The sequence below is a fragment of the Nonomuraea sp. NPDC049695 genome (assembly GCF_040674955.1).
GTDB lineage: Bacteria > Actinomycetota > Actinomycetes > Streptosporangiales > Streptosporangiaceae > Nonomuraea > Nonomuraea helvata.
Genome location: NZ_JBFANV010000071.1, coordinates 1 through 54,412 on the forward strand (window position 1 = coordinate 1; position 54,412 = coordinate 54,412).

Sequence of the window (54,412 nt, forward strand, 5' to 3'; positions counted from 1 at the left end):
GTCACGGTCCTGGTCGTCTGCCCGGACCGCGCGGTCGCGGCCTACTATGCGCAGCCGATCGAGTCCGGGCTGCCTGGTTACCGTCTGCAGGCCCGCGTTCTGGGTCCGGACGGCATCCCGGTCATCACCGACCCTCAGCACGCCGCCGCCCGCCCAGCGCTCGCGGCCATGTCCGTCATGGCCCATGGCCGCAACCGCAAGGTGATCGAAGCATTCGCCACAGCGCTGTCCGACACTCGTAATCGTCACGCTACGAAGTACACTGAATACGCCTACAGCATGGCCGCGCCCGATATCCGGCGCCTCATGGAGGAGATCATGACGTCCACCGACTGGCCGGTCTACACGCCTTGGGCCCGCGAACACTACGGCCGTGGCCTTGAAGAAGGCCAAACCAAGGGGAAAGCGGAGGAGGCGGCCAAGATGCTCCTACTGGTGCTGGCCGCCCGTGATTTTGATGTCCCAGACGACATGCGCGCCCGGATCACCGCCTGCGCCGATGTCGCGCAACTCGAACACTGGACCAGCCGCGCCGTGACCGCCCAGGCACTCCAGGACCTCTTCAGCGAGCCTGACGCCCAGCGTCATTAGGCGCTGTCCAGTGGGTCACGTGTCGGTCGGCGTCAGGAAGATGTGCCTGGACGCCCGAGGCGTACGTTTCGAAGACGGACATTCTTAGCTGATCAGCATTCGTGCTCGATGCGGCACCCGAGCAAATCAGCTGCGATCTGCTCTTCACCCTGATTTTCGGTCCTCGGTCAAGAGCCGGGGAGCGCGAGGGGCCGGCAGGCCCCTCGCCCGGGGCGGGCTCCAGTTCGCGGAGGACCATGCTGTCCCCGGAAGCCCCAAGGGCAACCTAGAACGCGGTGGTGGGGAAGGTGATGCCCTCCACCGTGAGCTTCCCGCCCGAGCACGACACCTTGGGCGAGTCCGTTCCCGGCACGATCACCGTCAACAGGGACTTCGCCGCCGGCGACACCACCACATTGGTCGGGTTCTTCGACAGGTACGTGGGCGAGACCCACCCGAGCTTCCCGCCGCGCTCCACCTTCTGCCCTCCGACCCGGTCGCACGACGCCCCGAACTGCAGCAGCGTGACCTTGAACTTGCCGTCCCCGAGCACCACCTTGCCCCCGCCGTTGGAGAGCAGCTTGAGCGACTGGTCGAAGCGCCACAGGTTCTGGATCTTCTTGCCGCCCGACGCCGTGTCCCGCACCGCCATCAGGTCCTCGCCGTGGTTCACCAGCACCGACCTGGTGCGGCTCACCCCGTACGCCTTGTCCGTCAGCTTGAACGACTGCCGGTCCTTGCCGTACTTCGTGCCGACGAGCTTGGAGGAGGTGCGCGGCCGGAAGCGGGCGCCGACCACCGTCGGCACGTTGTGCGCCTCGGGCGAGAGCGTCCAGTAGCGGTAGGAGCTCTTCTCGTACGAGTGGAAGCCGCCGTCCACCAGGATGTCGCGGCCCTGCGCGTAGTACGTGACGCCCAGGTGGTCCTCGTGGCCGTGGAACTTCAGCCCCGGCCCGAACCTGATCGAGTAGTACGCCGACTCGGGCTTGCCCCAGGCCGTGCGGCCGAAGACGTAACCGGCGCGGTACGCCTTGACCTCCTGCTTCGGCGTCCCCGTGTCGATCTTGGGCTCGGTCTCGGCGGTGCCGTCGCCGAGGGGCACCATGTAGCCGTTCGGCATGGTCGAGTGGGCGACGAAGTCCTTCAGCGCCTCGGCCCGCTTGGCGATCTCGCCGGGCACCTTCCTGCCGCACGCCTTCATGTTGGTCATCGCGACCTGCAGCCGGTCGTACACGTACACCGCATAGCGGGGCGCCTGCTCCATGAGCGCACCCTGCGAGTCGACGTCGAGCCTCACCGTGCCGGTCAGGCGGCGGGAGGCCAGGTCCGCCCAGTCCTTGCGGCCGTAGCGGCAGCCGATGCCCATGAGCGCGATGTCCTGGTCCATGCCGTGGTTGTGGCCCTTCTTGTAGAGCCGCGAGTCCGACAGGAGCTTGGCGTGGTCGGCCAGGCTGTCCTTGAGCCAGCTCTCCTTGACGTGCATGCTCAGGCAGAGCAGCGGCTGCGTGCGCAGCGAGACAGGGTGGTCCTTCCACGCGTACGGCTTCGTGCCGGGCGCGCCGCGCCTGTTGTTCGCGACCCAGTCCTTGGCGATCTCGGTGGCACGATCCAGGTAGCGCTGCTCACCGCTGTTCTCGTACGCGACGACCAGCGTGCCCATCCAGCGCAGCGACTGGAACACGAACTCCCACGAACGGTTCCCGTACGGGCTCGCACCCCAGTTGATCTTCTTGCCCAGCTTGAACGGGGGCAGTCCGACCAGCGAGATCTCGCCCTTCATGACGTCGTCGGCCGTCGGCGTGCCGGGCAGCCAGTCGCCCTGGCACTCCGTGGTGCGGGTCACCTTGTCGGCATGCGCGGGGCTGACTGACCCGCCGATTGCCAGCATGAGAGCAAGAGGTATCGCGAGCCGGCGCACGCCAGTTCCTTCCGGGACATAAAAGTAAAGGCGGATCATGCTGTCCGAATTGCGATCAACCGGTCAAGTTGCGTGTCGGATTCGTTAGATGCTCGATGCCCGAGTGAGGTGACGACATGCGGGCGCGTCCAGGATGGCGGAGACCGTACACGTCAGGACATGCTTGTTCCGTGAGATTCGACGACCTCGTGATCCCGGACACGCCCGCCTGCCGCGGCGCGCTCGAAGTGGCCACCCGCTACCACACGCCCTCGCTGCTCAACCACTCGATCCGCGCCTACCTGTGGGCGGCCGCGTACGCGCGCGGCCACGCGATCGCGTTCGACGCCGAGCTGCTGTACGTGTCGGCCATGCTGCACGACATCGGGGTGGTCGCCGAGTTCGACAGCCATACCCTGCCCTACGAGGAGGCCGGCGGGGAGGTCGCGTGGGTGTTCTGCGCAGGGGCCGGCTGGTCGCCCGAGCGGAGGGTACGCGCCCGCGAGGTGATCATCCGGCACATGTGGGACGAGGTCCCGGTGGAGGAGGACCCGGAGGGTCACCTGCTGGAGCTCTCGACCGGCATGGACATCTCGGGCCGCCGTACGGACGAGATCCCCGAGGAGGTGCGGCGGGAGGTCCTCGAGCGCCACCCCCGGCTGGAGATCGCCAAGGAGTTCAGCGCGTGCATCTCCGAGCAGGGCGCGCGCAAGCCGTCGAGCCTCGCCGGTCAGTTCCTGCGCGCCGGCATCGTGGACCGCATCGCGCGCAACCCGCTGGACGCCTAACCTTCGGCAGCCTTGGGGCCGGTGCTCTCGGCGACCTCGAACGTCCACAGCTCCGAACCGGTCGCCGCGGGTCCCTGCCCGTGGCCGTGCCCGTGCCCGTGGCCCTGTGCCTGCGCGGCCTGCGCGGCCTGCGCGTGCCCGCGCTGGAACGCCTCACCCTGCTGCCACTTCTGGAAGTCCTCCTCGCTGCGCCAGCGCGTGTAGACGAGGTACCGCTCCGTGCCCTCCACCGGCCGCAGCAGCTCGAACCACTCGAACCCGTCGGCCGACTCCACCATCCCCGCGCGGTTGGAGAAGCGGCGTTCGAGCTCCTCGCGCATGTCGGCGGGCACGTTCAGCACGTTGATCTTCACGACGGACAACGGGATACCCCTCTCGTCAGCGCACCGCCCGGTGCCGGGCCGGTGAGGGCTCCAGGCTAACGCGGGCCACCGCCGGCACATGATCCCGGTCCAGCGCGTCGCGCATGTGCGGCAGCGCCACCGTGGACAGGTGCCGGCCGAGCTCGCCGATGGGGGCGCACTCGTCGGTTACCACGCGTAGCCGCACTTCAGGACGGTTCGGTGAGCCCACCAGGTCCGCGTGGGCGCTCAGCACGACCGGGCTCGACTCGACGTCGGCGGCGACCGCGTGCGCCATCCCGGGTGCCGACACCTCGGTGATGCCGGTCGGCGACGTCTCCAGCCGTACCGCGCCGTGCGTGGTCTCCCTGCGTCCCTGTACGAGCAGCCATCGCAGCGACAGCAGCGCCACCGCGATCGACACGAGCGCCACGAGCCACCAGATGCCGGGGCCGTTCCGCGTGAAGAACCCCCGTACGCCGCCGTCCACGATCGGTGCCCGCGCGGTTCCCCAGGCGCCCAGCCCGCGGGCCAGCGCGAGCCCGCCCAGGACGGTCAGCGCCAGCCCCACCAGCGCCAGTCCCCACCGGTTGCCCCGGCTGGTCTTCCTGCTCACTTGCGCTCCTTGACGTTCACGGCCACCCGGTACGGCTCCACGAGGTTCATCGCCGCCAGCCTGGTGAGCACGGCGGCGCGTACCTCCTCGGCGAACCTCTCCTTGTCCCACCCGGACGTGACCGGCGTGACGGCGACCGTGTGGCCGCGGACCGAGGCACGGGCCGAGTGCACGCCCGGCACCTCCTCGGCCGCGTGCGCCAGGGCCCTGCCGACGCTCTTGGGGCGCAGACCGATGATCACGTCGGGGTCCCCGCTGCGTACGGGCGCCATGCTCGGCCGCCCCGGGACCAGGGCGGTGGCCAGCAGCGCCAGCCCGAGCAGCGCCACGACGGCCGAGGCCAGCAGGAACAGCGGGTTCGACCAGAGCGTCGAGTCGGCCCAGCCGAGCATCCGGTCGTACGGCACCCAGCGCAGCGGGCGGCCCACCAGCGCCGAGATGGTCTCGGCGGCGACGAGGACGCTGAGGAGCGTCAGCAGGACGGCCACGACGATGGCCGGGATCCTCCGGTTCGGGCGGAACGCCCGCACGGCCGCCCGGTCGGCGGCCCTGTCGCGCGTCACCGGGAGCGCCTGGGAAGATCCACCCTCGGTCTCTGGATGCTCGTTCATGGCGGTTCTCCACCGAGATCGGTCACGGTCACGTCCAGGCGCGTGACGGTCAGGCCGGTCTGCGCGGCGACGCGGCCGATCACGTGCTTTCTGAGCCGCGCCGCCACGGCACGCAGCGGCGACGGATAGGCGAGGCTCACGGTCAGCCGGACCGCGGCCTGATCGCCACGGACCTCCGCGTTCGACGAACGCGTCCACGGCAGGTTCCCGAGATGCACCTCACGCACCTCGGGAACCTCCGCGGCGGCGCAGCACGCGATCTTGGAGACCACCCGGTCGGCGATCTGGGTGCGCCCGCGCAGCTCCGGCGGCGGCTGGGGTGCGGGACGCTGCGCGGGCACAGTCGCGGTGCCGGTGGCAGTGCCGGTGCCGGTGGTCATCTCCGCCTCTCGGACGTCAGGTTCAGCTGGCCCGTCTCCGCGATCCGGCCGACCAGGAAGCCGACCGCGCCGAGCACGAGCACCAGCAGGAACGCGATGAGCCCACCGAACGCTGCGACGAGCCCGAGAACGATGCCGACGGCCATGCCGATCACCGGCATCCACTGGTTGTTCATGATCCCTCCACGACGTCGTCGATGCGCACGTTCACCCGGCGGTCTCCGGCCGGCTCCGACACGGCCCGCCGCACTTCGTCGGCGGTCTCCGGGAACGGGCGGTCCATCGTGGCGACGATGGCGATCTCCACCGCGCGGTCGTTCACGGAGACGCCCATGAGCCGCTTGCCCGGCAGGTACGTGGCCACCGTCCCGAACGGGCCGCCGGACAGCCCGGCCACGCCCTGGCACGAACGCGCCCGCTCGGCGATCACGCTCGCCTCGTCCGCGCCACCGCCCGCGGCTCCCGTCCCGGCGCCCATCGTGACGTCGGCCGCCGGGGCCGGGCCGGTTTCCGTCATTGGACCCGTGGCTCCTGCCCGGTGTCCGTCCTCTGCTGGCCGCCGCGGGTCATGCCGCTCTCCCCTTCGCGGGTCATGCCGCTCTCCCGTTCGCGGTCCTGCTCGGGCAGATGGACGTCGTCGATCCTGATGTTGACCTCGGTCACCTCGAGTCCGCACATCCGCTCGATGGCGTTGATGACGTTCTTCCGCACCGCGCCTGACAGCTCGGGGATCGCCGTCCCGTACTCGGCCACGAGGTCGAGGTCGATGGCGGCCTGCCGCTCGCCCACCTCGACCGACACGCCCTGCGAGACGCTCTCCTCGACGCCGACCATGCCGCGCATGCTGCCCAGCGCGCGTGCCGTGCCTCCGCCCATGGCGTACACACCGGACACCTCGCGAGCCGCGAGTCCGGCGATCTTGGCCACGACACCATCGGCGATGGTGGTAGTGCCCTTGTCGGTCACCAGCGCGCTCGCCGGGCCGCCCTCGTACGTCCTGGCCTTCGGTACGGTCGCGGCCTGACTGGCTTCCGTGGACCGGTTGGACATTGTGTCCGACACGACCGTCACCCCCCCTGTTTGTCGTCCCTAGTAAGGACTGATAACCGCCATGGGCAGGGCTGATACCCAACGAAAAGGACTTTGGGGGCATTTATCGACAATTCCTGACTTGCGGGAGATTGGGCGTGGCGCGAGGCGGCGCGGGTTGGGCGGAGCCCCCGGCTGCGGCGATAGCCTTGTCGGGTGCGTATAGCGAGGTTCTCCACAGGCGATGGCGTGTCGTTCGGCGTGGTCGAGGGCGGCCCCGGCGAGGAGGTCGTCTCCACGGTCGCCGGTCATCCGTTCAACCAGGTGCAGTTCACCGGCGAGCGGTTCCCGCTGTCCCAGGTGAAGCTGCTGGCCCCGATGCTGCCGAGCAAGGTGGTCGCCATCGGCAGAAACTACGCCGAGCACGCGGCCGAGCTGGGCAACGAGGTGCCCGAGGAGCCGCTCATCTTCATGAAGCCGTCCACGTCGGTGATCGGCCACGGCGAGAACATCGCGTACCCCACGACGCTGTCCGACCGCGTCGACTACGAGGGCGAGCTGGCCGTGGTGATCGGCAGGCTGTGCCGCGAGGTGCCGGTCGAGCGGGTCAAGGACGTCATCTTCGGCTACACCTGCGCCAATGACGTCACCGCGCGCGACCTGCAGAAGAAGGACGTGCAGTTCACCCGGGCCAAGGGGTTCGACACGTTCTGCCCGCTCGGGCCGTGGATCCAGACCGACCTCGACGCGAGCGACCTGGCCCTGACGACCACGGTCAACGGCGAGATCCGGCAGAGCGGTCGTACGAGCCAGCTCATCAACGACATCCCCGCGCTGGTGGCCTACGTCAGCGCGGTCATGACCCTGATCCCCGGCGACGTCATCCTGACCGGCACCCCGGCGGGCGTCGGCCCCCTCCAGGTCGGCGACGAGGTCAGCGTCGGCATCGAAGGCATCGGCACACTCACGAACAAGGTGGTCTCCCGTGACTGACGTACGGGTGCGGTTCGCCCCGTCTCCTACCGGCATGTTCCACGTGGGCAGCGCCCGCGCGGCGCTGTTCAACTGGGCCGTGGCCCTGCAGTCCGGAGGGCGGTTCATCCTCCGCATCGAAGACACCGATGCCACGCGCAACCGGCCCGAGTGGACCGAGGGCATCATCTCGGCCCTCGACTGGATCGGCGTCAACGGCGGCAACCCGGCGTTCGAGGGCCCCTACTTCCAGTCGGCCTACGAGCCACAGCACCGCGAGGCCGTGGCCAAGCTGCTGGCCGACGGCAAGGCCTACTACTGCGACTGCACCCGCGAGCAGGTCCAGGAGCGCACCGGCTCCCAGGACAAGGGCTACGACGGTCACTGCCGTGACCGCGGCCTCAGCGCGGGCGCGGTCCGCTTCCGCACTCCCGACGAGGGCGTCACGGTGGTGGAGGACCTGGTCCGGGGCCGGGTGGAGTTCCCCAACAACGCGCAGGAAGACTTCGTCATCGCGCGCAGCGACGGCTCGCCCCTCTACGTGCTGGCCAACGCCGTCGACGACATCACGCAGGGCATCACGCACGTGGCCCGCGGCGAGGAGCACCTGCCCAACGCGGCCAGGCAGGAGCTGCTGTGGCCCGCGCTGGGTGCCAAGCCGCCGGTCTGGGCGCATCTGCCGGTGATCGTCAACGAGCAGCGCAAGAAGCTGTCCAAGCGCCGCGACAAGGTCGCGCTCGAGGACTACCGCGCGGAGGGTTACCTGCCCGAAGCCATGGTCAACTACCTGATGCTGCTCGGCTGGGGGCCCGGCGAGGATCGCGAGATCATGCCGTGGTCCGAGATGGTGCCCCTGTTCCGGCTGGAGAACGTCAACCCGTCCAACGCGTTCTTCGACGAGAAGAAGCTGCGCGCGTTCAACGGCGAGTACATCCGGGCGCTGCCGCTGGAGATCTTCGAGGAGCGCTGCGCGCCCTACCTCGACCCCTCCTGGGACCGTGAGCTGTTCAGCAAGGTCGCGTCGCTGGCGCAGACCCGCATCTCCGTGCTCTCGGAGATCCGGCAGAACGTCGACTTCCTCTTCCTCGAGGAGCCGGTCTTCGACCAGGCGTCCTGGGACAAGGCGATGAAGAACTCCCCGGTGGAGATCATCACCGACTACCTGGCCCGGCTGGTGTCGGTGAGCTGGGACCCCGAGTCGCTCAAGGAGGCGCTGGAGGAGGTCGGCACGGCCCACGGGCTCAAGCTCGGCAAGGCCCAGGCCCCCGTACGCGTGGCGATCACCGGCCGGACGGTGGGCCTGCCGCTGTTCGAGTCGATCGAGGTGCTCGGCCGCGAGCGGGCCGAGGAGCGCCTGCGCACCGCCCTGGCCCGCCTGCAGGGCTGACAGCGACGCCCGGCGGCCCTGAAGGCAGGGCCGGCAGCGACGCCCTGGGGCGCCTCCGCGACTGACGGCCCGACGCTGGGGGGCGACCCCCATGCCCGAGCCGGGTCCTGCGGGCGTGCCTTCCTTCCGGCATCGGCGCGCCTCCCGTGCCCCTTGATCCTTCTTCCGAAGGACCCCCACCGAAGTGCGGCGGACGGAGGGGCACGGGCAGGATGCGGTGAGGCGCGGGCTCAGTCGAGGCCGCGGCGGGCGAGCAGCGGCTGGATGCTGGGCTCGCGCCCGCGGAAGTTGCGGAAGGCGGTCAGCGGGTCGATGCTGCCGCCCCGGGAGAGCAGCTCGCGGCGGAAGTGGTCGCCGTTGGCTCTGGTGAGCCCGCCGTTCTCCTTGAACCACTCCACGCTCTCCGCGTCGAGCACCTCGCTCCAGATGTAGGAGTAGTAGCCGGCGCTGTAGCCGCCGGAGAAGATGTGCGCGAAGTAGTTGGTCCGGTAGCGCGGCCTGACCTGCGGTACGGCGATCTGGGCGGCCTCCAGGGCCGCCGCCTCGAACGCCTCGGGGTCGTCCACGGTCTCGCCGGGCGCCAGTCTGTGCCAGGCCCAGTCGAGCAGCGTGGCGGCCAGGTATTCGACGGTCTTGAAGCCCTGGTTGAACTTCTCCGCCGCCTGCAGCTTCTCCACCAGCTCGGCCGGCATGGGTTCGCCGGTCTCGTGGTGCTTGGCGTAGTTGGCCAGCACCTCGGGCCAGGTCGTCCACATCTCGTTGACCTGTGACGGGTACTCGACGAAGTCGCGGGGCACGCTGGTGCCCGACACGCGCGGGAACCGTACCTGCGAGAAGAGCCCGTGCAGCGCGTGGCCGAACTCGTGGAAGGCGGTGTTCACCTCGTCGTACGTCAGCAGCGTCGGCCCGGAGGCGGGCTTGGTGACGTTGAGGTTGTTGATCACCACGGGCAGCAGCCCGAACAGGAACGACTGGTCGACCAGGTTGTTCATCCACGCCCCGCCGCGCTTGGTCGCCCTCGCGTACGGGTCGAGCACGAACAGCCCCAGCCGGCTCCCGTCCTCGTTGAACACCTCGAACACCGTCACGTCGGGGTGGTATCCGCCGAGGTCGGGCCGCTCGGTGAAGGTGACGCCGTACAGCTTCTCGGCCGCGAAGAAGATGCCGTCACGGTAGACGCGGTTGAGCTCGAAGTAGGGCCGCATGGCGCCCGCGTCGAAGTCGTAGCGGGCCTGACGCACCTTCTCGGAGTAGTACGACCAGTCCCACGGCTCGACCTCGAATCCGGCCTGCGCGGTCAGCTCCTCGGCCTCCTTCCGCGCGTTGCGCACGGCGGGGCCGACGAGCTGGCCCAGCATCGCCTCGACCGCCTCGACGGTCTTGGCCGTCTGGTCGGCCACCACGTACGCGGCGTGGTTGGGGAACCCGAGCAGCGCCGCCCGCTCGGCCCGCAGCGCCGCCATCGTGGCCGCCAGCGCGAAGTTGCCCGGCGCCCGGCCCACGCTCAGCTCGTACAGCCTGCGGCGCACGTCGCGGTCGGTGAGCTGGGCCAGGCCCGGCTGGTCGGTGAAGTTGAGCAGCGGCAGGACGTACTTGCCGTCCTTGAGCAGCGACTCGATCTTGGCCTGGTCGAAGCCGTCGAGCTCCTTGGGGTCCTCCACGACCAGCGCCGACTCCGTCGAAGCCTTCAGCAGGCTCTGCGCGAACTCCGTCGAGAGCTTCGACAGCTCCTCGTTGAGCTCCCGCAGCCGGTCCTGCTCCGGCTCGGACAGGTCGGCCCCGGCCCTGATGAAGTCGTCCCGGTACTTCTCCAGCAGCCAGGACTCCTCGGGGTCCTCCGACGACACCTGCTTGATCCGCGCCCACAGCGCCCGGTTGAGCCGGATGGCGTCCATGTGGCGGGTCAGCTGCGGAGAGATCTCTTTCTCGATCTCCATGATGCCGTCAGAGGTGTTGGAGCTGGCGACGGTGAAGAAGACCGTGGCCGTGCGGTCGAGGATCCGCCCCGACCGCTCGAGCGCGGCGATCGTGTTGTCGAAGGTCGGCGGCTCGGAGTTGCCTGCGATCGCGTCGACCTCCGCCAGTTGCTCCGCCATGCCGCGCTCGAACGCGGGCAGGTAGTGCTCCTCGCGGATGTCGGCGAAGGGCGGCAGCTCGTACGGCAGGGAACTAGGGGCGAAGAACGGGTTTCCGGCCAACGGTGGGGCTCCTCCACGTGGTGTTTTGTCCCCTTCAGCTTGGCACGAGCGGGCCCCTGCTGTGAGCCGCCGAGTAATCGTTTTGGTCTTAGCCCCGGAGCTGGGCTATTCTTTCGGACGTCGCCAAGAGCGCGCCTCGCAAGGGGCCGCCAGCGGTGGGGTATGGTGTAATTGGCAGCACGACTGATTCTGGTTCAGTTAGTCTAGGTTCGAGTCCTGGTACCCCAGCACTTCTTATTTCGCCAGTCTGTGCAGGATTTCGGTTATCTCCCGATACGTTCTGGCTGTCGGCGCATGAGACGCCTCCACTGAGAAGACCTTGAAGGTGTTGTCCGGCGTAGCCGCGTCCGCTTCCTTGATCATCCGGTCCTGCAGCGCGAGTGGAATCACCTTGTCCCGCGTGTGCCTGATGTAGACGCGCGGCACTCTTCCCCACGCCTCCTTGCGCCCCCTGGCGTCGGCGCCGCCCACCTGGAGACTCTCATCCGGCAGCAACGTGTTGAGCATGGCCAGCAGCTCGCCCTCGCTCGCCTCGGCCATGAACGCCGCCTTCACCGCGTCCAGAAACCTCCTGTCGTTCGTCCGCCAGTTCATGCGGATCGCGCCGATCACTCTCGGATCGGCGACGATGCCGGCCGCCACGCTCGACGCGAGGCTCTCCTTGCCCTCCGGCGTCGCCAGATAGTCGTTGGGCGAGCGCAACTCCGTGCAGCAGAACGCGGTGTCGTAGACGAGCAGGTCGATCAGCTCGGGCACCGCGTCGGCCGCCTTGGTGATGGTCGCGCCGCCCAGGCTGCCGCCCACCAGGATCACCGGGCCGTGCTTCGAGGCCCGGCGCACGGTGTCCACCGTGGCCTCCACATAGTCGTCCAGCGTGACCCCCGCCATGGGCGACGGCAGCGTGGCCAGCTGCGCCAGGTCCTGCGGTGCCTGGTACGCGCGGTGAAACTGCTCCTCGGGGCCGTGGCCCGGCAGGTTCACGCCCAGGGTCCGGTGGCCGCGCAGCGTCAGCTCGGGGTCGGTGCCGGCCACGCCGTTGGCGCCGGTCACGAAGACGTACGTGGTCACGTCCTTGCGTGGGCGGGACGCCGAGGCGCCCGCGGCGCCGGCCCCCGCGACGGCGGCGAAGTGGAACATGTCTCTACGGGTCGGAAAGCTCATGACTCGATGGTCGTCGTGGCCGGCCCGGCCGCACATCGCCTGTCCGGTTCGTCGATCGGTGGACGCCCGTCATCCACCGATCGGTCGATGACGTGCCAGTCTTGACCTCATGAGCTGGCTCGACGGCCGCGAGCGCTGGGCCTTCCTGGGGCTCGCGTACGCACTGCTCGCGATCTCCGCGATCGCGACCGCCCTCGTGGACGCGCCCACCACCGCGTCCTGGCCGCTTATTCGCTGGCCGGCGGGGCCGACCTGGCTCTCGGAGACGGCCGGCCCGGGCACCGGCGCCCTGGCCGCGGGCTCCGTGGCGGGGTGGCCGGTGCCGGCGTCGGTCGCGGCGGTGTGGGTGGCGCCGATCGCGTGGCTGCACCCTCGCCGCGACCGGCACCGCTTGCTCGTCGTGGGGCACTATCTCGTCCTGATCGCCCTCGCGGGTGTGCTGGCCGTCGCGAGCCCCGCTTTCCTGCTGTTCTCCGCGATCGGCTATCCGCTGGCCATCGCCATGCTCCCGGCCCGCCTGGTCATGGCGGGCGTGACGCTCACCGCCCTCGCCAACGTGACCGTCCAGGCGGGTCCGGGCGCCGGAGACACCCTGCTCACCGTCATCGCGGGAGTGGCGCTGCCGCTGGTCATCGCCGGCTGGTACGTCGCGGGCGAGCACGACAAGCGCCGCCGCCTGGTCGAGCGGCTACGTGCCGCCATGGCCGAGAACGCCGACCTGAACGCCAGGCTGCTCGACCAGGCCAGGCAGGCAGGCGTGCTCGACGAGCGGCACCGCGTGGCGGGCGAGATCCACGACACGGTGGCGCAGGACCTCGTCGCCCTGATCGGCCAGCTCGACGCCGCCGACCGTGCCCCCTTGGCCCCCGCGCGCCGCCGCCACCTCGACCAGGCCGCCGAGCTGGCCCGCCGGAGCCTGTCCGAGGCCCGCAGATCCGTACGCGCCCTGCATCCAGAGCCGCTGGAGGACGCGAGACTCCCCGAGGCGATCACCACCATGGCCGAGTCGTGGTCACGGTCGGCCGGTGTGGATCTCGTGCTCGAGATCACCGGCACGCCGGTCGCGCTGGCCGCCGATGTGGAGGCCACGCTGTTCCGCGTCGCCCAGGAGGCGCTGGCCAATGTCGCCAAGCACGCCCGGGCCACCAGGACGGGCCTCACGCTGTCGTACGCGGACGAAACGGTCCTCCTTGACGTTCGCGACGACGGGCTCGGATTCGACCCGCAGAAGGCCGCTGACGGCTTCGGCCTCGACGGGATGCGGCAACGCGTCCGCGGCGTCGGCGGCACCCTGGCCATCGAATCCGAACCGGGCCAGGGCACGGCCGTGGCCGCCGCCGTCCCCGCCATCCCGGCCGAAGACCCTCGCGACACCGCCGGCGCCGTCCCCGCTGACGGCCCTTGCGAGACCGCCGGCGCCGTCCACGGAGGAGCCGGGCGAGGCGCGGTGGAAGGGCAGCCGGGTCTTCCGGGCGGCCGATCGGCCTCTGGAGAGGGCGATGGATGAGAGGCTGACCAGGGACGATCACCATGGGGGAGTGGGACGGATGCCGGTGAGGTTGCTGATCGCGGACGATCACCCCATCGTGCGCGACGGCCTGCGCGCGGCACTCGGCGGGGAGCCCGACCTCGAGATCGTCGGGGAGGCGGCCGACGGCGAGCAGGCCGTCCGCCTGGCCGCCGAGCTCCAGCCCGACATCGTCCTCATGGACCTGCGCATGCCCGGCATGGACGGCGTCACCGCCATCCGCCGCCTGCGCGGCACGGGCCCACGGGTGCTGGTGCTCACCACGTTCGACACCGACGTCCTGCCCGCCCTCGAGGCGGGCGCCACCGGCTACCTGCTGAAGGACGCCCCTCCGGAGGAGCTGGTGCGTGCCGTCAGAGCCACCCACAGGGGCGAGACCGTCCTCGCTCCCGCCGCGGCCGGCCGTCTCGCCGACCACCTCCGCAAGCCGTCCAGGGGCAGGCTCAGCAAGCGCGAGCTGGAGGTGCTCCGCCTCGTGGCCGGGGGAGCGACGAACAAGCAGGCGGCAGCCGGCCTGTTCATCAGCGAAGCCAGCGTCAAGACGCACCTGCTGCACATCTACGCCAAGCTCGACGTCCGCGACCGCGCCTCCGCCGTTGCCGAGGCCTACCGCCGCGGCCTCCTCACCCACTGACCCCCTCTTTCGAGCTCCGAAATGGCGCCGGAGTGCCGATCTGATGGGCTGATAAGCGGTTTGGAGTGGTCTCCGGGGTGCGGTAGAGTTACCTGCGTTGCCGGGGAGACCCGGCACCAGCAGCTTGTGGACAGGGTCCCGTCGTCTAGTGGCCCAGGACGCCGCCCTCTCAAGGCGGTAGCGCCGGTTCGAATCCGGTCGGGACTACCACTTGTCACAAGCCCGCGAAGGTCCCGTCGTCTAGTGGCCCAGGACGCCGCCCTCTCAAGGCGGTAGCGCCGGTTCGAATCCGGTCGGGACTACGTCTACTCCACCCGCTCCGGTGCGTACAGCACCGGAGCGTTTCGCTTTTCCGGTCGAAGCGCCTAGCTCCGGGTCGGAGGCACCACCCGTATCCCGAAACCGTACGTGCCGATGGCGCCGGCGATGCCCAGGAAGAGCAGGCTGTAATGCTCCTGGCCCCGAGCCGTGGTGATGCCTCCCAGATCGAGCAGCGACTCCGCGGGCCAGCCCAGCTCAGCCAGGAGCCCGCCGACCGTGCGTTTGGCCTCGGCGTCATCCCCCGAGAGGAAGAGCGTGCTCGGGCCCTCCAGCGAGTCAGGCGCGCCCATGAGCCGTGCGTCGACGGTACAGAGCGCCGTCCTCCGTGAAACCGACCGATACGTCGAGCAGCACCTTCTCCGCCAGGGCCCGCAATTCCCTGTCGTCCGGCCGCCGCGATCCCAGGACGACGTCATGGCCCGCAGTGGCCCAGCCGGCGGCCAGTGCCCGTCCTACGTTGCCCGTTCCAAGAATTCCGATCTTCATGGCGGTTCCGCCCGCCGCCGCCTCCGGCCACAGCCGGGTCCGTTGTGTGGCATTGGTCGTAGGACCTCGCCCCCATGCGCGGCCGCGTCATGCGACGAGAAAGGCCCTCGCCTGAAAGAACGGCGAGGGCCTTGATCAGCCGCGGCGGTTCACGCCGAGCGGGCCTTGAAGAGGGCGCGGCGGGCCGCCTTGGCGACCTGCTTGTCCGGGTGGACCTGGGAGATCAGGTCCAGGAGCTCCTCCACGTGCGCGTGCGGGATCCGCCAGACCACCTCGAGCAGGCTGTTGACCATCTCGGGCCCGATGTCCCGCAGGCTGCTCACGAACTCCGACCGCCCCAGACCGGCAGAGATGGTCCACATGTCCAGGATCAGCCAGTGCGTGTCGTCCTGGGTGGGCTCGGGCGCCCCCTCGATCCCCAGCTGGCTCAGGTGGGTGGCGGCGTAGGGCCGCAGCGAGGGCTGCTTGAGCGCCGCCTGCCAGGCCGGGACGGCAGCCTCGCCCAGCGTGCCGACCACGCTGGCCGCCTGCACCCTGATCAGCGCGTCGCTCTCGTCCTCGGCCGCCGCGTCCAGCAGCTCCTCGGCCGCCTTCTCCGGCTCCCGCAGGCGCATCCACGCCGCGAACTCCGCGTCGGCCTCGTCCTCCGGCAGCTCCGCGCTGAGCGCCAGCAGCTCGTGGGCGCTCATGGACTCGATCGCGGGCCGCGCGTCCACCTCGATGTCGGCGTCGTCCACCAGGTGGACGACGCCCTCGGTGCCGAGCGGCGTGAGCCGGACGGTGTCGCCGTCGAGCTCGACCATGCCGTAGCCGATCAGCCAGTCGATCGCGGGCGTCAGCGGGTCGCCCGCCGCCTCCCACGCGTCCGCCCCCAGCTCGTCGAGGTCGGCTGCGGCCTCGGCCAGGTCCTGTCCCAGCTCGGCGCGGTCACGCGCGCCGCCCGCCAGCAGCAGGCGTACCAGCAGGCCCCGCGTCAGGCCCGTCAGCGCCATCGTGAGGTCTTCGTCGTCCAGCTCCGGGTCGCCGTAGTCGACCGAGTGGAGACCCAGCATCCAGGCGTCGAGCACGTCCTCGTCGTCGTCGAACGGCCACTCCGACGTGTCGTCCTGCACCGCCACCGTGTTGCCTTCGCCGGGCTGGAGGAACTCCAGGTCCACGGCCAGGTTCCAGATGTTCCAGAGCTGCGGGACCGCCTCGGCGATCGGGCCGTCGGTCTCGGGCCTGGGCAGCTCGACGGCCGCCAGCGCCTCCTCCACCTCGGCGTCGGTCAGCAGGGTGTCCTCGCCCACCCGGCGGCCGGACCCCACCCACAGGGCGAGGTCGCGGGCCTTGGCGACCAGCGGCGCCTGCCGGGCCGCCTCGGCCAGCTCAGAGTCGGGCCGCAACCGGATCGTGTCGAGATCGGCGAGCTCGTCCGCGAACGACTCGAAATCGCCAAGGTCGCCGACCTCTTCCTCCTCGTCGTCGCCCTCGGCGTCGTCCAGGAGCTCTTCCATGAGGTCGACGAACTCGTCCTCGACGTCGTCCAGCTCCGCCTGCAGATCGGCGAGGGAGTCCGAGCCCTTGGCCAGCCTGCCGGTCTGGGAGAGGAACGTGAGGTACGCGTCCACGGCCGGGAGCATCCCGTCGGCGGCGGCGTCGGGATCCTCCACGACCTTGGGCATGCGATCGAGCAGCAGATTACGCAGGTCAGCGCGCTTCCAGGTGCCGAGGTCCTGCGAGAAGGCGAGACGGTGCCAGAGTGCGGCAGGCCCCACGAGCTCGGGATCGCTTCCGGGCGCGTTCGCATGCGCCCACATGATGAACTCTTCGAGCAGGGGTCGCAGCTCAGTGGCGGCTACCTCGATGCGATCTGTCACCCACTCAGGCTAGTGCGCCCACGAGGCACTCGGCTCCCCAAATACCTGCTTTCTCCGATCATGACGTGCGACGCATTGCCTCCGTTATACGTTCGGCGGCCGCCATGACGGGCACCGCGTGGAGCCGTCCGGGGGCCCTCGTGAGCCGTTCGATGGGGCCGGAGACCGACACGGAGGCGATCACCTTGCCGCCGCTGCCCCTGATGGGGGCCGACACGCTGGCCACACCTTGCTCACGCTCGCCGACGCTGTGGGCCCAGCCGCGGCGCCGTACGGAGGCGAGGGTGGCGGCGCTGAACTTGGCGCCGCGCAGCCCCCGGTGCAGCCGGTCCGGCTCCTCCCAGGCCAGCAGGATCTGCGCCGCCGAGCCCGCCGTCATGGGCAGCGCGGAGCCCACCGGCACGGTGTCGCGCAGGCCGCTGGCGCGTTCGGCGGCCGCCACGCAGACGCGCTCGTCGCCCTGGCGGCGGTAAAGTTGCGCGCTTTCCCCGGTGAGGTCCCTGAGCTGCATCAGCACTGGCGCGGCCACCGCGAGCAGCCGGTCCTCGCCGGCCGCGGTGGACAACTCGGAAAGTCTCGGACCCAGGACGAATCTGCCCTGTGTGTCACGACTCACAATGCGGTGATGCTCAAGTGCGACGGCCAGTCGATGGGCCGTGGGACGGGCCAGACCGGTGGCCTGGACGAGCTGCGCCAGTGAAGCGGGGCCCGCTTCGAGGGCATTGAGTACAAGAACGGCCTTGTCGAGTACTCCGACTCCGCTAGAGTTGTCCATACACCGATACTGCCGTCTCGACATATGAGAAAGCAAGTCGGAGGCAAACTCCGCGCAAGGGGAGATTGGGACCCCGAGGCAGCGGCGCGATGGTGCATCGCTGACAAACAGGAGGAAGAATCATGGGCCGCACACTGGCCGAGAAGGTCTGGGAGCAACACGTAGTCCGGCGCGCCGAGGGCGAACCGGACCTGCTCTACATCGACCTGCACCTCATTCACGAGGTGACCAGCCCGCAGGCGTTCGACGGGCTCCGTCTCGCCGGTCGGAAGGTGCGGCGGCCCGATCTCACGATCGCCACCGAGGACCACAACGTGCCGACCGTGCTCGGCCCGATCTCCGACCCGGTGTCCAAGACGCAGGTCGAGACGCTGCGCAAGAACGCCGCCGAGTTCGGCATCAGGCTCCATCCGATGGGTGACGCCGGTCAGGGCGTGGTGCACATCATCGGCCCGCAGTTCGGGCTGACGCAGCCGGGCATGACGATCGTGTGTGGTGACTCCCACACGTCGACGCACGGCGCGTTCGGCGGCATCGCGTTCGGCATCGGCACCTCCGAGGTCGAGCACGTGCTGGCCACGCAGACGCTGCCCGCGTACCGGCCCAAGACGATGGCCATCGAGGTCTCCGGCGAGCTGCCCACGGGCGTCACGGCCAAGGACCTGATCCTGGCCATCATCGCCAAGATCGGCACCGGCGGCGGCCAGGGCTACATCGTCGAATACCGCGGCGAGGCCGTACGCAAGCTCTCCATGGAGGGCCGGATGACGGTCTGCAACATGTCGATCGAGGCGGGCGCCCGCGCCGGCATGATCGCGCCGGACGAGACCACGTTCGCGTACCTCAAAGGCCGCCCGCACGCCCCCGAGGGTGAGGCATGGGACCAGGCCGTCGAATACTGGAAGTCGCTGCGCACCGACGACGACGCCGTGTTCGACAAGGTCGTGGAGATCGACGCCTCGACGCTGACTCCGTACGTCACGTGGGGCACCAACCCCGGGCAGGGCCTGCCGCTGGGCGAGTCCGTCCCGTCCCCGGAGAGCTTCTCCGACCCCGTCGAGCGCTCGGCCGCCGAGCGGGCCCTGCAGTACATGGGTCTGACCGCCGGCACGCCGCTGCGCGAGATCGAGGTCGACACGGTGTTCGTCGGCTCGTGCACCAACGGCCGCATCGAGGACCTGCGCTCGGCCGCCGAGATCCTGCGCGGCCGCCAGGTGAAGACCCGCACGCTGATCGTGCCCGGCTCCATGCTGGTCAAGCTGCAGGCCGAGCAGGAGGGCCTGCACGAGGTGTTCAAGGCCGCTGGCGCCGAGTGGCGCGAGGCGGGCTGCTCGATGTGCCTGGGCATGAACCCCGACACGCTCCAGCCCGGTGAGCGCAGCGCCTCCACCTCCAACCGCAACTTCGAGGGCCGCCAGGGCAAGGGTGGCCGCACCCACCTGGTGTCGCCGCAGGTCGCCGCCGCGACCGCCGTGACCGGCCGCCTCACCGCGCCCGCCGACCTCTAAAGGAGCCACTTCCCATGGACGCTTTCACCACCCACACCGGTACGGCGGTGCCGCTGCGCCGCAGCAACGTGGACACCGACCAGATCATCCCGGCCGTCTGGCTCAAGCAGGTCAGCCGCACCGGCTTCGAGAAGGGCCTGTTCGCGGCCTGGCGCGAGGACCCCACGTTCGTGCTGAACGACCCGTCCTACGAGGGCGGCTCGATCCTCGTCTCCGGTCCCGACTTCGGCACCGGCTCCTCGCGCGAGCACGCGGTCTGGGCGCTGCAGCAGTACGGGTTCCGCGTCGTGATCGCCGCCCGCTTCGGCGACATCTTCAGGAACAACTCCACGAAGATGGGCCTGCTGCCGGTCGTCCTGCCGGGCGACAAGGTCGAGGCCCTGCAGGCGGCCGTCGAGGCGGACCCGAAGCTGGAGATCACCGTCGACCTGGCCGAACGCCAGGTCCGCTGGGCCGGCGAGGTCGTGCCGTTCGAGATCGACGACTACACCCGCTGGCGGCTCATGGAAGGCCTTGACGACATCGGGCTGACCCTGCGTCACGCCGACGAAGTGGCGGCGTACGAGAATGGTCGGCAGCCATGGCTGCCGACGACCGTCTAGAAGACGACGAACTGGCGCGGCGGTTGCGCGAGGCGCACCGCCGCGTCCGCATGCTTCCCGCGGCCGAGAAGGCCAGGCTGGCCCGTCGTTACCTCGCGATCTGCGACCTGGCGAAGCGGGATCCGGAAAGAGCCGCCGCCCGCCTTGACGCCTTTCTGGCCTCGCTCGACACGCCACGCAGTGAGGAAAACACGTTCGGTGATTGAGTTCCTCCGTGATCCAGCCTACTTTCGACCGCGTAAGGGGTTTCTACGTCGAACTCGTGAGCTGGAACCCCGAGCCGTAACTGGGGGAGCAGGACTTTCATGAACAAGCGAGAACTCGTCGAGGCCATCGCGGATCGGGTGGGCGACAGGAAGACGGCCACCGAGGCCGTAAACGCGGTCATCGACGCCATCCAGAAGGCCGTGGCCAGCGGCGACAAGGTCTCGATCACGGGCTTCGGCGCGTTCGAGATGGTGAACAAGCCCGCCCGCACGGCCAGGAACCCGTCCACCGGCGCGGAAATCAACGTTCCCGAGAGCTGGGGGCCGAAGTTCCGCCCGGGATCCGACTTCAAGGAGCTGGTCAACCAGGGCGGCAAGAAAGTCGGAAAGAAGAAGTAGTCCCAGCGCAGCTGCACGCCCGGGCCTCGGCCCGGGCGTTCGCTTTTGGCGGCGCAATCCGCCGGCCGCTCGGCCCTCGATTTACCCGGCGTCGTTCGCGGGGCGCGGCTGAGCGAATGCGGCCGGGACCGGGAAGGTCGAGAGCGTGATGTAGGTGATCTCCCCGCCGGCCACCGCGAGGTTGACCCGCTGGCCCGTGCGCAGCAGCCGCAGCGGCCCCGCGTCGAAGGCGGGCGTGCCGAACTCCAGCACGGTCCCGTCGTCCAGGAACACCGTGCCCGAGCGCGTGGCCTCGTCGAAGCTGCGTACCGTCCCCTGCACGCAGATCAGCGTAATTGGTTTGCCCCTGCCCTGCGAGGCAAGAAAGATCTCTTGTCATGGTGCGTGCGGGCGACTTCTGGCGATTCGTGTGGGCGAACGGTGTCACGCAGATGGGCACCCAGGTCACGGTCGTGGCCCTGCCGCTGACGGCGCTTCTCGTCCTGGACGCCGGAGCCTTCGAGCTCGGCCTGCTGTCGGCGGCCGAGATGCTCGCCTTCCTGCTGATCGGCCTGCCCGCGGGCGTGTGGGTGGACCGGGCGCGCCGCCGCCCGATCCTCATCTGGTCCGACCTCGCGCGCGGCGTGGCGCTGCTGTCGATCCCGGTGGCGGCCTGGCTCGGCGTGCTGACGCTGCCCCAGCTCTACGCCGTCGCCCTGGTGCTGGGAGTGGGTACGGTCTTCTTCGACGTCGCCCACATGAGCTTCCTGCCCGCCATCGTGACCAAGGAGCGCCTCGAACGCGGCAACGGCGTCCTGGAGGTCACCAGGACCGCCTCGACGCTCGCGGGGCCGGGCGTCGGAGGCTGGATGGTGGCGGCGTTCACCGCGCCGTTCGCGCTGCTCGCCGACGCCGTCAGCTATCTCGTCTCGGCGCTCCTGCTGTCGGGCGTGCGGGCTCAGGAGAGCCCGCGGCGCGGCGAGCGCAGGTTACTGCGGCACGAGGTGGCCGAGGGCATCACGTTCGTCGCCAAGGAGCGGGTCCTGCGCAGGATCGCGGTCGTCGGCGCCGTGACCATGATGGCCAACAGCATCTGCACGGTCGGCCTGCCGCTCTACCTGTTCAAGCAGCTCGGCCTCGGCTCGGGCCTGTACGGGCTGCTGCTGTCGGCCGCCGCCGTCGGCTCCATCGTGGGCGCCGCGCTGGTGGCCCGCGTCACGGCCCGCTTCGGCACCGGCCGCACCCTGTACGGCTCCGCCGTCCTGGCGACCCTGCTCTACCTGCCCGCCCTGGCGACCGGCCCCGGCTGGCGGCTGCTGATCTATCCGGTGGCCGCGTCGCTGTTCGGGGTGGCCAGCTCGATCTTCGGGATCGCTCAGCTCAGCTACCGTCAGCGCATCACCCCCGAGCACCTGCTCGGTCGGGTCAACGCCAGCATGCGCTTCCTGATGTGGGGAGCCTTCCCGCTGGGCGGTCTGGTCGGCGGCGCTCTGGGGGAGTGGTTCGGCGGCTACGCGGTCTTCGCCGCGGGCGTGGCCCTGATGGGCCTGTCACATCTGGCGGTGGTGACCTCGCCCGCCATCATGAAGGCGTCCGTGCCCCTCTCATGAGGGCCACAGCTCGGCGACCACCGCGGCCGTGTGCCGGCCGAGGCCAAGCGCGATGGCCGCGCGCAGGTCGTCAGGGGTGTCCACGTCACGCCGTACGGACTCGATCCCCGGCAGGCACAGCTCCTTGGCCCCGCCCGCCAGATGCTTGGCCCGCGACTCCCCGCCGAACCTCGGCGTGAACGGCATCCCGGGCCGTACCCCGTAGAAGGTCGTCCCGACGTCGAGCGCGTCCGGCACGAACGCCTGGTCCAGCTCGGCCGCCGCCGACAGCGCCACCCCCAGCTCCGACGAGCGCAGGGCGGGAAGATCCGCCTGGAGCGCCCCGACCGCGTCGCCGGGCGCGACGCGTACGGCATGGGCGGCCCCTGTCCGCAAGGCGGTGTTCAGCCCGCGGTCCGGGTCGGGCACCACCTCGGCCCCCAGCGCGCCCAGCGGCCCCGCGGCGGCGGGATCGGCCGTCACCACGATCACCCGGGCGACGTGCGCGCACGCGAGCGCCGCCGCCACGGTGTCGCTGGCCACCGCCACTGCCAGCCGGATGCGATGCGGACCCGTCGCCGCGGCCAGCCTCGTCTTCGCCGCGACCAGCGTCTTCACCGGGATCACCAGGGACCAGCGGATGCTCATAGTCTTAAGGATCCCGCCTCGACATCCCGCGCGGCCACCCGGGAGACTTGGGGCGCACCCCGTAAGTGTTGGAGGAGTCCATGAGCCGCCCCACGCGCCCGTCGCGTTTCTGGGAAACTTTGGCAGTAGTTATCGTGAAACCACTGTCCCGGCTCCTGGTCAAGAGGGACTGGCGCCGAGGGGAGCGCATCCCGCGCACCGGCGGCGTGATCATCGCGACCAACCATCTCTCCTGGGCCGATCCCGTCCTGCTCTCCCACTTCCTCTACAACAACGGCCGCTGGCCGGTGATCCTGGCCAAGGCCGCGCTGTTCAAGGTGCCGTTCCTGGGCAGGGCCGTGACGGGGCTGCTCGCCATCCCCGTCTACCGCGGCAGCGCCGAGGCGGCCAATTCGCTGAACGTCTCCGCTCAGCGGCTCAAGGACGGCTGCGCGATCCTGTTCTACCCCGAGGGCACCTGCACCCGCGATCCCGGCCTGTGGCCCATGGTGGGCAAGACGGGCGCGGCCCGGCTGGCGCTGGAGAGCGGCGCGCCGGTCATCCCGGTGGCCCACTGGGGCGCGCATGAGCTGCTGCCCTATGGGGAGAAGAAGCCCAGACTGTTCCCGCGCAAGACTTTCCACGTGACGGTGGGGCCACCGGTGGACCTGTCGAAGTACGAGGGCAGGTCGACGCACGCGGAGGTGCTGCGCGAGGCGACGGCCGACATCATGGCGGCCATCACCGAGCAGCTCGCCGAGCTGCGCGGCGAGAAGGGTCCCGAGACTCCCTACGATCCGTCCAGGCGGTGATGGCATGACGAAGGTGGCCGTGTTCGGCACGGGTTCGTGGGGCACCACATTCGCGATGATCCTCGCGGAGGCAGGCAACGAGGTCACGCTGTGGGGGCGCAGGCGGGAGCTGGTCGAGGCGATCGACCGCGACCACATGAACCCCGACTACCTGCCGGGCATCTCGCTCCCCGAGAAGCTGCGCGCCACGACCGACCCGGCGCGGGCGCTCGACGGGGCCGAGTTCGTGGTGCTGGTCGTGCCGTCGCAGCAGCTGCGGCCCAACCTGGCCGCCTGGCGCGAGCACATCCCGCCGAACGCGGTCCTGGTGAGCCTGATGAAGGGCATCGAGCTGGGCACGACCAAGCGGATGAGCGAGGTCATCCGCGAGGTCGCCGAGGTGCCCGAGGAGCGCGTCGCGGTCGTCTCGGGTCCCAACCTGGCCAAGGAGATCGCCGGGCGCCAGCCCGCCGCCACGGTCGTCGCCTGCACCGACGAGTCGGTCGCCGCCCGTCTCCAGGCGATCTGCCACCTGCCGCCGTGGTTCCGCCCGTACACCAATCCCGACGTGGTCGGCGTCGAGCTCGGCGGCGCCGTGAAGAACGTGATCGCGCTGGCCGTGGGCGTCTCCGCGGGCATGGGCATGGGCGACAACGTCAGCGCCATGCTCATCACCAGGGGGCTGGCCGAGATCTCCCGCCTGGGCGCGGCGCTCGGGGCCGACCAGCACACGTTCGCGGGGCTCGCCGGGATGGGAGACCTCGTGGCGACCTGCACCTCGCCGCTGTCGCGCAACCGCACCTTCGGCGAGAACCTGGGCAGGGGCATGACCCTCGAGGAGGTCGTGGCCGCCACCAAGCAGACCGCGGAGGGCGTGAAGTCGTGTGAGTCCGTCCTGGAGCTGGCCAGGAAGCACGACGTCGAGATGCCGATCACCGAGGTCGTCGTCGGGGTGGTGCACGACGGCATGTCTCCCGCCGAGGCGGGCATGCTGCTCATGTCCCGCTCACCGAAACCCGAGCGTTACGGCATCTAACACACCGGGAGAAAGACCTGATTACGGCGTGCTCGGCTCGCTGTGACCGGGACACCCCGGTAGATTCGGACACCATGAGCAAGCCACGCGTCGCCGTCGTTTTCGGAGGCCGCAATTCTGAGCACGCCGTGTCCCTGATGGGCGCGGGCAGCGTGCTGGATGCGATCGACAGGAGCAAGTACGAGGTGATCCCCATCGGGATCGCCCAGGACGGCAGGTGGGTGCTGGCCGCTTCCGACCAGCGGTTCGCCATCGAGTCGGGCGAGCTGCCCGTCGTCGACACCTCGGGCGCGGCGCTGGCGCTGCCGTCCGGGGGGAGTTCGCTGGTGGCGTACGACTCCGGCAGCATCCCCGTGGAGCTCGGCTCCGTGGACGTGGTCTTCCCCGTCATGCACGGGCCGTTCGCCGAGGACGGCACGATCCAGGGGCTGCTGGAGATGGCCGGGGTGCGCTATGTCGGCTCCGGCGTGCTGGCCAGCGCCGTGGGCATGGACAAGGCGTACATGAAGACCGTGATGGCCGCCGCGGGCCTGCCGACCGGCCCCTACGTCGTCGTACGCGACCGCGACTGGCGGCTCGACCGCGGCCGCGTGCTCAAGGAGGCGGAGTCGCTGGGCTGGCCGGTGTTCGTCAAACCCGCCAGGGCCGGCTCGTCGCAGGGCATCTCCAAGGCCTCCGACCTGGCGGAGCTGGAGGCGGCCGTGGAGTTCGCCAGGCAGCACGACCCCAAGGTGCTCATCGAGGCGGCGATCGCGGGCCGCGAGATCGAGTGCGCGGTGCTGGAGTCGCTCGGCGACGAGCCCGCGGTGGCGTCGGCGCCCGGCGAGGTGCGGGTCGAGGGCGGTCAGGAGTTCTTCGACTTCGAGGCGAAGTACTACCCCGACCAGATGTCGCTCACCGTGCCCGCCGACATTCCCGAGGAGACGGCCGCGGAGCTGCGGGCGATGGCCGTGCGCGCGTTCGAGGCGCTCGACTGCGAGGGGCTCGCGCGGGTCGACTTCTTCTACACGCCCGACGGCGAGCTGGTACTCAACGAGATCAACACCATGCCCGGCTTCACGTCGCTGTCGGTGGCGCCGCAGCTCTGGGCCGCCTCGGGCCTGGACTACCCGGCGCTGGTCGACCGGCTCATCCAGCTCGCGCTGTCACGGCCGACGGGACTGCGTTGACGTCTCGTTCAACGTGCTCTGCCGAGGGCGGCAGGGCTGCGCCGGCGGATCAGCGGGGCGGCGTCGAGACCTGGGAGATCGGCTTCGACAGGTCCGCGAGCACTTCGGCGGCCACGTGGTCGCCGCCGACCGTGACCTCCACGTAGGCCGTGTCCGTCACCGCGGTGAACAGGGCGGGCTTTTCCGGGTCGGCGAACCAGCCCACCCCGCCGACCTCCTGGAGCTGGTCGGTGGGCGCCATCCTGGCCGGCCTCGGCACGCCGCAGCGCAGCGCGATGGCGGCATCGCCCCAGACGGCCACGTACGGCGACTCCGGTGTGGACGTGCCACGCGCGGCGCCGTCGAGCGTCTGGGGCAGCAGTGTCGCCAGCTTGTCGCAGGCCGCCACCGCGTCGCCCTGGGGCTTGGGCGGATCGACCTGCACGGTGCCGCCGCAACCGGCGAGTGCCAGGAGAACGAGCAGGACGGCGGCGGCACGCATGCGACGACTACCTTCAGATGTGAACGATCGGACAGGTAAGAGTACGCGTGATGCCCTCCACTGCCTGAATCTGGGCCACCACGAGCTTGCCCAGCTCGTCGACGTTGTTGGCCTCCGCGCGCACGATGACGTCGTAGGGACCCGTCACGTCTTCAGCCTGGGTGACGCCGGGAATCCCGGAAATCTCCTGAGCCACCGCGGCAGCCTTGCCGACCTCGGTCTGAATAAGGATGTAGGCCTGCACCATCACGTCCTCCCAGGCGATTGGATCACGCCGAACCGCCACCGTACCCTGTGTGCATCAGGAGGTGCGTCATCACAGTCGGAGATCTCGGCGAATTCGGAGTGATAAATCGTATTACCGGACGTCTGCCCCAGGGCGCGGCAGTGATGCTAGGCCCGGGTGACGACGCCGCTGTCATCGGCGCGTCCGACGGCCGTGTGGTGGTCTCAACGGATCTGCTGATCGAGGGTAGGCACTTTCGGCGCGATTGGTCCAGCGGCTATGACGTGGGCCGCAAGGCCGCGGCCCAGAACCTGGCCGACGTGGCGGCCATGGGCGCCGAGCCGACGTCCATCGTGGTCGGGCTGGGCATGCCCGCCGACCTCCCTTTGACGTGGCTGGACGACCTCACGGACGGGTTCCGCGACGAGTGCGCCGTGGTCGGGGCGAGCGTGGCCGGGGGCGACATCACGAGGTGCGACCTGGTGGTCATCGGTGTGACCGCGCTGGGCGACCTGGGCGGGCGGGCGCCTGTGACGCGCTCCGGAGCCAGGCCCGGGCAGGTGGTGGCGGTGACCGGCCGGCTGGGGTACGCCGCCGCCGGGTGGGCGCTGCTGGAGGCGGGCGTGCCGCTGAACGCCGTTCTCGAGGAGGCCGTGGTGGCGCATCGGCGGCCCTGTCCTCCGTACGCGATGGGGCCGCAGGCGGCGGCGCTGGGCGCGAGCGCGATGCTGGACGTCAGCGACGGGCTGCTGCAGGACCTCGGCCACGTCGCCGAGGCAAGCGGCGTGCGTATCGAGCTGGATCCGGGGGCGTTCGCGGTGGGAGAGCCCGTGGCCGTCGCGGCCAAGGAACTGGGGTCCGACCCACTGGAGTGGGTGCTCACGGGCGGTGAGGACCACGCGCTCGCCGCGGTTTTCCCCTCAGAGGTACGCCTGCCGCCATCGTGGCAGGTCGTGGGCCGGGTGATCGAGGGCGAGGGCGTTCTGGTGCGCGGGCGCGAGATCGGTCGGCGCGGGTGGGATCACTTTCGGTAACACCTTGTCCCGATTTACGTGACATTTTCCTGATTTGAGGTGGGACTACGGGGATTGTTGTGACAACGGTGTAGTGAAGGTGTTATGAAGATTGGCGGCCACTGTAACCGCGAGAAAGGGCAGCCATGGGCCGCCACGGCACAGGTGGATCCGACGACGGGGAAGAACGGGGGAGCGACAGCGCATTCTGGGGTCCTGACGAGCAGGCCGAGCCGCCGGGCTGGCCCTCGTTGCCGGACGCACCAGAGGTGACAGGCCAGTGGGCTCCCATGCCGCGGCGCACGGACGGGCCGCCGCAGCGTGGGCCGCAGCCCGAGCCGTTCGAGACCACCGGGGCCTTCGCGCTGCCCAACGACCTCGCCGGCGGCGTTTCCCCGGCCAACGACCCCGCGCGTGCCTTCCCGCCGCCGAGCTCAGGGGAGGAGGCCGGGCCGTTCGAGACGACGGGCGCCTTCGTCCGTCCGTCGGAGTGGGGCCCTCCCGCTGACCACCCGGCCCCTCGCGCCGAACGAGGCCCTTTCGACCCGCCGGGTCCCTTCGACGGGCCCATGGAGCGCACGAGCTTCTTCGACGGCCCGGACGCGCAGGATCCTTCCGAGCGCACGGCTTTCTTCGACGGCCCGCATGCGCCCGGCCCTTCGGAGCGCACGGCTTTCTTCGACGGCCCGCATGCGCCCGGCCCTTCGGAGCGCACGGCCTTTTTCGACGGCCCGAATGCACCTGGTCCTGAGGAGCGCACGGCTTTCTTCGGCGGTCCGGACGCGCCCGGCCCTGACGAGCGCACGGCCTTCCTCAACGGCCCCGATGTGCAGGGTGACGCTTTCGCCGGGCCTCATGGCGACCGTACCGGACGGTTCGACGTCCCCATGTCGGCCGGCCCGCCCGAGCCGGGAGACGTCAAGGTGGCCGGGGAGCCGACGGCCGTGCAGGCGCCTGCCTGGGCGAACGCCGAGACCGGCTTCCTCGGTCCCGACTGGTCGCAGGACGGCGGCCTCGACGAGCCGGACGAGCCCAAGGGCCGCCGCGGACGCCGTGGCGGCGGACGCGGTGGTGGCGGCGACGACGTGCTCGCCGCGCCCTCCTCGGGCGGAGGCAAGGGCCGGGTCGCGCTGCTTTCTGTCGCCGCAGTGGCGGTCGTGCTGGGCGGCACCGTGGCGGGCGTCAAGTTCATGAGCTCGTCGAGCGATCCGGGCAAGTGCGCGGGTACGACCTGTGCCGCCGTACAGGCGACCAGTAACCAGCCGGGCCCCGAGGTCGCCCAGCCGAGCGAGGAGCAGACCGAGCCCTCTGAGGAGCCGACGGAGGAGCCGTCCGAGAAGGACACCAAGCCCTCCGCGACCCCGTCGCCGACGGCCTCCTACAGCGCCCGCACGCCGCGGCGCACCTCGTCCGCCACGCCGACGCCGACCAAGACCAAGGTGAAGACGTCCAAGGAGCCGACGGAGGACCCGACGCCGCCGCCCGCCGAGGAGAGCGTGTCCGAGTCTCCGACCGAGGAGCCGTCGACGCTGGACGACTCCGACACCGGTGGCGCGCCCACCAGCGGCGCCACGCCCCTCCCCACCAATACGGGCACCTTCGGTTCCGGCGCCGGCTCGATGAACGTCCGGCAGGTCATCAAGCAGGGCCCGCTCGGCTACAAGGCCGACATGACGCTCTCGAACACGTCCCGCCAGACGATCGAGAACCCCACCGTGTCCGTCCCCGTCGAGGGCAAGGTCATGAGCGTGTCCGGAGCCCAGTGGACCCAGGACGGCGATCTGCTGATCCTCGACCTGTCGGCGTCGCTGGCGACGGGCGACTCGGTCGCCGTCTCGTTCACCGCCACGGGCAAGGGTGCGAAGGCCGCGAACTGCGGGCTGGTCAGCGGGGCCTGCGCCGTCAGCTGAGTGGTTGGATGGGGATATGACTCCTCCCCGCGTGCTGACCGTCGCCGGCTCCGACTCAGGGGGCGGCGCGGGCATCCAGGCCGACCTGAAGACCATGATGGCCATGGGCGTCCACGGCATGAGCGTCATCGCCGCGGTGACGGCACAGAACTCGCTGGGCGTCCAGGGCTACTGGGAGCTGCCGCCCGAGGCCGTGCGGGCGCAGCTCGACTCGGTGCTCGGCGACATCGGCGCGCAGGCGGTGAAGACCGGCATGCTGGCCTCTCCCGTCCTGGTCGAAACGGTGGCCGGTGTGCTCGGCTCGTACGCCGCCCCGGTGGTCGTGGACCCCGTCGGGGTGTCGAAGCACGGCGACGCGCTGCTCGCGCCCGAGGCCGTCGAGACGGTCCGGACGCGGCTGCTGCCCGTGGCCACCGTGGTGACGCCGAACCTGTGGGAGGTGGAGCAGCTCACCTCCGTCAAGGTGGAGGACGAGGACGGGCTGAGGCGGGCCGCGGACGCCGTGCTGGAGCTGGGGCCCACCTGGGCGCTGATCAAGGGCGGTCACCTGCCCGGGGCGCCGGTCGACCTGCTCACGGACGGCACCAGCGAATACCGCTTCACCGCCGAACGCCTCGACAACCGCCACACCCACGGCACGGGCTGCACGCTGGCCTCCGCCATCGCCTCCCGGCTCGCGCTGGGTGACGACGTGCCGGAGGCGGTGGGCAAGGCGAAGGAGTACGTGACGGGCGCCATCGCGCATGGCTTCCCCTTGGGCGGCGGCATCGGACCGGTGGACCACGCCTGGCGCTGGCGCTGACCGCCGATCCCTGAGCCCCTCTGCGGCCCTCCTGTCCCGCCACAGCGCCCGGCGCCGCCGGTGCCGGGCTCGTGGCGCCTGTGGAGGGGCGCTGCCCGTGTCGGGGCGCAGGAGAGCATGCCGGGCCGCGTCCCGTCGGACGGGCGGGGTACTCCCCGCGGTGAGAGGCGCAGGCGGCGGGCATGGTTGCGGCGCTCGGAGTTGCGGTGGCCAGGGGGCAGCCGTCCGTAGCCCCGGTGAGCCGCTGCGGTTGCCCCATTGAGGGGTCGGCCGATGACGCCTGTGGCCGCGCTGGGAGACGAAAACGCGCAAGCCCGCGGCTCCACAAGGAGCGACGGGCTTGCGCGAGAAAGTGTGGACTTAGCGGGTGACCTTGCCCGCCTTGATGCACGAGGTGCACACGTTCAGCTTCTTCGGCGTCCCGCCGACGACCGCGCGAACCGTCTGAATGTTGGGGTTCCAACGACGACGGGTACGGCGGTGGGAGTGGGACACGTTGTTGCCGAAGGTCGGGCCCTTGCGGCAGACATCGCAGACGGAAGCCACGGTTCGCTCCTTAAAACAGTCGATGTAGCCCTGTCCGCGGATGCTTTCCGGGCGGAGGGCATGCCGGGACAACCGGCCAGCCAGACGAGAATATCCGATCCACACCGATGGGCGCGAACTGGAACGCTGGACCGCAGGCCCGGCGGCGATATTCTCCATCGACAACGGTAGCGCATAGGGGGCCGGGAGGGCGCAGATGAAGATCCTCGACCCGCCCGCGGTGCGCCGCTGGGCCCGCCTGGCCGCCGAGGCGCTGGGCCGGGCCAGAGCGGAGATCGACGCGCTCAACGTGTTCCCGGTGGCCGACGGCGACACCGGCACCAACCTCCACCTGACCATGCTGTCCGCGGCCGAGGCCGTCGAGTCGCTGCCCGACGACGTGGACCCGGCCGTGATGTGGCAGACGCTCTCGTACGGCGCCCTGGTCGGGGCCCGTGGCAACTCCGGGGTGATCGTCAGCCAGGCGTTACGCGGTCTCGCCGAGGTGCTGAAGGACGGCCCCGACCTGCGGGCCGGGCTGCACCGGGCCGCCGTGCTGGCCAGGGAGGCGGTGGCCAGGCCGGTGGAGGGCACGGTGCTGAGCGTGCTGGAGTCCGCCGCGCGAGCCGTACAGGACATGGACGGGGACGATCTGGCCGAGGTGGCGCGGGAGGCGGCGGGTGAGGCCCGCGCCGCGCTGCGCCGCACGCCCGGCCAGCTGGAGGTGCTGGCCCGCAGCGGCGTGGTCGACGCGGGCGGCGCGGGGGCGGCGATCGTGCTGGAGACGCTGGCCGCCGTGATCACCGACTCCTACACCGACCACTACGACGTGCCGGCGCCGACCGCCAAGGTCTCGCCGATGACCGAGGTGGGCGCGGGGTACGAGGTGATGTACCTGCTGGAGGCCGACGACGCGGCGGTGGCCGCGCTGCGCGAGGAGCTCGACGCCATGGGCGACTCGCTCGTCGTGGTCGGCGGCGGAGGCCTGTGGAACGTGCACGTCCACGTGGCCGAGGCGGGCCCCGCCGTGGAGGCGGGCGTGCGGGCCGGGCGGCCGCACCGGATCCGGATCACGTACCTGGCCGAGCGGACCCACCGCGGCAGCGCGGGCAGGGGCGTGGTGGCGGTGGCCGCGGGGGACGGGATCGCGGCGCTCTTCGAGGAGTGCGGCGCCGTCGTCGTACGGCGCGCGCCCGGCACGCGGCCCACGCTCTCCGCCATGCTGGCCGCGATCACGCAGGCCGGCAGCGAGGTCGCGGTCCTGCCGAACGACGAGGGCGTCAGGTCGATCGCCGCCGCGGCCGCGGAGATCGCCCGCGAGGACGGGGTCACGGTCAGCGTGCTGCCCACGGAGGCGACCGTGCAGGGGCTCGCGGCCCTGGCCGTGCACGATCCGCTGCGCCGCTTCGACGACGACGTGGTGGCGATGACCGACGCCGCGGGCCACACGCGGTACGGGCACGTGACGGTGGCGGACCGTGAGGCGGTCACGAGCGCGGGGGTGTGCCGCCCCGGGGACGTGCTCGGCATGATCGACGGGGATGTCGCGGTGATCGGCGGCTCGCTCGACCGGGTGGCGACCATGGTCGTGGACCGGATGGTGGCGGGCGGCGGCGAGCTGGTGACCGTGGTCACGGGCTCGGAGGCGCCGCACGGGCTGGCCGAGCGTCTGGAGGAGCACCTGGGACGTACGCGGCCGGACGTCGACCTGGTCGTGTACGACGGCGAGCAGGGCGGCTACCCGCTCCTGATCGGCGTGGAGTGACGTGACGCCGGCCTGATCGGCGTGGAGTGAGGTGACATCGGCCTGATCGGCCTCGAGTGACGTGACGCCGGGCCGATGAACGGGATTCCTGTCGGGCCGAGGCGGTAGAACTTAATGCCGTGAGCCGTTTCGACGAGCCTCTGACGAAGGCGCTCGACCCGAAGACCGCCAAGCTCCTGCACAGCGTGCTCGAGTTGGAGACGGTCGGCGACCTGCTGCGCCACTACCCGCGTCGCTACGCCGAGCGCGGCGAGCTGACCTCGCTCGACGCGCTGGAGGTCGACGAGCACGTCACCGTGGTGGGCGAGGTGACCAGGCTCATGCGCAAGCCCATGCGCAACCGCGGCGGCACCTGGCTGGAGGTCGAGGTCGTCGACGGAAACGGCAACAAGCTCTACCTGTCGTTCTTCGGCAAGGGCTCGCATGTGGCGGAGTCGCGGCTCAAGCCGGGGCGGCGGGGCATGTTCGCGGGCAAGGTGGGGCTGTTCGGGTCGCGTACGAGCCCGCGCTGGCAGCTCACGCACCCGGAGTTCGAGCTGTTCGAGGAGAGCGAGGCGAGCGCGGAGGAGTTCGCGTCGGCGCCGGTGCCGATCTATCCGGCGGGCAAGGACCTCACGCCGTGGGCGATCAGGCGCGCGGTCGGCGTCGTGCTCGACACGCTGGGCCCGCTCGAGGACCCGCTGCCCGCCGCGCTCCGGGCCCGCCACGGCCTGCAGGACCTGGGCGAGGCGCTGGTGGCCATTCACCGGCCGAAGGACTTCGCCGAGGTGGGGCGGGCGCGCAAGAGGCTGAAGTTCGACGAGGCGTTCGTGCTGCAGTCCGTGCTGCTGCAGCGGCGCCAGGCCGCCGGTGCGCTGCCCGCCAAGGCGAGGCCCGGGCGTTCCGATGGCATGCTGGCCGACTTCGACGCGCGGCTGCCGTTCTCGCTGACGGAGGGGCAGGCACAGGTCGGTGCGGAGATCGCCGCCGACCTCGCGGGCGAGCACCCGATGCACCGGCTGCTGCAGGGTGAGGTCGGCGCGGGCAAGACGGTGGTGGCGCTGCGGGCGATGCTCCAGGTGGTCGACTCAGGCGGCCAGGCGGTGCTGCTGGCGCCCACGGAGGTGCTGGCCCAGCAGCACCACCGCTCGATCACCAACATGCTGGGCGATCTGGCGCAGGGGGGCATGTTCGGGGGCACGGCGGTCACGCTGCTGACCGGCTCGATGGGCGCCGCCGCGCGCCGCGCGGCCCTGCTCGACGCCGCCTCGGGCACGGCGGGGATCGTCGTGGGCACGCACGCGCTGCTCCAGGAGCACGTGCAGTTCGCCGACCTGGGGCTGGTCGTGGTGGACGAGCAGCACCGGTTCGGGGTCGAGCAGCGTGACGCGCTGCGCGAGAAGGCGGGCGGCGGGCGGCCGCACGTCCTGGTCATGACCGCCACCCCGATCCCGCGCACGGTCGCCATGACGGTCTTCGGCGACCTGGAGGTCTCGACGCTGTCCCAGCTCCCGGCCGGTCGCGCCCCCATCTCCACCCACGTGGTCCCGGCGGCCGAGAAGCCGCACTATCTCGAACGCACGTGGGAGCGGGTCCGGGAGGAGGTGGCCCTGGGGCGCCAGGCGTACATCGTGTGCCCGCGCATCGGCGACCTGGAGGGCGACGAGGGCGACCTGGCGGCGGCCGGCGGCGACGACGAGCGCCGCCCGCCGCTCGCGGTCCTCGACGTGGCCGAGCTCCTCAAGAGCGGCCCCTTCCACGACCTGCGCGTCGGCACGCTCCACGGCAAGCTCCCGCCGGAGGAGAAGGACGCGATCATGCGTTCGTTCACGCGGAGCGAGCTGGACGTCCTGGTGGCCACCACGGTCATCGAGGTGGGTGTGGACGTGCCCAACTCCTCCGTCATGATCATCATGGACGCCGACCGCTTCGGCGTCTCGCAGCTCCACCAGCTCCGCGGCCGCGTCGGCCGCGGTGGCCTCCCGGGCCTGTGCCTCCTGGTCTCCGACTTCCCCGAGGGCACCCCGGCCCGCGCCCGCCTGGACGCGGTGGCCGCCACCTTGGACGGCTTCGAGCTGTCGCGCGTGGACCTGGAGCAGCGGCGGGAGGGCGACGTGCTGGGTGCGGCGCAGTCGGGCAAGCGATCGTCGCTGAAACTGCTGCAGCTGCTGCGGGACGAGGACGTGATCGCCACCGCCCGCGACGAGGCGGCCGCCCTGCTCGCCGAGGACCCGGACCTGACCACCCACGAGGGGCTGAGGGCCGAGATCGGCCGCTTGCTGGCCGACGAGCGGGCCGAATACCTGGAGAAGACCTGACGCGTCATGTAAAAGGCCCAGCCGCGGGGACGGCCTCCCCCCGAATGCCGTCCCCGGCTGGGCCCACCCTCGGGTCAGGTGCCGAGGGAACCGGCGTGCGGAAGGGCTCACGATCACGCCGGTCGGCCTCCATGTGGGTCACCTTGAAGGCCGCAGAACTCATCATGCGGAACGACCGGGGCGATGTGAATCACCCTTGCGCACTCCAGGGAGACACTTGTCCACTCTTGACCTGCATGAACATGCGGAACAATAGGTCACATGACGCGGATCATCGCAGGCAGCGCGGGTGGCAGGAGGCTCGTGGTCCCGCCGGGGCGTGGCACGAGGCCCACCAGCGACAGGGCGAGAGAAGGGATCTTCTTGACTCTCGACTCGCTGTACGGGCTCGACGGCGTCCGCCTGATCGACCTGTACGCCGGATCCGGGGCGATCGGCCTGGAGGCCCTGTCGAGGGGAGCGAAGGAGGCCGTGCTGGTCGAGTCCGACCCCAGGGCCGTGCGGACCATCAAGGCGAACGTCCAGACGCTCGGCCTCGAAGGCGCCAAGGTGATCGCGGACAAGGTCGAGCGGCTGCTCGGGAAGGCTCCTGACGAGCCGTACGACATCGTCTTCGCCGATCCGCCCTATGCCACGTCCGACGCCGAAGTGCAGCGCGTTCTGGAGCTGCTGCGGGACAACGGGTGGCTCTCGGATGAGGCATTGGTGGCATTCGAGAGGGAAAGCAGGGGAAAGGCACTGATGTGGCCAGAAGGCTACGTTGAGGAGAGGGTCCGTCGTTATGGCGAAGCGTCCGTTTGGTACGGTCGCGCCGCCGGGAACCCGTAGACCTGGGAGGCGTCTTGCGCCGCGTAGTCTGCCCGGGGTCGTTCGACCCCATCACCAATGGCCACCTCGACATCATCGGCCGCTCCGCCCACCTGTATGACGAGGTGACCGTGGCAGTCCTCATCAACGTCGAGAAAAGCAGCCTGTTCACGGTGGATGAGCGAATCGACATCCTGCAGGCCGTGACCAAGGACTATCCGAACGTCAAGGTGCGGAAATTCCACGGACTGCTGGTCGATTTCTGCAAGCAGAACGACATCCCCGCCATCGTCAAGGGCATCAGGGTGGTCAGCGACTTCGACTACGAGCTGCAGATGGCGCAGCTCAACTATCGCCTGTCAGGGGTCGAGACGCTTTTCATGCCCACCAATCCCGAATACTCGTTCCTGTCCTCCAGCAGGGTGAAGGAGATCGCCAGATATGGTGGGGATGTGTCGGGCCTCGTACCCGATCTTGTGCACAAGCTGCTCATCGAGCGGCTCAGGGGCTGAGCGCGACCTGCTATCCTTTCATTTCGGCCTTGTACGACGGCGATCGTCTCGCCATGCCTAGCGAGAGCAGGATGACTCAGCACCTCGACCCCCGCTCCCCGTGGGTGATCTCCACTCATGACCTCGGAAAGCGGCCGGGCACGATGAGGCAGATGACTCTGACCCTCCCGGCACCGGCGGATCTCGGCGTCGACATGATCGGTGTCCCCAAGGACGCCGAAGTCGAGCTGGACCTCCGGCTCGAAGCAGTGATGGAAGGCGTGCTCGTGTCAGGCACGGCGCAGACCCCGCTCGCCGGGGAGTGCGCGCGCTGCCTCGACCCGGTCTCCTCGGAGATCGAGGTGGACCTGCAGGAGCTGTTCTTCTACTCCGACGAGGACGCCTCGGAGGAGGACTCACTGCTCGACGGTGAGCTGCTCGACCTCGAGCCGACGTTCCGTGACGCGGTGGTGCTGGCGCTGCCGCTGAGCCCTGTGTGCCGTGAGGACTGCGAGGGGCTCTGCACGGAGTGTGGGATCAAGCTGGCCGAGGCCGGCGAGGATCACCGGCACGAGAAGGTCGATGCCCGTTGGGCGTCGTTGCAAGGTCTGGTTACCGACAAAGATAACGATCAGGAGAAGTGACGTGGCCGTCCCGAAGCGAAAGATGTCGCGGAGTAACACCCGCCACCGTCGCTCCCAGTGGAAGACGACTGCTGTCGCCCTGGTGAGCTGCCCGCAGTGCCGTTCGCCCAAGCAGCCGCACATCGCGTGCCCCACCTGCGGCACCTACAACCGCCGTCAGGTCATCGAGCCGTCCGCCTGATCCCTGTCTGACAAGAGATCTGCCCGTCGGACTTCCGTACCACTGTTGTGCTCGGCTGAGGCCGTGGCGGCAGTCCACATCGCAGGTTTCTCATCAGCGCTTGACGTGATGCCGACCGGGTGCCATTGTGCCTCGGTCGGCGTTACCGTCTCAGGTGCGTACGGCGGCGGTTCGCCCGCGGCCGTGGTGGACGCCGGGGCTACGCGTTACCCCGACGCCCACCACGTTTTCGGGCATCTTCCGCAGCCGGCGCGCGCCATGCGAAAGATGTCCGAGGAGGAAAGACGTGGGCGCAGGTCCTAAGCCGGTGGCCGTGGAGGTCGCCAGAGACGAGCTTGAGCGGGTCCTGTCGGTCGGGCTCGACCCCGACATCCTGGAGCGGGCGCTGACCCACCGCTCCTACGCGTACGAGAACGGTGGCCTGCCCACCAACGAGCGCCTGGAGTTCCTGGGCGACTCGGTGCTGGGCCTGGTGGTCACCGACACCCTCTACCGCAACCACCCCGACCTGCCCGAGGGCCAGCTGGCGAAGCTGCGTGCCGCGGTGGTCAACATGCGGGCGCTGGCCGACGTGGCCAGAAACCTGGGCCTGGGCCGGTTCCTGCGGCTCGGCAGGGGCGAGGAGGGCACCGGCGGCCGCGACAAGTCGTCGATCCTGGCCGACACCCTCGAGGCGCTGATCGGCGCGATCTACGTCGACAAGGGGCTCGACGAGGCGTTCCGGGTGGTGCACGTGCTGTTCGACCCGCTGATCGTCCGCTCGGCCTCGCTCGGGGCCGGGCTCGACTGGAAGACCTCGCTGCAGGAGCTGACCGCCTCCGAGGCGCTCGGCGTGCCTGAATACCACGTCGAGGAGAGCGGCCCCGACCACGCCAAGTCGTTCACGGCCATGGTGCGGGTCGGCGGCGAGTCGTACGGGTCGGGCACCGGGCGCAGCAAGAAGGAGGCCGAGCAGCAGGCGGCCGAGGCGGCCTGGACCCGCATCAGGGCCAGGCGCGAGCAGCGCGAGAGCCAGCCCGCCGGCTGAACGGGCCCTCCGGATGTGTCCGGAGGGCGATAATGAGGTTGCCGCCCGAAGCGCCCGGGGCACCGCCCGGGGCGCCCGAAGGTGCCCGAGTCACAGGGGTCTGAGGTGCCTGAGCTGCCAGAGGTCGAGGTCGTCAGGCGCGGCCTCGCGCAATGGGTCACCGGGCGTGAGATCGCCTCGGCGGAGGTCCTGCACCCCCGCGCGATCAGGCGGCACGTGCCCGGGGCCGACGAGTTCACGGCCCGGCTGAAGGGCCGGGAGGTGCTGTCCGCCGAGCGCCGTGGCAAATACCTGTGGCTCCGGCTGTCTGGCGCCGAGGAAGCCCTCATGGCCCATCTGGGGATGAGCGGTCAACTGCTGGTGGTCGACCAGGACTCGCCGCTGGAGAAGCATCTCCGGGTACGCGTCCGCTTCGAGGACGGCGGGCCAGACCTTCGCTTCGTCGACCAGCGGACGTTCGGCCACGTCATGGTCACGCCCCTGGTCGGCGGCGTGCCGGAGCCGATCTCCCACATCGCTCCCGACCCGTTCGAGGCGGTGTTCGACGAGGCCGAGTTCGCCCGCAGACTCAGGGCCAGGCACACCGAGATCAAGCGGGCGCTGCTCGACCAGTCGCTGATCAGCGGCGTCGGCAACATCTACGCGGACGAGGCCCTGTGGATGGCCCGGCTCCACTGGGCCAGGCCCACGCACACGCTCACGCGCCCCAAGATCGACGAGTTGCTGGCCGCCGTGCGCACGGTCATGGCGTCCGCGCTGCGGGCCGGCGGCACCTCGTTCGACAGCCTGTACGTGAACGTCAACGGCGAGAGCGGCTACTTCGAGCGCTCCCTGGAGGTGTACGGCCGGCGCGACCTGCCCTGCTCGCGCTGCGGCACCCCGATCAGGCGCGAGCCGTTCATGAACCGGTCGTCCTACTCCTGCCCCAGATGCCAGCGACGACCGCGGTGAGCACCGCCAGCCCGGCGCCCAGCCACATCGTGGCCGAGATCGAGAACCCGTCCACGACCCTGCCGCCGGCGAACGCGCCGAGCGCGATGGAGAGGTTGAAGGCGCTGACGAAGAGCGCCGTGCCGAGCTCGCCGCCGCCCGCCCGCATGATCCACAGCTGCAGCGTCACCCCGACGCCCCCGTAGCCCGCGCCCCACACCACCAGCACGGCCAGGGGAAGGCCGATCGCGGGCAGCGCCGCCGTGGCCAGCGCCATGAGCGCGGCCAGGATGATCAGCACCGGCTTCGGGTTCCTGGCCGCCCACGCCCCTGCGGCGAAGTTGCCGGCCACGCCCGCGGCGCCGTACACGAGGAGGACGGTGCTGACGAGCGCCGGATCGGCGTGCGAGATCTGCTCCAGGAACGGCCGGACGTAGGTGTAGGCCGCGAAGTGGCCGGACACGATCAGGACGGTCATGACGAGGACGGTCTTGAGCGGCCCCGAGAGCCATCCTTGCCGGGTGCCCGAGGCCTGGGCGGAGGTCTCGCCGGGCAGGGGCGGCAGCGTCGCGTACAGGACCGCGATCAGGGCCAGCGCCACCACCCCCATCGCGGCGAACGCGCTGCGCCAGCCCGCGAACGACGAGACGAACGTCGCCGCGGGCACCCCCAGCACCGACGCCACGGAAACCCCGGCAAGGATGATCGAGGTGGCCCTGCCGACGGACCGCTCCGGCACCAGCCGGGTCGCCAGACCGGCCGCGAAGGCCCAGAACCCCCCGATGCTCACCCCGGTCAGCACCCGGCCGGCCAGGATGACGGGATAGCTCGGTGCGAACGCGCACGCCAGGTTCGCCGCCGCCAGCAGTGCCATCAGCCCGATCAGGACGGCCCGCCGGTCCAGCCGGCGGGTGGTCATCGCCAGCACGGGGGCCGAGACGGCGGCGATCAGCCCAGGGGCGGACATCATCAGCCCGGCCGTCCCGTCGGAGACCCCAAGGGTGGCGGCGATCGAGGTCAGCAGCCCGACGGGCAGCATCTCGCTGGTCACGATGGTGAAGGTGCCCACCGCGACCGTCGACACCGCCAGCCAGCGAGCCCTTGTAGCAGGGGAAACTTCGGTCATGGTCATGCCACTCAGCCTTCGCCCGGCCGCCTGCGGGAACAATGGCGAAGTCCGAAGGCTTGGTTTAGGTGGACTAAGCGATCCGGAGGTTCTGGGGATGGAGTTCAGGGAGCTGGAGTGCTTCGTGGTGCTCAGCGAGGAACTGCACTTCGCGCGTACGGCCGAACGCCTCTACCTGTCGCCGGGGAGGGTGAGCCAGCTCATAAGCGCGCTGGAGACCAGGATCGGCGGCCGGCTCTTCCAGCGGACCAGCCGCAGGGTGCGCCTCACGCCGCTCGGCGAGCGCTTCCTGACCGACCTGCGCCCCGCTTACGACGGCCTGGCGGATGCGGTGAGCCGGGCCAGGGCGGCCGCCCGCGAGGTGACCGGCGTGCTGCGGGTCGGGTTCCTGTCCACGCCGACGGACGTCGTCACGGGCAGTGTGCGGGCCTTCGAGCGCCGCTATCCAGGATGCGACGTGGAGCTGGTGGAGATCCCGCTCTCGGACCCTTTCAGCAAGTTGCGGGCCGGGCAGGTGGACATCGCGTTCACGCTGCTGCCGGTGGACGAACCCGATCTGGCCACCGGGGAGGGGCTGAACGAGGTCTCGTACCAGCTGGGCGTCTCCACGCGGCATCCGCTCGCCGGTCGCGCGGGCATCGCCGCCGAGGAGCTGTCGGACGTGCCCCTGATCAGCCTGGACGGCCCCGCGCCGCGCGCCTGGCTCGAGCGCATGACACCGTCCGCAACCCCATCCGGACGTCCGATTCCCCGGGCCGGTGCGGTGGCCACCAGTCAGGAGGGTCTGATCCAGGTGGCGCTGAACCGGGGTGGCATGCTGTTCTGCACGCCGACGGCGGCCCACCACAGGCGTCCGGACGTGGCCTTCGTGCCCGTCACGGGGCTGCACCCGTCCATCATGGGTCTGGCCTGGGTGAAGGCCGCCGAGACCGCCGCGATCAGGGCGTTCGACGAGGCGGCGGTCGGGCACGCACTCGGGGTGGAGTCCCTTGTGGCCTGACAGGAGCTTGACAGGAGCGGACATGCAGGAAAACGGCGAGAGCGCCCGGTTGACCGCCTGGGTTCGGGGCAGGGTCCAGGGTGTGGGGTTCCGCTGGTGGACCCGTGCCCGGGCACTGGAGCTGGGGCTGCAGGGCTGGGCGCGCAACACGGCCGACGGCCGGGTCGAAGTGGTCGCTGAGGGCCCCCGCGAGGCGTGCGTCAAGCTGCTAGAGCTGCTCAGAGGTTGCGACACGCCGGGGAGAGTGGATGGAGTAGTAGAACGTTGGAGCGAACCTCGAGGTAGTTTGGGTGGTTTTGTGGAACGGTAGGGCCTTCCGTTAAACCGCCCAAATAGGGTATAGTTGTATGTCGGGAGTGCCCATCAGTAGGGCTCAGCGGTTTGTTCGACTTGACCGCCCACACTGCCGGTGCGACTCTTGTTAGGTACCACGCGCACCCCTCCCGCGGAATAGAAGTGCGCGAACCAGTCTGGTCACTCAGCGTGGAGGACCCTTTACCATGGCGAAGGCTCTACTCGGCCACGTCGGCGGTCCTGACCCTCGAATGGTCTCGGAGATGCGCCGCCTGCAGCAGCGTATCCGGGATCTGGAGGCAGAACTTATCCGACTTCAGGCCACCAATGACGCTCTTGCGGCGCAAACCCGCGATGAGGCGATAAGCCGCATGCAAGAGCGCGAGCCGGCACTCACCTGAGAGTGATCGGAGCGCAAGACCCCAGGGACGTCTCGCAGAGGCGTCCCTTGTTATTTGTGCGCCAAAGGAAAGCTTCCTTTGCCCAGGTCAATGCGGTCCAGAAGGTACGCGCCCACGTGGGGGAGCGCGGACCAGTAGGCTTTCCCGAGTCCGCATCACGGTGAAGGGGGTCGCGCTTGTATTTGAAGACCCTCACCCTGCGCGGCTTCAAGTCCTTCGCCTCCGCGACCGCCCTCCGTTTCGAACCGGGCATCACCTGCGTCGTCGGCCCCAACGGGTCGGGCAAGTCCAACGTCGTCGACGCCCTGGCCTGGGTCATGGGCGAGCACAGCGCCAAGTCGCTGCGTGGCGGCAAGATGGAGGACGTCATCTTCGCCGGCACCTCCTCCAGGCCGCCGCTCGGGCGCGCCGAGGTGACGCTGACCATCGACAATTCCGACGGCGCGCTGCCGATCGACTACACCGAGGTAACGATCAGCCGGCTGATGTTCAGGTCGGGGCAGAGCGAATACGCGATCAACGGCGACACCTGCCGCCTGCTCGACATCCAGGAGCTGCTGTCCGACTCGGGCATCGGCCGGGAGATGCACGTGATCGTCGGTCAGGGCCAGCTCGACACCGTGCTGCACGCGGGGCCGGAGGACCGGCGGGCGTTCATCGAAGAGGCAGCAGGCGTGCTCAAGCACCGCAAGCGCAAGGAAAAGGCGCTGCGCAAGCTCGACGCCATGCAGGCCAACCTGACCCGGGTGCAGGACCTCGCCACCGAGCTGCGCCGCCAGCTCAAGCCGCTGGGCCGCCAGGCGGAGATCGCCCGCAAGGCCGCCGTCATCCAGGCCGACCTGCGTGACGCCCGGCTGCGGCTGCTGGCCGACGACGTGTGCATCCTGCGTACGACGCTGGAGCGCGAGGCGGCCGACGAGGCGGCCGTCATGACCCGGCGCCACCAGGTGGAGACCGAGCTGGCGGAGGGCCAGCAGCGCGAGGCGGCGCTGGAGGCCGCCGAGGCCGAGACGCAGCCGCGGCTGGCCGCCGCGCAGGAGACGTACTTCCGGCTCTCGTCGCTGCGCGAGCGCATCACCGGCCTGGCGCAGCTCGCCGCCGAACGCCACCGCCACGCGCTCGACGCCGCCGCCATCGAGCGCCGCGGCCGCGACCCCGAGGACCTCGAACGCGAGGCGGCCGAGATCCGCGAGCGCGAGCTGATACTCAAGGCAGAGCTGGAGCAGGCGCAGGAGCTGCTGGATGAGGCCGTCCAGCGGCGGGCCGAGGCCGAAGCCGGGCTGAGCGCCGAGGAGCAGCGGCTCGCCCTGGCCGCCCGGGCCGCCGCCGACCGCCGCGAGGGGCTGGCCAAGCTGCGGGGGCAGGTCGATTCCGTACGGAGCCGGGCGCGGGCCGCCGAGGAGGAGATCGGCCGGCTGCGCCAGGCCGTGACCGACGCGGCCGAGCGCGAGCGGCAAGCCAGAGAGGACCTGGAGGCGCAGCGGCTGGAGGAGCCCGCGGTCGATCCCGCGCTCGCCGAGGAGCTCGCCACCGCGCAGGCCCTGGTGGAAGAGGCCAGGGCGGTCGCCGACGAGGCGCGTGCGGCGGCGGAGGAGGCCAAGTCCGGCCTCGACGCGCCGCGCGCCGCCCTGCAGGCCGCCAAGTCGGGGGTGGCCACCGCGCGCGCCGCCGACCAGGAGGCGCAGCGCTCCGTGGCCGCTCTGGTCGCCCGACGCGACGCCCTGGAGCTGGGGCTCGCCAAGGGCGACGGCGGCGCGGCCCTGCTCGACGCGGACCTGGCCGGAGTGCTGGGGCCACTGGCGGCCTCGATGCAGGTCGCGCCCGGTGCCGAGCTGGCGGTGGCGGCCGTGCTGGGCCCCGTGGCCGAGGCGATCGCGGTCAGGACCCTCGACACGGCCGTCGAGGCGCTCGGTCTGCTGCGCGCCCAGGGCTCGGGCCAGGCGACCCTGCTGGTGGCACACCCAGCGGGCGCGCGCCGGGAGACCGCGGAGGCCGCTCCTGAGGGCGGTCAGTGGGCCGCCGACCTCGTCACGGTCCCCGACCACCTGCGGCCCGCCCTCGACCACATCCTCGCGGACGTCGTGGTCGTGGACGACCTCGAGGCTGCCCGCGCGGTCGTTCGGCGACAGTCCGGCCTCAGGGCCGTCACCAGGACAGGTGACCTGGTGGGCGCGCACCTGGCCAGCGGCGGCGCCGAGGGCGGCACCTCCGTTCTCCAGGTGCGGGCCGCGCTGGACGAGGCTGTCAGGGACCTGGAGGAGGCCGAGCGCAGGGCGGAGGAGACGGCCGAGGCCCAGGACGAGGCGATCGAGCGGGAGCAGGCGGCCCAGGGGGCGCTGGAGGCTGCCCAGGCCAAGGTCAACGAGGCCCAGACCGCCGTCACCACCGCACAGGCGGGCGTGAGCGCCGCCCAGGGCGCCCTCGACCAGGTCAGGAGCCGCCAGCGGGAGGCCGACCAGCGCAACGCCGCCGCCGCCAAGCGCCTGGCTCAGCTGGAGGCCGCCGCCGACGCCGCCCACGACGAGGCGGAGCGTCTGGCCAAGAGCGTGACCAGGGCGGAGGAGTCCCGTACCGAGGGCTTGGAGGAGCTGGCCGAGCTGGAGATCCGCCTGGCCGAGGCCGAGTACGCCCAGGAGCTGGAGTCCGAGCCCACCACCGACGTCCGCGACGACCTGGCGATCGCCTGCGAGGCCGCGAGGCAGCGTGAGATGGAGACCCGCCTGCAGGTCCGCACCGCCGAGGAGCGCGTCAAGGGCATCGAGGGCCGCGCCGACGGGCTCGTCCGGGCCGCCCAGCGTGAGCGCCAGGAGCGCGCCCAGGCGGCCGCTCAGCGCGCCAGGCGCCGCCGGCAGGCTGCCGTGGCCGAGTCCGTCGGCAAGGGCGCCAAGCAGGTGCTCCAAGCGCTCGAGTCGTCCGTCCAGCTCGCCTCCAGGGAGCGCGACGAGGCCGATCTCGCCAGGGTCGCCGTCGACGCCGAGCTCAAGCAGGTCCGCCTCCGCGTACGCGAGCTCGGTCAGGAGCTCGACAAGCTGGTCAACCGCGCGCACGGCAGCGAGGTCGCCCGCACCGAGCAGCGGCTGCGGCTGGAGCAGATGGAGCAGCGGGCGCTGGAGGAGTTCGGGGTCGAGGTCGAGACGCTGATCTCCGAGTACGGCCCCGAGGCCCCCGTCCCCGGCGATCCGCCCGTGCCGTACGTGCGCGAGGAGCAGGAGAAGCGGGCCAGGGCCGCCGAGCGGCAGATGAACCAGCTCGGCAAGGTCAACCCCCTCGCACTGGAGGAGTTCGCGGCGCTGGAGGAGCGGCACGCGTTCCTCAACTCCCAGCTCGAAGACCTCAAGAAGACCAGGCGCGACCTGCTGACCGTGGTCAAGGAGGTCGACGACCGGGTGGAGCAGATGTTCGCCTCGGCGTTCGAGGACGTGGCCAGGGAGTTCGAGCAGATCTTCGCCAGGGTGTTCCCCGGCGGCGACGGCCGGCTCGTGCTGACCGAGCCCAACGACATGCTGACCACCGGCATCGAGGTCGAGGCCAGGCCGCCGGGCAAGAAGGTCAAGCGGCTGTCGCTGCTGTCGGGCGGCGAGCGGTCGCTGACCGCCGTGGCGTTCCTGGTCTCCATCTTCAAGGCGCGGCCCTCGCCGTTCTACGTGATGGACGAGGTCGAGGCCGCGCTCGACGACACGAACACGCAGCGGCTGCTGATGCTGTTCGAGGAGCTGCGGCAGAGCTCCCAGCTGATCGTCATCACGCACAACAAGCGCACGATGGAGATCGCCGACGCGCTGTACGGCGTCTCGATGCGCGGTGACGGTGTGACGCAGGTGGTCAGCCAGCGGCTGCGGGAGCGCGAGTCGGCCTGACACTCCGCTCAGACGGGGCCTGGGCATGACCATGCCGGTCGATCTGGAAAACTGACATCTTGTGGATGGTTACCTCGGCGTCATAGTGATCGTGGCCGTCGTCGCGCTGCTCGTGGCCGGCGGCTTCCTGCTCTACCTCAGGCCGGGTCGCAAGGCGGCCCCGCCCGTCAAGCCGCCAGAGGCCCCCGTGCTTCCCGAGGAGAAGGAGAAGCGGCCCGCCGGAGCCGGCGAGGAGGGCGAAGGCGCGACCACCACGCTCCCGCCGCCGGTCAAGCCCGCCGAGCCGGCCGTCGTCGTGCCGGAGATCGAGGTCCCGCCGCCGTCCGCGGGCCGGATGGTGCGGCTGCGCTCGCGGCTGGCGCGCTCGCAGAGCGCGCTCGGGCGCGGGCTGCTCGATCTGCTCTCCCGCGACCGGCTCGACGACGAGGTGTGGGACGAGGTCGAGGAGAAGCTGATCGGCGCCGACATGGGCGTCGCGCCGACCCGTGCCGTCGTCGAGGACCTGCGCACCAAGGTCAAGGTGCTGGGCAGCCGCACCCCCGAGGAGCTGCGGGGGCTGCTGAAGGAGGAGCTGCTCGCCCAGGTCAACCCCGACCTCGACCGTACGCTCAACGTCCAGAAGCACGGCGAGCGGCCCGCGGTGGTGCTCGTCGTGGGCGTCAACGGCACCGGCAAGACCACCACCACCGGCAAGCTCGCCCGTTCGCTCGTCGGTGACGGGAAGAAGGTCGTCCTCGGCGCGGCCGACACGTTCCGGGCGGCTGCCGCCGACCAGCTCCAGACCTGGGGCGAGCGGGTGGGCGCCGACGTCGTACGCGGTCCCGAGGGCGGCGACCCGGCCTCCGTGGCGTTCGACGCCGTCGCCAGGGGCATCGAGGAGAAGGTCGACACCGTCATCGTCGACACCGCGGGCCGCCTCCACACCAAGACCGGGCTCATGGACGAGCTCGGCAAGGTCAAGCGGGTCATCGAGAAGAAGGCCACGGTCGACGAGGTGCTGCTCGTCCTCGACGCCACCACCGGCCAGAACGGCATGCGCCAGGCTCAGGTGTTCGCCGAGGTGGTCAACATCACCGGGATCGCGCTGACCAAGCTCGACGGCACCGCCAAGGGCGGCATCGTGATCTCGGTGCAGCGGGAGCTGGGGGTGCCGGTCAAGCTCGCGGGGCTGGGCGAGGGGCCCGACGACCTGGCACCGTTCGACCCCGAGGTGTTCGTGGACGCGATCCTGGGAGACTGAAGCGGGACATTTCCGGTCATTCGCTAATTAACGTAGAAATAGCCATTACCAGATAAACGTTGGTTTGCTCCATTTTCTGTGCTGACATGTAGCGGTTACCGCTCGATCCGCGCAAAGGGGCGTTCATGAAGAAGATCGTTGTTCACCGGCCTGGCACTGTTAAGCCGACTGGGGCGGCCTCGCCGAGGCACGGCCAGTAAGCCGCCCGGCCGGCGTCTCGTGCGGGGGCGCCGGCCACCACGGACGAAAGGCCCCTGTGGACACGATCATCCTTGACGCCGACCGCCGGATCGGCGGCCCTTACACGTTCGCGGCCGGGCTCCTCGGCCACCTCGTCCCCCAGGCGCTGGAGCGCCGGCCCGACCTGGTCGCCGCCCACGACATCGAGATCCGCGCCGCCGCACCCGCCTTACGCGAGGCCGTGCCCGAGCGCAGGCGCACGCTGGCCGGCAGCCTGCCCAGAGGTGAGCGCATTCTCGTGCCGGGCGCCCGGCGCACCCTCAGGATCGCGAACGGGCTGGCCGAGTTCATCCGCGACCACCTGCGCGGCGCGGGCCCGCTCGCCCTTACCGTGACGAACCTGGATGAGGCCGACCACACCGACACCGAACTGGTGGCCGTGCTGCGGCGCAGGGTCGATCCGGAGCTGCTCCGGATCGACGAGGGCCCGTCGGCCCCGAGCGCGGGGCCGTTGTGCCGGGATTTCGACCGCTACCGCGACGAGGGCTTCCACCACGCCCTGGCGGAGTCGGGCCTGGAGGCGCTGCGCGGGACGGCGTACGACGACGACCCGGAGGGCCGGCGGCTCCTTCTGCGGCGCGTCGCCGCCTCCCTGGAGGCCGTCGAGCGCGAGGACGAGGCCCGCGAGCTCTACGACAGGTCCAGGCGCGAGAGCACCGAACCCAAGCACCGCGCCACCATCGCCTACGCCACCGCCATGATCCTGGTACGCCACCACGACCCGGCCCGCCGCGACCCCGAGGAGGCGCTGGCCTGGGTCAACGAGGCGATCACGATCACGTCGCTGCTGCCGGACCGCCGCGAGCGCGCCTTCCACCTCGGGTTCGACCTCAACGGCAAGGCCCTGGTGGAGGTCCGCAGGGGCCGCCACGAGGCCGCGACGGAGCTCGTACGGCAGGCCATCGACCTGGCCGAGACCGACCTGCCCGACGAGCACCCGATCCACCGGCTGGTGCTGTACGCCAACAGGGCCCAGCTCCTCGCCATGGCGGGCAGGACGGAAGAGGCGCTGGCCGACTACACGCGGGCCGTCGAGGCCGACCCCGGCTACCCCGACTACTACCTCGAGCGGGGCAACCTGCTGCACCGGCTCGGCCGGTCGGACGAGGCCGTGGCCGACTACGAGGCGGTCATGCGGCTCAGCCCGCCCTTCCCCGAGGCCTACTACAACCGGGCCGAGGTCAGGTTCGCATCGGGCGATCTCGACGGGGCCCGCGCCGACCTGGACCACACGCTGGAGCTGGACCCCGGCTTCGCGCCCGCGTACGTGAACCGGAGCGGGATCCACGCGGGGCTGGGGGAGTACGCGAGGGCCAGGGAGGACGTGCTGCGCGGGCTGGAGCTGACGCCGCGCGACCCGCACCTGCTGTGTGTGCTCGGGCAGGTGGAGCTGGCCGAGGGGCGGCGCCCGGAGGCGCTGGCCGCGTTCGACGGGGCGCTGAAGAGCGACCCCGGACTGGTGGCGGCCTGGGCGGGCCGGGCCGAGCTGGCCTTCGAGCGCGGCGACCACGAAACGGCGCTGGCCGACCTGACGCGCGCGCTGGAGCTGGGGGAGACGGCCGAGCTGCTGTTCAACAGGTCCGTGGTCTACCGGGCCGCGGGGCTGGCGGGCCAGGCCAGGCAGGACCTGCTCAGAGCCGCCGAGCTGGCTCCTGACGACCAGGACGTCGGGCGGGCGCTCGCCGAGGTGTGACTCGACTCATGGGCAGGCACTACTGGCTGCTGCTGAGCGCGTTCCTGGCCTCGTCGCTCGGCACCTGGATCTACCGGCTGGCGCTTCCGCTGCTGGTCTACGACCTGACCGGGTCCGCGCTCGGCACCGGGCTGGTCTACGTCATGGAGTACCTGCCGTACCTGGTGCTGGGGATGTTCGGCGGGGTGCTGGCGGACCGGCTGGACCGCAGGCGCGTGCTGGTGATCGGCGACGTCGTCTCCGGGGCGATCACGGCCGTGCTCGCGGTCATGGTCAGCGCGGGGGCGTCGCAGCTCTGGCCGCTCTACCTGGTGGCCTTCCTGCTGGCCTGCGTCGATCCGCTGTACCAGCCCGCGTTCAGGTCGATCGTCCCGTCGCTGGTCCCCGTTGACCGGCTGCCGCAGGCCAACGCGCGCATCCACATGGGCGAGCACGCGGTGAACATGATCGGCCCGGCGGTCGGCGGCGCGCTCGTCGTGAGCTTCGGCTACGAGGTCGCCGTCTACGCCGACGCCGGGACGTTCCTGGCGTCGGCGCTGCTGATCTGGCTCATCAGGAGGACCTCGGCCGTGGCCACGGCCCGGGGGCGCTCGGTGCTCGCGGACATGCGCGAGGGGCTGCGCTTCCTCATGGGCGGCGACAAGGTCGTGCTCACCACCGCGCTCACCGCCCTGGCCTGCAACTTCGGCGTCTGGCTGCTGCTGGCGAGCCTGGTCTACTACCTGAGCTCCTATCACGGGTTCACGCCCGGCGAGATCGGCGTGGTCTACGCCTTCCAGGGGGCGGGCGCGGTGCTGGGCGCCGTGCTCGGCAGCCGGCTGATCCGCCGGTATCCGCCGGGCCGGGTGATCTGCTGGGCGGTGGTCGCGGGCGGCGTGGCGATGCTGCTGATGATCCCGGCGCGCGGTCCCGTGCTGATCGGGCTCGCGTGGCTGGGGCAGTTCGCCGCGGCCGGCACGTCGATCGTGGCCACCGCGACCGTCCGCCAGCTCCTCGTGCCGGACGAGCTGCTCGGGCGGGTGCTCGGCACGGCCAGGATGATCGCCTTCCTGTCCATCCCCCTCGCCTCGCTCGCGACCGGGGTGTTCGAGTCCTTCGTGCGCGACGCGTACGTGCTGATGGCCTTCGCCGGGGTGAGCTGGCTCGCCATCGCGGCGGCCGTGGCGCGCTCGCCGCTGCGGCGGGTCAGGCTCGCGGCCCTCCAGGATGCGAACGCGGCCCGATCGGAACCACCAGCGGAGTCCCCGCCACCGGATCCTCGATGACCTTGGCGTCCAGGTCGAACACCTCGCGCAGCAGCTCCTCGGTCAGCACCTCGTGCGGGGTGCCCGCGGCGATCACCTTGCCGGCGCGCATGGCCACCAGCCGGTCGGCGTAGCGGGCGGCCAGGTTGAGGTCGTGCAGGACCATGACGACCGTGCGGCCCGCCTCCTGGTGCAGGTGCCGTACGAGCTCCAGGACCTCCACCTGGTGCGCCAGGTCCAGGAACGTGGTCGGCTCGTCGAGCAGCAGCAGGTCGGTGCCCTGGGCCAGGGCCATGGAGATCCACGCCCGCTGCCGCTGCCCGCCCGACAGCTCCTCCAGCGGCCGCTCGGCCAGGTCGGCCAGGCCGGTCATGTCCAGGGCGGAGGCGACGGCGCTCTCGTCGTCCGACGACCACTGCCGGTACCACGTCTGGTGCGGATGCCTGCCCCTGGCCACCAGGTCGGCCACGGTCAGCCCCTCCGGGGCGGTGGGCGCCTGGGGGAGCACGCCGAGGACCTTGGCGACCTCGCGGGTGGGGACCTTGTCGATGCGCTTGCCGTCCAGCAGCACCTCGCCGCCCTGGGGCTTGAGCAGGCGGCCGAGCGCGCGCAGCAGCGTGGACTTGCCGCAGCCGTTCGGGCCGATGATCGTGGTCACGGTGCCCGCCTCGATGCCGAGGTCGAGGCCGTCGACCACCAGGCGGTCGCCGTACCCGAGCTTGACGCCGGCGGCCTGCAGTCTCATTTGCGTGACCTCCAGATCAGGTGGATCAGGTACGGGGCGCCCAGCACGGCGGTGACGATGCCGACGGGCAGCTCCAGCGGGGAGAACGCGGTCCTGGCGATCAGGTCGGCGGCGGCGGTGAGCACGGCGCCGACGACCGCCGAGCACAGCAGCGGCGGCTGGGCGGAGCGGGTGAGCCTGAGCGCGATCTGCGGCGAGGCGAGGGCCACGAACGCGATCGGCCCCGCCGAGGCGGTGGCCACCGCGGCCAGCAGCACGGCGGCCAGGATCATCAGGGCGCGGGCCAGGTTCGTGCGGACGCCGAGCGCGGTGATCGTGTCGTCACCGAACCTCAGGGCGTCCAGCGAGCGGGTGCCGAGCAGGGTCAGCGGCACGAGCACGACCAGGGCCAGCGCCGTCGGCGTCACATGCTCCCAGCCGCGGCCGTTGAGCGAGCCGCTGATCCAGACCATGGCGCGACCGGTGTCGTTCACGTCGCCGACGGTCAGGAGCCAGAACTTGATGTTCGTGAACACCGCGGCCACGCCGATGCCGACCAGGACCAGGCGGTAGCCGTCCAGGCCGCGCCGCCAGGCCAGCCCGTAGACGACGGCCGCGCCGATCAGGCCGCCGGCCAGGGCCAGCGCGGGGATGCCGAGGGTGGCCAGCAGGCCGCTGGTGCCGCCGTACGCGGTGCCGCTGGCCACGACGCCGGCCACGACCGTCACGGAGGCGCCGGTGGTGACGCCGAGGATCTCGGGGCTGGCCAGCGGGTTGCGCGCGATGGACTGGATGATCGCGCCGGACAGCGCGAGCGCGGCGCCGACCAGGGCGCCGGTGAGGGCGCGCGGCAGGCGCAGCTCCATGATGACGAAGTGGGCGGCGCTGTCGACGTCGAACGTGCCGGCGACCACGTCCGGCAGGCTCATCCGGAGCTCGCCGATGCGCATGTTCAAGGCCATGAGCAGGACGAGGAGGGCGAGTCCCGTCAGTGTGACGGTGACGCCGCGCAGCCGTACCCGCCAGGACAGGCCGGCGACGCGCAGGGGGAGAGCGGTCATCACAGTCGCACGGGCTTCCTGCGTCGTACGAGCGCGACGAAGAACGGCGCGCCGAGCAGGGCGAGCACCACGCCTACCTCCAGCTCCCCCGGCGGGGCCACCACCCGGCCGATCACGTCGGCGAGCAGCAGCAGCGCCGCCCCGACCAGCCCCGAGTACGGCAGCAGCCACCGGTGGTCGGTGCCCGACAGCGGGCGGACCAGATGGGGCACGATCAGGCCCACGAACGCCAGCGAGCCGCAGGCCGCGACGGACGCGCCGGACAGCAGGGTCACCGCGGCGATGCCGACGGTGCGGGTCCTGGCGATGTTCTGGCCGAGGCTCCTGGCCACGTCCTCGCCCAGGGAGAGCGCGTTCAGGCCGGGCGCGTTGACCATCGCGAGCACCAGGCCCACGACGATGAACGGCAGCACCTGCCAGACCACGTCGGGGCCCCTGGCCGCGATCGAGCCGGCCTGCCAGAAGCGGAACACGTCCATCGCCTGCTCGTCCAGCAGCACGATGGCCGAGGTCAGGGCGTACAGGAGGGCGCTCACCGCGGTGCCGGCCAGCGCCAGCGTGACCGGGGTCGGGCCGCCCCTGCCGCCCACCATGCCGAGCGCGAACACGGCGACGCTGGCGACCAGCGCGCCCGCCAGGCCGAACCAGATGTAGGCGAGCAGGCTGGAGGCGCCGAGCAGGATGATCGAGGACACCATCGCGAACGCCGCCCCCTGTGTGACGCCGAGCAGCCCCGGGTCGGCGAGCGGGTTGCGGGTGTGGCCCTGCATGAGCGCGCCCGCCACGCCCAGTGCGATCCCGGCGAGGATCCCCAGGGCGGTCCTGGGGATCCGGAGCGAGCGGATGACGATGTCGTTCTCCGTCCCGGTGGGGGCGGTGAGCGCGTGCCAGGCGTCGGGGAGCGGCACGGACTTGGAGCCGATGGTGATGCTCAGCACGATCGCGACGAACACGGCGGTGAGCAGCGCGAGGAGTACGGTGAGCCGCCTTTGCCGGAGGACCTGGAGGCGCGGTGCCACGGCGGTCGCACTCACCCGCGTCCTCCTCACCATTTGGTCGATTCTGCAGAAGTATGCCAGCTTAGGCAGGGCTAACCTAATTTAGGGTTACCTTACTTTTGAATTCGGGAAAGGGATCTGATGCGATCGTTGCGTGTGCTGGTCGGCGCCGTCCTGGTGGCGGGGCTCGCGGCCTGCGGCTCTTCCACGGGCGAACCCGAGGCCGCCCCCTCCGCGTTCAAGACCGTCAAACACGCCATGGGCGAGACCGTGATCCCTGCCCAGCCGAAGCGGGTGGTGGCGCTCGACCAGAGCTTCGTCGACGCGGTGCTCACGCTGGAGACGCCGGTGGTGGGGTACACGACGTACCGCTCGCTCGACGACAAGCTGCCCGCCTACCTGGGGGCCGTGGCCGAGCGGTACGGCAAGGAGGCGACCCCGGTCGGGACGCTGGAGCAGCCCAGCCTGGAGAAGATCATGGCGCTGAAGCCGGACCTGATCGTCTCGGCGAAGGTCCGGCACGAGGCCCTGTACGACAAGCTCTCCAAGATCGCGCCCACCGTGTTCAGCGAGACCACCGGGGCCATCTGGAAGGAGAACCTGCGGCTCATGGGGCAGGCCCTGGGCAAGGAGCAGCTCGCCGACACCAGGATCAAGGAGTACGAGAGCCGGGCGGCCAAGATCGGCGCGGCCGTCAAGGCGAAGGACGGCGAGATGCCGACGATCTCGGTCGTGCGGTTCGCCGGCGAGCCGACGGTCAGGCTTTATGTGGAGAAGTCCTACTCCGGGCTGGTGATGAAGGACGTCGGGTTCCCGCGGCCCGAGGGGCAGCCGACCAAGCAGGACGCCATCGCGGTGGACGTCAGCCAGGAGCGGATCTCGGACCTGGACGCCGACCACATCTTCGTCGCGACATATCCGGACCCGTCGGCCGAGGGGCCCAAGGAGAAGTTCGTGAACAACCCGCTCTGGAGCAAGCTCAAGGGCGAGAAGCACGAGGTCCAGGACCTGACCTGGATGACCGCGGTGGGGATCCAGGGCGCGCACGCGATCCTGGACGACGTGGCCAAGCTCTTCTCGGTGGACCCCGCGCGTTCCTGAACTCAGGAGTTCAGGAACGCGCGGAGCTCCGTCAGGTGGGGGTCGACGTCGAGGCCCTGGCCGGCGAGCCACTGCGGGTTGCCGTACGTGCCGCGGTAACGGTCGCCGCTGTCGCAGACCAGCGTGACGATGCTGCCCTGCTCGCCCGCCGCGCGCATCTCGCCGATCAGGTCCACGCAGGCCGCCATGTTCGTCCCCGTCGAGCCGCCCACGTCCAGCCCCGTGACCTCGCGCGTCCAGTGCATGGCGGCGATCGAGCGGGCGTCGGGCACGGCGATCATGCGGTCGATGACGGACGGCTGGAACGAGGGCTCCACGCGGGGTCGGCCGATGCCCTCGATGCGGGAGCCTGGCGCGGTGACCGAGGCGTCGCCGGAGATCCAGCTCGGGTAGAAGGCCGAGCCCTCGGGGTCGACGACGGCCAGGCGGGTGGCGTGGCGGCGGTAGCGGATGTAGCGGCCGATGGTGGAGGACGTGCCCCCGGTGCCGGCGCCCACCACGATCCACGCGGGCTCCGGATGGGGCTCCATGGACATCTGGGAGTAGATGGACTCGGCGATGTTGTTGTTGCCACGCCAGTCGGTGGCCCGCTCCGCGTAGGTGAACTGGTCCATGAAGTGGCCGCCGGTCTCGGCGGCCAGGCGGTGAGATTCCTCATAGATCGCGCCAGGGTCCGACACGAGGTGACATTTCCCACCATAGAACTCGATGAGGTGACACTTCTCGGGCGACGTGGACGCCGGCATGACCGCGATGAACGGCAGGCCGAGCAGGCGGGCGAAGTACGCCTCGCTCACGGCCGTGGATCCGCTCGACGCCTCCACGATCGTCGTGGTGGGCCCGATCCAGCCGTTGGCAAGGCCGTACAGGAAGAG

General features: G+C 70.6%; 57 protein-coding genes and 3 tRNA genes (1 of these 60 cut by a window edge). 36 read left to right on the forward strand and 24 right to left on the reverse strand.

What is annotated here, in order from left to right; all coding sequences use genetic code 11:
• Positions 1–591: hypothetical protein (locus AB0J64_RS41510; RefSeq protein WP_364040422.1), on the forward strand; the 591-nt coding region annotated here is incomplete at its 5' end.
• A 265-nt stretch (positions 592–856) separates the two neighbouring features.
• On the opposite strand, the gene AB0J64_RS41515 is transcribed toward AB0J64_RS41510, so the two are convergent.
• Complete coding sequence (locus AB0J64_RS41515) at positions 857–2,458, reverse strand: heparinase II/III family protein (RefSeq protein WP_364040425.1); 1,602 nt, start codon at positions 2,456–2,458, stop codon at positions 857–859.
• 200 nt (positions 2,459–2,658) lie between these two features.
• Between AB0J64_RS41515 and AB0J64_RS41520 the strand changes: the two genes are divergently transcribed.
• Complete coding sequence (locus tag AB0J64_RS41520; protein WP_364040428.1) at positions 2,659–3,255, forward strand: HD domain-containing protein; 597 nt, start codon at positions 2,659–2,661, stop codon at positions 3,253–3,255.
• On the opposite strand, the gene AB0J64_RS41525 is transcribed toward AB0J64_RS41520, so the two are convergent.
• Genes AB0J64_RS41525 through AB0J64_RS41555 form a run of 7 tightly spaced genes read right to left on the reverse strand, consistent with a single transcriptional unit; the run spans position 3,252 to position 6,253 of the window.
• Entirely contained in the window at positions 3,252–3,617 is a 366-nt protein-coding gene (locus AB0J64_RS41525; RefSeq protein WP_364040431.1) for an antibiotic biosynthesis monooxygenase, read from the reverse strand. The two genes, AB0J64_RS41520 and AB0J64_RS41525, sit on opposite strands and share 4 nt — an antisense overlap.
• A 16-nt stretch (positions 3,618–3,633) precedes the next feature.
• The gene (locus AB0J64_RS41530; protein ID WP_364040434.1) at positions 3,634–4,212 is read right to left on the reverse strand and encodes a hypothetical protein; all 579 of its coding nucleotides are present in this window, start codon (positions 4,210–4,212) and stop codon (positions 3,634–3,636) included.
• Positions 4,209–4,823, reverse strand: a complete 615-nt coding sequence (locus tag AB0J64_RS41535) for a DUF6286 domain-containing protein (RefSeq protein WP_364040437.1) — start codon at positions 4,821–4,823, stop codon at positions 4,209–4,211. Before AB0J64_RS41535 ends, AB0J64_RS41530 begins: the two co-directional genes overlap by 4 nt.
• Entirely contained in the window at positions 4,820–5,203 is a 384-nt protein-coding gene (locus AB0J64_RS41540) for an Asp23/Gls24 family envelope stress response protein (RefSeq protein ID WP_364040440.1), read from the reverse strand. Before AB0J64_RS41540 ends, AB0J64_RS41535 begins: the two co-directional genes overlap by 4 nt.
• Positions 5,200–5,379: a DUF2273 domain-containing protein gene (locus AB0J64_RS41545; protein ID WP_364040443.1), complete on the reverse strand. Its 180-nt coding sequence runs from the start codon at positions 5,377–5,379 to the stop codon at positions 5,200–5,202. The genes AB0J64_RS41540 and AB0J64_RS41545 overlap by 4 nt, the downstream gene beginning before the upstream one ends.
• Entirely contained in the window at positions 5,376–5,720 is a 345-nt protein-coding gene (locus AB0J64_RS41550) for a hypothetical protein (RefSeq protein WP_364040446.1), read from the reverse strand. The genes AB0J64_RS41545 and AB0J64_RS41550 overlap by 4 nt, the downstream gene beginning before the upstream one ends.
• A complete protein-coding gene (locus AB0J64_RS41555; RefSeq protein ID WP_364040581.1) occupies positions 5,717–6,253 on the reverse strand; it encodes an Asp23/Gls24 family envelope stress response protein in 537 nt (178 codons plus the stop codon). Before AB0J64_RS41555 ends, AB0J64_RS41550 begins: the two co-directional genes overlap by 4 nt.
• A 195-nt stretch (positions 6,254–6,448) precedes the next feature.
• On the opposite strand from AB0J64_RS41555, the gene AB0J64_RS41560 reads away from it, so the two are divergent.
• The gene (locus AB0J64_RS41560; protein WP_364040449.1) at positions 6,449–7,225 is read left to right on the forward strand and encodes a fumarylacetoacetate hydrolase family protein; all 777 of its coding nucleotides are present in this window, start codon (positions 6,449–6,451) and stop codon (positions 7,223–7,225) included.
• The gene (gene gltX, locus AB0J64_RS41565) at positions 7,218–8,591 is read left to right on the forward strand and encodes a glutamate--tRNA ligase (RefSeq protein ID WP_364040451.1); all 1,374 of its coding nucleotides are present in this window, start codon (positions 7,218–7,220) and stop codon (positions 8,589–8,591) included. The genes AB0J64_RS41560 and gltX overlap by 8 nt, the downstream gene beginning before the upstream one ends.
• A 230-nt stretch (positions 8,592–8,821) precedes the next feature.
• On the opposite strand, the gene AB0J64_RS41570 is transcribed toward gltX, so the two are convergent.
• Positions 8,822–10,789 (reverse strand): M3 family metallopeptidase, encoded by a 1,968-nt coding sequence (locus tag AB0J64_RS41570; protein ID WP_364040454.1) that lies wholly within the window; start codon positions 10,787–10,789, stop codon positions 8,822–8,824.
• 156 nt (positions 10,790–10,945) lie between these two features.
• On the opposite strand from AB0J64_RS41570, the gene AB0J64_RS41575 reads away from it, so the two are divergent.
• A tRNA-Gln gene (locus AB0J64_RS41575) sits at positions 10,946–11,017 on the forward strand.
• Between the two features lie 6 nt (positions 11,018–11,023).
• On the opposite strand, the gene AB0J64_RS41580 is transcribed toward AB0J64_RS41575, so the two are convergent.
• Entirely contained in the window at positions 11,024–11,950 is a 927-nt protein-coding gene (locus AB0J64_RS41580) for an alpha/beta fold hydrolase (protein ID WP_364040457.1), read from the reverse strand.
• 109 nt (positions 11,951–12,059) lie between these two features.
• On the opposite strand from AB0J64_RS41580, the gene AB0J64_RS41585 reads away from it, so the two are divergent.
• From AB0J64_RS41585 to AB0J64_RS41600, 4 genes are all read left to right on the forward strand, one after another.
• Positions 12,060–13,457 (forward strand): histidine kinase, encoded by a 1,398-nt coding sequence (locus tag AB0J64_RS41585; RefSeq protein WP_364040460.1) that lies wholly within the window; start codon positions 12,060–12,062, stop codon positions 13,455–13,457.
• Positions 13,450–14,112 (forward strand): response regulator transcription factor, encoded by a 663-nt coding sequence (locus AB0J64_RS41590; protein ID WP_364040463.1) that lies wholly within the window; start codon positions 13,450–13,452, stop codon positions 14,110–14,112. Before AB0J64_RS41585 ends, AB0J64_RS41590 begins: the two co-directional genes overlap by 8 nt.
• 134 nt (positions 14,113–14,246) lie before the next feature.
• Positions 14,247–14,322: transfer RNA gene (locus tag AB0J64_RS41595), tRNA-Glu, on the forward strand.
• Between the two features lie 19 nt (positions 14,323–14,341).
• Positions 14,342–14,414, forward strand: a tRNA-Glu gene (locus tag AB0J64_RS41600).
• Positions 14,415–14,477: 63 nt separating this feature from the next.
• Here AB0J64_RS41600 and AB0J64_RS41605 read toward each other — a convergent pair.
• From AB0J64_RS41605 to AB0J64_RS41620, 4 genes are all read right to left on the reverse strand, one after another.
• Positions 14,478–14,723, reverse strand: coding sequence for a hypothetical protein (locus AB0J64_RS41605; RefSeq protein ID WP_364040466.1), 246 nt, complete (start codon positions 14,721–14,723; stop codon positions 14,478–14,480).
• Positions 14,710–14,919 carry an NAD(P)-binding domain-containing protein gene (locus tag AB0J64_RS41610; RefSeq protein WP_364040469.1) on the reverse strand — a complete coding sequence of 70 codons (210 nt, stop codon included), beginning with the start codon at positions 14,917–14,919 and terminating at the stop codon, positions 14,710–14,712. The genes AB0J64_RS41605 and AB0J64_RS41610 overlap by 14 nt, the downstream gene beginning before the upstream one ends.
• Positions 14,920–15,068: 149 nt before the next feature.
• Entirely contained in the window at positions 15,069–16,778 is a 1,710-nt protein-coding gene (locus tag AB0J64_RS41615) for a hypothetical protein (RefSeq protein WP_364040472.1), read from the reverse strand.
• 58 nt (positions 16,779–16,836) lie between these two features.
• Entirely contained in the window at positions 16,837–17,553 is a 717-nt protein-coding gene (locus AB0J64_RS41620) for an IclR family transcriptional regulator (protein ID WP_355380490.1), read from the reverse strand.
• Between the two features lie 122 nt (positions 17,554–17,675).
• Here AB0J64_RS41620 and leuC point away from each other — a divergent pair, with 122 nt between their 5' ends.
• The 4 genes from leuC to AB0J64_RS41640 all read left to right on the forward strand — a co-directional run bounded on the left by leuC (position 17,676) and on the right by AB0J64_RS41640 (position 20,268).
• The gene (leuC, locus tag AB0J64_RS41625) at positions 17,676–19,061 is read left to right on the forward strand and encodes a 3-isopropylmalate dehydratase large subunit (protein WP_364040476.1); all 1,386 of its coding nucleotides are present in this window, start codon (positions 17,676–17,678) and stop codon (positions 19,059–19,061) included.
• A 14-nt stretch (positions 19,062–19,075) separates the two neighbouring features.
• A complete protein-coding gene (leuD, locus tag AB0J64_RS41630; protein WP_364040479.1) occupies positions 19,076–19,663 on the forward strand; it encodes a 3-isopropylmalate dehydratase small subunit in 588 nt (195 codons plus the stop codon).
• Positions 19,642–19,869 (forward strand): hypothetical protein, encoded by a 228-nt coding sequence (locus tag AB0J64_RS41635; RefSeq protein WP_344991498.1) that lies wholly within the window; start codon positions 19,642–19,644, stop codon positions 19,867–19,869. The genes leuD and AB0J64_RS41635 overlap by 22 nt, the downstream gene beginning before the upstream one ends.
• A 99-nt stretch (positions 19,870–19,968) precedes the next feature.
• The gene (locus tag AB0J64_RS41640) at positions 19,969–20,268 is read left to right on the forward strand and encodes an HU family DNA-binding protein (RefSeq protein ID WP_344991495.1); all 300 of its coding nucleotides are present in this window, start codon (positions 19,969–19,971) and stop codon (positions 20,266–20,268) included.
• 81 nt (positions 20,269–20,349) lie between these two features.
• Here the strand turns inward: AB0J64_RS41640 and AB0J64_RS41645 are convergent, their stop codons facing one another.
• On the reverse strand, positions 20,350–20,589 hold the full coding sequence (locus AB0J64_RS41645) for a hypothetical protein (protein ID WP_364040484.1): 240 nt from the start codon (positions 20,587–20,589) through the stop codon (positions 20,350–20,352).
• A 56-nt stretch (positions 20,590–20,645) separates the two neighbouring features.
• Between AB0J64_RS41645 and AB0J64_RS41650 the strand changes: the two genes are divergently transcribed.
• A complete protein-coding gene (locus AB0J64_RS41650; protein WP_364040487.1) occupies positions 20,646–21,857 on the forward strand; it encodes an MFS transporter in 1,212 nt (403 codons plus the stop codon).
• Here AB0J64_RS41650 and cofC read toward each other — a convergent pair.
• Positions 21,852–22,484 (reverse strand): 2-phospho-L-lactate guanylyltransferase, encoded by a 633-nt coding sequence (cofC, locus tag AB0J64_RS41655; RefSeq protein WP_364040490.1) that lies wholly within the window; start codon positions 22,482–22,484, stop codon positions 21,852–21,854. The genes AB0J64_RS41650 and cofC overlap by 6 nt on opposite strands.
• A gap of 134 nt (positions 22,485–22,618) precedes the next feature.
• Here cofC and AB0J64_RS41660 point away from each other — a divergent pair, with 134 nt between their 5' ends.
• The 3 genes from AB0J64_RS41660 (at position 22,619) to AB0J64_RS41670 (ending at position 25,459) form a co-directional block, all read left to right on the forward strand.
• A complete protein-coding gene (locus tag AB0J64_RS41660; RefSeq protein WP_364040493.1) occupies positions 22,619–23,275 on the forward strand; it encodes a lysophospholipid acyltransferase family protein in 657 nt (218 codons plus the stop codon).
• 4 nt (positions 23,276–23,279) lie between these two features.
• The gene (locus tag AB0J64_RS41665) at positions 23,280–24,290 is read left to right on the forward strand and encodes an NAD(P)H-dependent glycerol-3-phosphate dehydrogenase (RefSeq protein ID WP_364040496.1); all 1,011 of its coding nucleotides are present in this window, start codon (positions 23,280–23,282) and stop codon (positions 24,288–24,290) included.
• 74 nt (positions 24,291–24,364) lie between these two features.
• Positions 24,365–25,459, forward strand: coding sequence for a D-alanine--D-alanine ligase family protein (locus AB0J64_RS41670; RefSeq protein WP_364040499.1), 1,095 nt, complete (start codon positions 24,365–24,367; stop codon positions 25,457–25,459).
• A 49-nt stretch (positions 25,460–25,508) separates the two neighbouring features.
• On the opposite strand, the gene AB0J64_RS41675 is transcribed toward AB0J64_RS41670, so the two are convergent.
• On the reverse strand, positions 25,509–25,940 hold the full coding sequence (locus AB0J64_RS41675) for a DUF3515 family protein (protein ID WP_364040502.1): 432 nt from the start codon (positions 25,938–25,940) through the stop codon (positions 25,509–25,511).
• Positions 25,941–25,953: 13 nt separating this feature from the next.
• Positions 25,954–26,187 carry an Lrp/AsnC ligand binding domain-containing protein gene (locus AB0J64_RS41680; protein WP_344991475.1) on the reverse strand — a complete coding sequence of 78 codons (234 nt, stop codon included), beginning with the start codon at positions 26,185–26,187 and terminating at the stop codon, positions 25,954–25,956.
• 53 nt (positions 26,188–26,240) lie between these two features.
• On the opposite strand from AB0J64_RS41680, the gene AB0J64_RS41685 reads away from it, so the two are divergent.
• From AB0J64_RS41685 to thiD, 3 genes are all read left to right on the forward strand, one after another.
• The gene (locus AB0J64_RS41685) at positions 26,241–27,200 is read left to right on the forward strand and encodes a thiamine-phosphate kinase (protein ID WP_364040584.1); all 960 of its coding nucleotides are present in this window, start codon (positions 26,241–26,243) and stop codon (positions 27,198–27,200) included.
• Between the two features lie 269 nt (positions 27,201–27,469).
• Complete coding sequence (locus tag AB0J64_RS41690) at positions 27,470–29,089, forward strand: hypothetical protein (RefSeq protein WP_364040506.1); 1,620 nt, start codon at positions 27,470–27,472, stop codon at positions 29,087–29,089.
• Positions 29,090–29,105: 16 nt separating this feature from the next.
• Positions 29,106–29,891 carry a bifunctional hydroxymethylpyrimidine kinase/phosphomethylpyrimidine kinase gene (thiD, locus tag AB0J64_RS41695; RefSeq protein WP_364040509.1) on the forward strand — a complete coding sequence of 262 codons (786 nt, stop codon included), beginning with the start codon at positions 29,106–29,108 and terminating at the stop codon, positions 29,889–29,891.
• A gap of 360 nt (positions 29,892–30,251) precedes the next feature.
• On the opposite strand, the gene rpmB is transcribed toward thiD, so the two are convergent.
• Positions 30,252–30,437, reverse strand: a complete 186-nt coding sequence (gene rpmB / locus AB0J64_RS41700) for a 50S ribosomal protein L28 (RefSeq protein ID WP_043618345.1) — start codon at positions 30,435–30,437, stop codon at positions 30,252–30,254.
• Between the two features lie 196 nt (positions 30,438–30,633).
• Between rpmB and AB0J64_RS41705 the strand changes: the two genes are divergently transcribed.
• From AB0J64_RS41705 to mutM, 8 genes are all read left to right on the forward strand, one after another.
• On the forward strand, positions 30,634–32,181 hold the full coding sequence (locus AB0J64_RS41705; protein ID WP_364040512.1) for a DAK2 domain-containing protein: 1,548 nt from the start codon (positions 30,634–30,636) through the stop codon (positions 32,179–32,181).
• A 119-nt stretch (positions 32,182–32,300) separates the two neighbouring features.
• Positions 32,301–34,478: an ATP-dependent DNA helicase RecG gene (gene recG, locus AB0J64_RS41710; protein ID WP_364040515.1), complete on the forward strand. Its 2,178-nt coding sequence runs from the start codon at positions 32,301–32,303 to the stop codon at positions 34,476–34,478.
• A 261-nt stretch (positions 34,479–34,739) separates the two neighbouring features.
• On the forward strand, positions 34,740–35,306 hold the full coding sequence (gene rsmD / locus AB0J64_RS41715) for a 16S rRNA (guanine(966)-N(2))-methyltransferase RsmD (RefSeq protein ID WP_364040518.1): 567 nt from the start codon (positions 34,740–34,742) through the stop codon (positions 35,304–35,306).
• Positions 35,307–35,320: 14 nt separating this feature from the next.
• The gene (gene coaD, locus AB0J64_RS41720) at positions 35,321–35,797 is read left to right on the forward strand and encodes a pantetheine-phosphate adenylyltransferase (RefSeq protein ID WP_364040521.1); all 477 of its coding nucleotides are present in this window, start codon (positions 35,321–35,323) and stop codon (positions 35,795–35,797) included.
• A 71-nt stretch (positions 35,798–35,868) separates the two neighbouring features.
• Positions 35,869–36,420, forward strand: coding sequence for a YceD family protein (locus AB0J64_RS41725; RefSeq protein WP_364040524.1), 552 nt, complete (start codon positions 35,869–35,871; stop codon positions 36,418–36,420).
• 1 nt (position 36,421) lies between these two features.
• Entirely contained in the window at positions 36,422–36,601 is a 180-nt protein-coding gene (gene rpmF / locus AB0J64_RS41730; protein WP_139632166.1) for a 50S ribosomal protein L32, read from the forward strand.
• Positions 36,602–36,908: 307 nt separating this feature from the next.
• Positions 36,909–37,628, forward strand: coding sequence for a ribonuclease III (rnc, locus tag AB0J64_RS41735; protein ID WP_344992999.1), 720 nt, complete (start codon positions 36,909–36,911; stop codon positions 37,626–37,628).
• Between the two features lie 105 nt (positions 37,629–37,733).
• Positions 37,734–38,579, forward strand: coding sequence for a bifunctional DNA-formamidopyrimidine glycosylase/DNA-(apurinic or apyrimidinic site) lyase (mutM, locus tag AB0J64_RS41740; protein WP_364040527.1), 846 nt, complete (start codon positions 37,734–37,736; stop codon positions 38,577–38,579).
• On the opposite strand, the gene AB0J64_RS41745 is transcribed toward mutM, so the two are convergent.
• Complete coding sequence (locus AB0J64_RS41745; protein WP_364040530.1) at positions 38,527–39,690, reverse strand: MFS transporter; 1,164 nt, start codon at positions 39,688–39,690, stop codon at positions 38,527–38,529. The genes mutM and AB0J64_RS41745 overlap by 53 nt on opposite strands.
• Before the next feature lie 91 nt (positions 39,691–39,781).
• Here AB0J64_RS41745 and AB0J64_RS41750 point away from each other — a divergent pair, with 91 nt between their 5' ends.
• The 7 genes from AB0J64_RS41750 to AB0J64_RS41780 all read left to right on the forward strand — a co-directional run bounded on the left by AB0J64_RS41750 (position 39,782) and on the right by AB0J64_RS41780 (position 49,674).
• Complete coding sequence (locus AB0J64_RS41750) at positions 39,782–40,684, forward strand: LysR family transcriptional regulator (RefSeq protein ID WP_364040533.1); 903 nt, start codon at positions 39,782–39,784, stop codon at positions 40,682–40,684.
• Between the two features lie 22 nt (positions 40,685–40,706).
• Positions 40,707–40,994 (forward strand): acylphosphatase, encoded by a 288-nt coding sequence (locus AB0J64_RS41755; protein WP_364040536.1) that lies wholly within the window; start codon positions 40,707–40,709, stop codon positions 40,992–40,994.
• Between the two features lie 190 nt (positions 40,995–41,184).
• Positions 41,185–41,379, forward strand: a complete 195-nt coding sequence (locus AB0J64_RS41760) for a hypothetical protein (protein WP_106249247.1) — start codon at positions 41,185–41,187, stop codon at positions 41,377–41,379.
• A gap of 176 nt (positions 41,380–41,555) precedes the next feature.
• Positions 41,556–45,236 (forward strand): AAA family ATPase, encoded by a 3,681-nt coding sequence (locus tag AB0J64_RS41765; RefSeq protein ID WP_364040539.1) that lies wholly within the window; start codon positions 41,556–41,558, stop codon positions 45,234–45,236.
• A 61-nt stretch (positions 45,237–45,297) separates the two neighbouring features.
• Positions 45,298–46,476 carry a signal recognition particle-docking protein FtsY gene (ftsY, locus tag AB0J64_RS41770; RefSeq protein ID WP_364040542.1) on the forward strand — a complete coding sequence of 393 codons (1,179 nt, stop codon included), beginning with the start codon at positions 45,298–45,300 and terminating at the stop codon, positions 46,474–46,476.
• A gap of 256 nt (positions 46,477–46,732) precedes the next feature.
• Positions 46,733–48,409 carry a tetratricopeptide repeat protein gene (locus AB0J64_RS41775; RefSeq protein WP_364040545.1) on the forward strand — a complete coding sequence of 559 codons (1,677 nt, stop codon included), beginning with the start codon at positions 46,733–46,735 and terminating at the stop codon, positions 48,407–48,409.
• A gap of 8 nt (positions 48,410–48,417) precedes the next feature.
• Positions 48,418–49,674, forward strand: a complete 1,257-nt coding sequence (locus AB0J64_RS41780; RefSeq protein WP_364040548.1) for an MFS transporter — start codon at positions 48,418–48,420, stop codon at positions 49,672–49,674.
• Here AB0J64_RS41780 and AB0J64_RS41785 read toward each other — a convergent pair.
• The 3 genes from AB0J64_RS41785 to AB0J64_RS41795 are packed head-to-tail and all read right to left on the reverse strand — an operon-like array spanning position 49,595 to position 52,472.
• Positions 49,595–50,398 (reverse strand): ABC transporter ATP-binding protein, encoded by an 804-nt coding sequence (locus AB0J64_RS41785; RefSeq protein ID WP_364040551.1) that lies wholly within the window; start codon positions 50,396–50,398, stop codon positions 49,595–49,597. The two genes, AB0J64_RS41780 and AB0J64_RS41785, sit on opposite strands and share 80 nt — an antisense overlap.
• A complete protein-coding gene (locus AB0J64_RS41790; protein ID WP_364040554.1) occupies positions 50,395–51,438 on the reverse strand; it encodes an iron chelate uptake ABC transporter family permease subunit in 1,044 nt (347 codons plus the stop codon). Before AB0J64_RS41790 ends, AB0J64_RS41785 begins: the two co-directional genes overlap by 4 nt.
• Positions 51,438–52,472, reverse strand: coding sequence for an iron ABC transporter permease (locus AB0J64_RS41795; RefSeq protein ID WP_364040557.1), 1,035 nt, complete (start codon positions 52,470–52,472; stop codon positions 51,438–51,440). Before AB0J64_RS41795 ends, AB0J64_RS41790 begins: the two co-directional genes overlap by 1 nt.
• A gap of 105 nt (positions 52,473–52,577) precedes the next feature.
• Here AB0J64_RS41795 and AB0J64_RS41800 point away from each other — a divergent pair, with 105 nt between their 5' ends.
• Positions 52,578–53,537, forward strand: a complete 960-nt coding sequence (locus tag AB0J64_RS41800; RefSeq protein ID WP_364040560.1) for an iron-siderophore ABC transporter substrate-binding protein — start codon at positions 52,578–52,580, stop codon at positions 53,535–53,537.
• Between the two features lie 2 nt (positions 53,538–53,539).
• Here the strand turns inward: AB0J64_RS41800 and AB0J64_RS41805 are convergent, their stop codons facing one another.
• On the reverse strand, positions 53,540–54,412 hold the 3' portion of the coding sequence (locus AB0J64_RS41805; RefSeq protein WP_364040563.1) for a PLP-dependent cysteine synthase family protein. 201 nt of this gene lie beyond the right edge of the window; the window shows 873 of its 1,074 coding nt (coding positions 202–1,074); its start codon lies off the right edge, out of view; its stop codon occupies positions 53,540–53,542.

Excerpts from the sequence above, each read along its gene's own strand:
- AB0J64_RS41515 (WP_364040425.1), bottom strand. The coding sequence starts at position 2,458 with ATGCTGGCAATCGGCGGGTCAGTCAGCCCCGCGCATGCCGACAAGGTG.
- AB0J64_RS41535 (WP_364040437.1), bottom strand. The coding sequence starts at position 4,823 with ATGAACGAGCATCCAGAGACCGAGGGTGGATCTTCCCAGGCGCTCCCG.
- AB0J64_RS41540 (WP_364040440.1), bottom strand. The coding sequence starts at position 5,203 with ATGACCACCGGCACCGGCACTGCCACCGGCACCGCGACTGTGCCCGCG.
- AB0J64_RS41545 (WP_364040443.1), bottom strand. The coding sequence starts at position 5,379 with ATGAACAACCAGTGGATGCCGGTGATCGGCATGGCCGTCGGCATCGTT.
- AB0J64_RS41550 (WP_364040446.1), bottom strand. The coding sequence starts at position 5,720 with ATGACGGAAACCGGCCCGGCCCCGGCGGCCGACGTCACGATGGGCGCC.
- AB0J64_RS41555 (WP_364040581.1), bottom strand. The coding sequence starts at position 6,253 with ATGTCCAACCGGTCCACGGAAGCCAGTCAGGCCGCGACCGTACCGAAG.
- AB0J64_RS41580 (WP_364040457.1), bottom strand. The coding sequence starts at position 11,950 with ATGAGCTTTCCGACCCGTAGAGACATGTTCCACTTCGCCGCCGTCGCG.
- AB0J64_RS41585 (WP_364040460.1), top strand. The coding sequence starts at position 12,060 with ATGAGCTGGCTCGACGGCCGCGAGCGCTGGGCCTTCCTGGGGCTCGCG.
- AB0J64_RS41590 (WP_364040463.1), top strand. The coding sequence starts at position 13,450 with ATGGATGAGAGGCTGACCAGGGACGATCACCATGGGGGAGTGGGACGG.
- AB0J64_RS41605 (WP_364040466.1), bottom strand. The coding sequence starts at position 14,723 with ATGGGCGCGCCTGACTCGCTGGAGGGCCCGAGCACGCTCTTCCTCTCG.
- AB0J64_RS41610 (WP_364040469.1), bottom strand. The coding sequence starts at position 14,919 with ATGAAGATCGGAATTCTTGGAACGGGCAACGTAGGACGGGCACTGGCC.
- AB0J64_RS41620 (WP_355380490.1), bottom strand. The coding sequence starts at position 17,553 with ATGGACAACTCTAGCGGAGTCGGAGTACTCGACAAGGCCGTTCTTGTA.
- leuC (WP_364040476.1), top strand. The coding sequence starts at position 17,676 with ATGGGCCGCACACTGGCCGAGAAGGTCTGGGAGCAACACGTAGTCCGG.
- leuD (WP_364040479.1), top strand. The coding sequence starts at position 19,076 with ATGGACGCTTTCACCACCCACACCGGTACGGCGGTGCCGCTGCGCCGC.
- AB0J64_RS41635 (WP_344991498.1), top strand. The coding sequence starts at position 19,642 with ATGGCTGCCGACGACCGTCTAGAAGACGACGAACTGGCGCGGCGGTTG.
- AB0J64_RS41640 (WP_344991495.1), top strand. The coding sequence starts at position 19,969 with ATGAACAAGCGAGAACTCGTCGAGGCCATCGCGGATCGGGTGGGCGAC.
- AB0J64_RS41650 (WP_364040487.1), top strand. The coding sequence starts at position 20,646 with ATGGTGCGTGCGGGCGACTTCTGGCGATTCGTGTGGGCGAACGGTGTC.
- cofC (WP_364040490.1), bottom strand. The coding sequence starts at position 22,484 with ATGAGCATCCGCTGGTCCCTGGTGATCCCGGTGAAGACGCTGGTCGCG.
- AB0J64_RS41665 (WP_364040496.1), top strand. The coding sequence starts at position 23,280 with ATGACGAAGGTGGCCGTGTTCGGCACGGGTTCGTGGGGCACCACATTC.
- AB0J64_RS41670 (WP_364040499.1), top strand. The coding sequence starts at position 24,365 with ATGAGCAAGCCACGCGTCGCCGTCGTTTTCGGAGGCCGCAATTCTGAG.
- AB0J64_RS41675 (WP_364040502.1), bottom strand. The coding sequence starts at position 25,940 with ATGCGTGCCGCCGCCGTCCTGCTCGTTCTCCTGGCACTCGCCGGTTGC.
- AB0J64_RS41680 (WP_344991475.1), bottom strand. The coding sequence starts at position 26,187 with ATGGTGCAGGCCTACATCCTTATTCAGACCGAGGTCGGCAAGGCTGCC.
- AB0J64_RS41690 (WP_364040506.1), top strand. The coding sequence starts at position 27,470 with ATGCCGCGGCGCACGGACGGGCCGCCGCAGCGTGGGCCGCAGCCCGAG.
- thiD (WP_364040509.1), top strand. The coding sequence starts at position 29,106 with ATGACTCCTCCCCGCGTGCTGACCGTCGCCGGCTCCGACTCAGGGGGC.
- AB0J64_RS41705 (WP_364040512.1), top strand. The coding sequence starts at position 30,634 with ATGAAGATCCTCGACCCGCCCGCGGTGCGCCGCTGGGCCCGCCTGGCC.
- rsmD (WP_364040518.1), top strand. The coding sequence starts at position 34,740 with ATGACGCGGATCATCGCAGGCAGCGCGGGTGGCAGGAGGCTCGTGGTC.
- AB0J64_RS41725 (WP_364040524.1), top strand. The coding sequence starts at position 35,869 with ATGACTCAGCACCTCGACCCCCGCTCCCCGTGGGTGATCTCCACTCAT.
- AB0J64_RS41745 (WP_364040530.1), bottom strand. The coding sequence starts at position 39,690 with ATGACCATGACCGAAGTTTCCCCTGCTACAAGGGCTCGCTGGCTGGCG.
- AB0J64_RS41750 (WP_364040533.1), top strand. The coding sequence starts at position 39,782 with ATGGAGTTCAGGGAGCTGGAGTGCTTCGTGGTGCTCAGCGAGGAACTG.
- AB0J64_RS41755 (WP_364040536.1), top strand. The coding sequence starts at position 40,707 with ATGCAGGAAAACGGCGAGAGCGCCCGGTTGACCGCCTGGGTTCGGGGC.
- AB0J64_RS41760 (WP_106249247.1), top strand. The coding sequence starts at position 41,185 with ATGGCGAAGGCTCTACTCGGCCACGTCGGCGGTCCTGACCCTCGAATG.
- AB0J64_RS41780 (WP_364040548.1), top strand. The coding sequence starts at position 48,418 with ATGGGCAGGCACTACTGGCTGCTGCTGAGCGCGTTCCTGGCCTCGTCG.
- AB0J64_RS41785 (WP_364040551.1), bottom strand. The coding sequence starts at position 50,398 with ATGAGACTGCAGGCCGCCGGCGTCAAGCTCGGGTACGGCGACCGCCTG.
- AB0J64_RS41790 (WP_364040554.1), bottom strand. The coding sequence starts at position 51,438 with ATGACCGCTCTCCCCCTGCGCGTCGCCGGCCTGTCCTGGCGGGTACGG.
- AB0J64_RS41800 (WP_364040560.1), top strand. The coding sequence starts at position 52,578 with ATGCGATCGTTGCGTGTGCTGGTCGGCGCCGTCCTGGTGGCGGGGCTC.